Annotated in this window: 40 protein-coding genes, 6 pseudogenes and 1 other annotated feature; of the genes and pseudogenes, 19 read left to right on the forward strand and 27 right to left on the reverse strand. The window is 57.1% G+C overall.

Features of this window, described 5'->3' with window-relative positions:
• Together HA48_RS10440 and thiQ are read left to right on the forward strand one after the other, a co-directional pair.
• A partial coding sequence (locus HA48_RS10440) for an ABC transporter permease subunit (protein WP_128601261.1) occupies nucleotides 1-672 on the forward strand: 672 nt, incomplete at its 5' end.
• Nucleotides 656-1,357, forward strand: coding sequence for a thiamine ABC transporter ATP-binding protein ThiQ (gene thiQ / locus HA48_RS10445; protein ID WP_128601262.1), 702 nt, complete (start codon nucleotides 656-658; stop codon nucleotides 1,355-1,357). The genes HA48_RS10440 and thiQ, both read left to right, overlap by 17 nt.
• Here the strand turns inward: thiQ and HA48_RS10450 are convergent.
• The gene (locus tag HA48_RS10450) at nucleotides 1,354-2,118 is read right to left on the reverse strand and encodes a DedA family protein (protein ID WP_128601263.1); all 765 of its coding nucleotides are present in this window, start codon (nucleotides 2,116-2,118) and stop codon (nucleotides 1,354-1,356) included. The two genes, thiQ and HA48_RS10450, sit on opposite strands and share 4 nt — an antisense overlap.
• 173 nt (nucleotides 2,119-2,291) lie before the next feature.
• Here HA48_RS10450 and polB point away from each other — a divergent pair.
• The 3 genes and pseudogenes from polB to rluA all read left to right on the forward strand — a co-directional run bounded on the left by polB (nucleotide 2,292) and on the right by rluA (nucleotide 8,384).
• Nucleotides 2,292-4,651, forward strand: a pseudogene (gene polB, locus HA48_RS10455) (DNA polymerase II).
• A gap of 151 nt (nucleotides 4,652-4,802) precedes the next feature.
• A pseudogene (rapA, locus tag HA48_RS10460) lies at nucleotides 4,803-7,707 on the forward strand (RNA polymerase-associated protein RapA).
• A 17-nt stretch (nucleotides 7,708-7,724) separates the two neighbouring features.
• A complete protein-coding gene (gene rluA / locus HA48_RS10465) occupies nucleotides 7,725-8,384 on the forward strand; it encodes a bifunctional tRNA pseudouridine(32) synthase/23S rRNA pseudouridine(746) synthase RluA (RefSeq protein ID WP_128601264.1) in 660 nt (219 codons plus the stop codon).
• 57 nt (nucleotides 8,385-8,441) lie between these two features.
• On the opposite strand, the gene djlA is transcribed toward rluA, so the two are convergent.
• Complete coding sequence (gene djlA, locus HA48_RS10470; RefSeq protein ID WP_128601265.1) at nucleotides 8,442-9,251, reverse strand: co-chaperone DjlA; 810 nt, start codon at nucleotides 9,249-9,251, stop codon at nucleotides 8,442-8,444.
• A 146-nt stretch (nucleotides 9,252-9,397) separates the two neighbouring features.
• On the opposite strand from djlA, the pseudogene lptD reads away from it, so the two are divergent.
• The 6 genes and pseudogenes from lptD to apaH all read left to right on the forward strand — a co-directional run bounded on the left by lptD (nucleotide 9,398) and on the right by apaH (nucleotide 16,259).
• A pseudogene (gene lptD, locus HA48_RS10475) lies at nucleotides 9,398-11,805 on the forward strand (LPS assembly protein LptD).
• Nucleotides 11,806-11,859: 54 nt separating this feature from the next.
• Nucleotides 11,860-13,153: pseudogene (surA, locus tag HA48_RS10480) on the forward strand (peptidylprolyl isomerase SurA).
• Nucleotides 13,143-14,135 carry a 4-hydroxythreonine-4-phosphate dehydrogenase PdxA gene (gene pdxA / locus HA48_RS10485; protein ID WP_128601266.1) on the forward strand — a complete coding sequence of 331 codons (993 nt, stop codon included), beginning with the start codon at nucleotides 13,143-13,145 and terminating at the stop codon, nucleotides 14,133-14,135. The pseudogene surA and the gene pdxA overlap by 11 nt, the downstream one beginning before the upstream one ends.
• A complete protein-coding gene (gene rsmA, locus HA48_RS10490) occupies nucleotides 14,128-14,952 on the forward strand; it encodes a 16S rRNA (adenine(1518)-N(6)/adenine(1519)-N(6))-dimethyltransferase RsmA (RefSeq protein WP_128601267.1) in 825 nt (274 codons plus the stop codon). The genes pdxA and rsmA overlap by 8 nt, the downstream gene beginning before the upstream one ends.
• A gap of 4 nt (nucleotides 14,953-14,956) precedes the next feature.
• Nucleotides 14,957-15,334, forward strand: a complete 378-nt coding sequence (apaG, locus tag HA48_RS10495) for a Co2+/Mg2+ efflux protein ApaG (RefSeq protein WP_128601268.1) — start codon at nucleotides 14,957-14,959, stop codon at nucleotides 15,332-15,334.
• Between the two features lie 49 nt (nucleotides 15,335-15,383).
• Nucleotides 15,384-16,259: a bis(5'-nucleosyl)-tetraphosphatase (symmetrical) ApaH gene (apaH, locus tag HA48_RS10500; protein ID WP_128601269.1), complete on the forward strand. Its 876-nt coding sequence runs from the start codon at nucleotides 15,384-15,386 to the stop codon at nucleotides 16,257-16,259.
• A 188-nt stretch (nucleotides 16,260-16,447) separates the two neighbouring features.
• On the opposite strand, the gene folA is transcribed toward apaH, so the two are convergent.
• From folA to ribF, 10 genes and pseudogenes are all read right to left on the reverse strand, one after another.
• Nucleotides 16,448-16,930 (reverse strand): type 3 dihydrofolate reductase, encoded by a 483-nt coding sequence (gene folA, locus HA48_RS10505; protein WP_128601270.1) that lies wholly within the window; start codon nucleotides 16,928-16,930, stop codon nucleotides 16,448-16,450.
• A gap of 285 nt (nucleotides 16,931-17,215) precedes the next feature.
• A complete protein-coding gene (locus HA48_RS10510) occupies nucleotides 17,216-18,358 on the reverse strand; it encodes a porin (protein ID WP_128601271.1) in 1,143 nt (380 codons plus the stop codon).
• A gap of 239 nt (nucleotides 18,359-18,597) precedes the next feature.
• Nucleotides 18,598-21,822: a carbamoyl-phosphate synthase large subunit gene (carB, locus tag HA48_RS10515; RefSeq protein ID WP_128601272.1), complete on the reverse strand. Its 3,225-nt coding sequence runs from the start codon at nucleotides 21,820-21,822 to the stop codon at nucleotides 18,598-18,600.
• 13 nt (nucleotides 21,823-21,835) lie between these two features.
• A pseudogene (gene carA, locus HA48_RS10520) lies at nucleotides 21,836-22,982 on the reverse strand (glutamine-hydrolyzing carbamoyl-phosphate synthase small subunit).
• Nucleotides 22,983-23,451: 469 nt separating this feature from the next.
• Nucleotides 23,452-24,266 (reverse strand): annotated as a pseudogene (dapB, locus tag HA48_RS10525) (4-hydroxy-tetrahydrodipicolinate reductase).
• 219 nt (nucleotides 24,267-24,485) lie between these two features.
• Nucleotides 24,486-25,439 carry a 4-hydroxy-3-methylbut-2-enyl diphosphate reductase gene (ispH, locus tag HA48_RS10530; protein WP_128601273.1) on the reverse strand — a complete coding sequence of 318 codons (954 nt, stop codon included), beginning with the start codon at nucleotides 25,437-25,439 and terminating at the stop codon, nucleotides 24,486-24,488.
• Nucleotides 25,420-25,890, reverse strand: a complete 471-nt coding sequence (gene fkpB / locus HA48_RS10535; protein WP_128601274.1) for an FKBP-type peptidyl-prolyl cis-trans isomerase — start codon at nucleotides 25,888-25,890, stop codon at nucleotides 25,420-25,422. Before fkpB ends, ispH begins: the two co-directional genes overlap by 20 nt.
• Nucleotides 25,887-26,396, reverse strand: a complete 510-nt coding sequence (gene lspA, locus HA48_RS10540) for a signal peptidase II (protein WP_128601275.1) — start codon at nucleotides 26,394-26,396, stop codon at nucleotides 25,887-25,889. The genes fkpB and lspA overlap by 4 nt, the downstream gene beginning before the upstream one ends.
• Nucleotides 26,396-29,215 (reverse strand): isoleucine--tRNA ligase, encoded by a 2,820-nt coding sequence (ileS, locus tag HA48_RS10545; protein ID WP_128601276.1) that lies wholly within the window; start codon nucleotides 29,213-29,215, stop codon nucleotides 26,396-26,398. Before ileS ends, lspA begins: the two co-directional genes overlap by 1 nt.
• A 27-nt stretch (nucleotides 29,216-29,242) precedes the next feature.
• Nucleotides 29,243-30,181, reverse strand: a complete 939-nt coding sequence (gene ribF / locus HA48_RS10550; protein WP_128601277.1) for a bifunctional riboflavin kinase/FAD synthetase — start codon at nucleotides 30,179-30,181, stop codon at nucleotides 29,243-29,245.
• 317 nt (nucleotides 30,182-30,498) lie between these two features.
• On the opposite strand from ribF, the gene rpsT reads away from it, so the two are divergent.
• Nucleotides 30,499-30,762, forward strand: a complete 264-nt coding sequence (gene rpsT, locus HA48_RS10555) for a 30S ribosomal protein S20 (RefSeq protein ID WP_013507813.1) — start codon at nucleotides 30,499-30,501, stop codon at nucleotides 30,760-30,762.
• A 103-nt stretch (nucleotides 30,763-30,865) separates the two neighbouring features.
• Here rpsT and nhaA read toward each other — a convergent pair whose 3' ends face one another.
• The 3 genes from nhaA to dnaK form a co-directional block, all read right to left on the reverse strand.
• Nucleotides 30,866-32,044, reverse strand: coding sequence for a Na+/H+ antiporter NhaA (gene nhaA, locus HA48_RS10560; protein WP_128601278.1), 1,179 nt, complete (start codon nucleotides 32,042-32,044; stop codon nucleotides 30,866-30,868).
• Nucleotides 32,045-32,594: 550 nt separating this feature from the next.
• Nucleotides 32,595-33,734 carry a molecular chaperone DnaJ gene (dnaJ, locus tag HA48_RS10570; RefSeq protein ID WP_128601280.1) on the reverse strand — a complete coding sequence of 380 codons (1,140 nt, stop codon included), beginning with the start codon at nucleotides 33,732-33,734 and terminating at the stop codon, nucleotides 32,595-32,597.
• A 104-nt stretch (nucleotides 33,735-33,838) separates the two neighbouring features.
• Entirely contained in the window at nucleotides 33,839-35,749 is a 1,911-nt protein-coding gene (gene dnaK / locus HA48_RS10575; protein WP_128601281.1) for a molecular chaperone DnaK, read from the reverse strand.
• Nucleotides 35,750-36,053: 304 nt separating this feature from the next.
• Between dnaK and satP the strand changes: the two genes are divergently transcribed.
• Nucleotides 36,054-36,614 (forward strand): acetate uptake transporter, encoded by a 561-nt coding sequence (gene satP, locus HA48_RS10580; RefSeq protein ID WP_128601282.1) that lies wholly within the window; start codon nucleotides 36,054-36,056, stop codon nucleotides 36,612-36,614.
• Nucleotides 36,615-36,648: 34 nt separating this feature from the next.
• Here the strand turns inward: satP and HA48_RS10585 are convergent, their stop codons facing one another.
• From HA48_RS10585 to tal, 3 genes are all read right to left on the reverse strand, one after another.
• Nucleotides 36,649-37,959, reverse strand: a complete 1,311-nt coding sequence (locus tag HA48_RS10585; protein WP_128601283.1) for an MFS transporter — start codon at nucleotides 37,957-37,959, stop codon at nucleotides 36,649-36,651.
• A 111-nt stretch (nucleotides 37,960-38,070) separates the two neighbouring features.
• Entirely contained in the window at nucleotides 38,071-38,658 is a 588-nt protein-coding gene (mog, locus tag HA48_RS10590; protein WP_128601284.1) for a molybdopterin adenylyltransferase, read from the reverse strand.
• A 121-nt stretch (nucleotides 38,659-38,779) separates the two neighbouring features.
• Complete coding sequence (tal, locus tag HA48_RS10595; RefSeq protein ID WP_128601285.1) at nucleotides 38,780-39,733, reverse strand: transaldolase; 954 nt, start codon at nucleotides 39,731-39,733, stop codon at nucleotides 38,780-38,782.
• A 214-nt stretch (nucleotides 39,734-39,947) separates the two neighbouring features.
• Here tal and yaaA point away from each other — a divergent pair, with 214 nt between their 5' ends.
• Entirely contained in the window at nucleotides 39,948-40,721 is a 774-nt protein-coding gene (gene yaaA / locus HA48_RS10600; protein WP_128601286.1) for a peroxide stress protein YaaA, read from the forward strand.
• Between the two features lie 78 nt (nucleotides 40,722-40,799).
• Here yaaA and thrC read toward each other — a convergent pair whose 3' ends face one another.
• The 5 genes from thrC to HA48_RS10625 form a co-directional block, all read right to left on the reverse strand.
• A complete protein-coding gene (gene thrC, locus HA48_RS10605) occupies nucleotides 40,800-42,083 on the reverse strand; it encodes a threonine synthase (RefSeq protein WP_128601287.1) in 1,284 nt (427 codons plus the stop codon).
• Between the two features lie 3 nt (nucleotides 42,084-42,086).
• On the reverse strand, nucleotides 42,087-43,016 hold the full coding sequence (gene thrB, locus HA48_RS10610) for a homoserine kinase (protein ID WP_128601288.1): 930 nt from the start codon (nucleotides 43,014-43,016) through the stop codon (nucleotides 42,087-42,089).
• Between the two features lie 2 nt (nucleotides 43,017-43,018).
• Nucleotides 43,019-45,481: a bifunctional aspartate kinase/homoserine dehydrogenase I gene (thrA, locus tag HA48_RS10615; RefSeq protein ID WP_128601289.1), complete on the reverse strand. Its 2,463-nt coding sequence runs from the start codon at nucleotides 45,479-45,481 to the stop codon at nucleotides 43,019-43,021.
• Between the two features lie 26 nt (nucleotides 45,482-45,507).
• Nucleotides 45,508-45,629: a sequence feature (Thr leader region), on the reverse strand.
• Complete coding sequence (gene thrL / locus HA48_RS10620) at nucleotides 45,565-45,636, reverse strand: thr operon leader peptide (protein WP_128601299.1); 72 nt, start codon at nucleotides 45,634-45,636, stop codon at nucleotides 45,565-45,567. Its footprint overlaps the feature before it by 65 nt.
• Before the next feature lie 184 nt (nucleotides 45,637-45,820).
• The gene (locus HA48_RS10625) at nucleotides 45,821-46,525 is read right to left on the reverse strand and encodes a tRNA/rRNA methyltransferase (RefSeq protein WP_128601290.1); all 705 of its coding nucleotides are present in this window, start codon (nucleotides 46,523-46,525) and stop codon (nucleotides 45,821-45,823) included.
• A 609-nt stretch (nucleotides 46,526-47,134) separates the two neighbouring features.
• On the opposite strand from HA48_RS10625, the gene arcA reads away from it, so the two are divergent.
• Nucleotides 47,135-47,851: a two-component system response regulator ArcA gene (arcA, locus tag HA48_RS10630; protein WP_128601291.1), complete on the forward strand. Its 717-nt coding sequence runs from the start codon at nucleotides 47,135-47,137 to the stop codon at nucleotides 47,849-47,851.
• A gap of 47 nt (nucleotides 47,852-47,898) precedes the next feature.
• Here arcA and creA read toward each other — a convergent pair whose 3' ends face one another.
• Nucleotides 47,899-48,372 carry a protein CreA gene (gene creA, locus HA48_RS10635; RefSeq protein WP_128601292.1) on the reverse strand — a complete coding sequence of 158 codons (474 nt, stop codon included), beginning with the start codon at nucleotides 48,370-48,372 and terminating at the stop codon, nucleotides 47,899-47,901.
• A 192-nt stretch (nucleotides 48,373-48,564) separates the two neighbouring features.
• On the opposite strand from creA, the gene robA reads away from it, so the two are divergent.
• On the forward strand, nucleotides 48,565-49,440 hold the full coding sequence (robA, locus tag HA48_RS10640; protein WP_128601293.1) for an MDR efflux pump AcrAB transcriptional activator RobA: 876 nt from the start codon (nucleotides 48,565-48,567) through the stop codon (nucleotides 49,438-49,440).
• Nucleotides 49,441-49,606: 166 nt separating this feature from the next.
• On the opposite strand, the gene gpmB is transcribed toward robA, so the two are convergent.
• Nucleotides 49,607-50,254, reverse strand: coding sequence for a 2,3-diphosphoglycerate-dependent phosphoglycerate mutase GpmB (gpmB, locus tag HA48_RS10645; RefSeq protein WP_128601294.1), 648 nt, complete (start codon nucleotides 50,252-50,254; stop codon nucleotides 49,607-49,609).
• A gap of 51 nt (nucleotides 50,255-50,305) precedes the next feature.
• Here gpmB and yjjX point away from each other — a divergent pair, with 51 nt between their 5' ends.
• Nucleotides 50,306-50,824, forward strand: coding sequence for an inosine/xanthosine triphosphatase (yjjX, locus tag HA48_RS10650; protein ID WP_128601295.1), 519 nt, complete (start codon nucleotides 50,306-50,308; stop codon nucleotides 50,822-50,824).
• On the opposite strand, the gene trpR is transcribed toward yjjX, so the two are convergent.
• Both trpR and sltY read right to left on the reverse strand, forming a co-directional pair.
• Complete coding sequence (gene trpR / locus HA48_RS10655; RefSeq protein WP_128601296.1) at nucleotides 50,825-51,133, reverse strand: trp operon repressor; 309 nt, start codon at nucleotides 51,131-51,133, stop codon at nucleotides 50,825-50,827.
• A 43-nt stretch (nucleotides 51,134-51,176) separates the two neighbouring features.
• Entirely contained in the window at nucleotides 51,177-53,096 is a 1,920-nt protein-coding gene (gene sltY / locus HA48_RS10660; protein ID WP_128601300.1) for a murein transglycosylase, read from the reverse strand.
• Between the two features lie 254 nt (nucleotides 53,097-53,350).
• On the opposite strand from sltY, the gene atzF reads away from it, so the two are divergent.
• Both atzF and uca read left to right on the forward strand, forming a co-directional pair.
• On the forward strand, nucleotides 53,351-55,147 hold the full coding sequence (gene atzF, locus HA48_RS10665; RefSeq protein ID WP_128601297.1) for an allophanate hydrolase: 1,797 nt from the start codon (nucleotides 53,351-53,353) through the stop codon (nucleotides 55,145-55,147).
• A gap of 2 nt (nucleotides 55,148-55,149) precedes the next feature.
• A partial coding sequence (gene uca, locus HA48_RS10670; protein ID WP_128601298.1) for an urea carboxylase occupies nucleotides 55,150-57,533 on the forward strand: 2,384 nt, incomplete at its 3' end.

Genomic DNA, 57,533 nt, shown 5'->3' on the forward strand with positions numbered 1-57,533 from the left:
CTGCGCGGTGGCGTGGCGGGCGCGCTGCAGCAGGGAGCGCTGTGGCAGGCAACGTTTACGTCACTGCGTATCGCCGTGGGTGCGGGCGTCTTGTGCGTGGTACTCACCATGATGCTGCTGTGGAGCAGCCGCGAACTGCGCCAGCGCCAGCGGCTGGTCCCGGCGCAGGCGATGGAGATGAGCGGCATGCTGATTCTGGCAATGCCGGGGATCGTACTGGCCAGTGGCTTTTTCCTGCTGTTCAATGCCACGACAGGCCTGCCGCAGCGCGCCGATGGCCTGGTAATATTTACCAATGCGCTGATCGCCATTCCCTACGCCATGAAAGTGCTGGAGAACCCGATGCGCGATATCAGCGCCCGCTATGGCCAGCTGTGTGCCGCGCTGGGCATATCCGGTTTTAATCGCCTGCGGTTAATTGAGCTGCGCGCGCTTAAGCGCCCGCTGGCACAGGCGCTGGCCTTTGCCTGCGTCTTGTCGATTGGCGATTTTGGCGTGGTTGCGCTGTTTGGCAGCGCCGATTTCCGCACGCTGCCCTTTTATCTGTACCAGCAGATTGGTGCTTATCGCGGTGCCGACGGCGCCGTAACTGCCCTGCTACTTCTGCTGCTCTGTTTATTACTCTTCACGCTGATGGAAAAACTGCCGGGTCGCCATGCTGATACTGAATAATCTGACTTACCTGTACCAGCATCTGCCGATGCGCTTTAGCTTTCGTGCGCAGGCCGGTGAACGGCTGGCGATTCTGGGCCCAAGCGGGGCGGGGAAAAGCACCCTGCTGAGCCTGCTCGGCGGCTTTTTGCCGGTCAGCCAGGGCAGCGTAGTGATTGCGGGTGTCGATCACACGCACAGCGTGCCCTCAGCCCGACCGGTGTCGATGCTGTTCCAGGAGAACAATCTGTTCCCGCACCTCACGGTGCAGCAGAATCTCGGGCTGGGGTTGCACCCCGGCCTGAAGCTCACGCGTGACCAGCAGCAGCAGGTGACGCACATCGCCGAACAGACCGGCCTGCAGGAGATGCTTACGCGCCTGCCGGGTCAGCTCTCCGGCGGTCAGCGACAGCGCGTGGCGCTGGCGCGCTGCCTGCTGCGTAATCAGCCGGTGCTACTGCTGGATGAGCCCTTCTCGGCGCTCGATCCGGCACTGCGCGGAGAGATGCTGCAGCTGGTGCGTTCGGTGTGTGAAGCGCGCAATATTACGCTGCTGATGGTGTCGCACAGTCTGGAGGATGCGCAGCAGATCGCCGCGCGCAGCCTGGTGATTGTTGATGGACGGGTTTACTGGGATGGGCAGACCGCCAGCCTGCTGGCAGGGAAAAGTGAAGCCGCCGCCATCCTTGGCGTACATTCGCGTTAAGCGAAGAACACTTTCCACAGTAGCTGCAGGAAAATCGGCATCATCGGGTGGAACAGCAGCGCAATAAACGCCGCCACCGCCACGCCGGCCATCAGCGGAGCCAGCCAGCGCAGGCGGTCCCTCGGCAGATACTTCGATGCCCAGTCCACGGTTTTCCCGCTGCGCCACCAGCGCCACAGCAGCCATCCACCCAGCCACAGCAGTATTGTCACCAGTAACAGCAGCCATTTGAAGCTGTCGCCCTGCGCCGCCTGCGGCACGTCAATCGCCACGCCCGCCAAAATGCCCGGCATCAGATAGGCCGGCGGCCAGAGAATGCAGCCGATAATGTTGGGCGGCAGGAACTTGCGCACCGGCAGTTCGAGCATGCCGGCGGCCAGCGGGATCAGCGGGCGCGTCGGGCCGACAAAACGCCCGACCAGAATGGTGAACATGCTGTGCTGATGCAGCGCGTGCTCGGTTTTATCCAGCAGGCCCTGATACTTCTTCAGGTACTTCCAGCGGTGCAGCGGCCCCTGGAATTTCCAGCCGATACCGTAGGAGACCCAGTCACCAATCAGGCAGCCAGCCAGCCCGGCCGCCCAGGCAGGATAGAGCCCTATCTGGCCGCTCCCTACCAGCGCGCCGAGACTGGCCATCAATACCGTGCCTGGCAACAGTAAGCCGACAAACGCCAGCGACTCTAAAAAGGTCACCAGCGCAACGGCGATGAGGGCGTACTCCAGCGATTGCGTAAACAGGTGTTGAATCCAGGCTTCCATAACTATCCTCTGCGGAATATAGAGGCTGGATTGTCCGGAGCCGGAGCGGAAGCGTCAAGGCAAGATTTGTAGGGTTTTCCCTTGCGGCACGTCGCGTGCGTTCACAAGAGGATTTGGCGATACTGGATAAACATCCATGTTATACTGTCTGTCATTCACTTTCCGGAGTTAACGTGACCGATCCACGCGCAGGCTTTCTCTTAACCCGCCACTGGCGGGACACCCCTGGCGGCAGCGAAGTGGTGCTGTGGCTGGCAACGGATAGCGGCCCGCAGCGGCTGGTACTGCCCGCGCAGGAGTCGGTCGCCTTTATTCCGCAGGTGTTTCGCCGCCAAACCGAAGCGCTGATCGCCGGTGAGTCCCACACGCGCCTGCAAACGCTCGAGCTGAAAGATTTCCGCCGCCGTCCGGTATTTGGTCTCTACTGCCGTAGCCACCGCCAGTTACAAAATCTGGAAAAACGCCTGCGCGAAAACGGTATTGCAGTATACGAGGCCGATATCCGGCCACCGGAGCGCTACCTGATGGAGCGCTTTATTACTGCGCCGGTGTGGTTCAGCGGCGAAGCGCGCGGCGACAGCCTGGTTAATGCGCGCCTGAAGCCCCATCCCGACTATCGCCCGCAGCTGAAATGGGTTTCGCTGGATATTGAAACCACGCAGCACGGTGAGCTGTACTGCATCGGGCTGGAGGGTTGTGGCCAGCGGCAGGTCTACATGCTCGGACCGCCTAACGGCGATGCCGGCGCGCTCGATTTCGAACTTATCTACGTCGATAGCCGTCCGCAGCTGCTGGAGCAGCTCAATGCCTGGTTTGTGCGCCACGATCCTGACGTCATCATCGGCTGGAACGTGGTGCAGTTTGATCTGCGCGTATTACAGAAACACGCTGACCGCTACAACATTCCGTTGCGGCTGGGGCGCCATAACCAGCCGCTGGAGTGGCGTGAGCACGGCTTTAAGCCCGGCGTCTTTTTTGCTCAGGCCAGCGGACGTCTGGTGATCGATGGCATTGAAGCGCTGAAATCGGCCTTCTGGGACTTCCCCTCTTTTAGCCTGGAAGCGGTATCGCGCCAGCTGCTGGGAGAAGGCAAAGCCATCAATAATCCGTGGCAGCGCATGGAGGAGATCAACTGGCGATTCGCCAATGACAAACCGGCGCTGGCGAAGTACAACCTGAAGGATTGCGAGCTGGTAACGCGCATTTTTCAGCACACCGCCATCATGCCCTTTCTGCTGGAGCGCGCCACCGTCAACGGCCTGGCGGTGGATCGCCACGGCGGCTCGGTAGCGGCCTTCAGCCACCTTTACATTCCGCGTATGCACCGGGCAGGCTTTGTTGCCCCCAATATGGGCGAAGTCGCGCCAGATGCCAGCCCCGGCGGCTACGTGATGGATTCACGCCCGGGGCTGTATGATTCTGTGCTGGTGCTGGACTATAAAAGCCTCTATCCGTCGATCATCCGTACATTCCTCATCGACCCGGTCGGGCTGGTCGAGGGGCTGGCGCATCCGGAGGATGCCGATTCGGTGCCTGGCTTCCGCGATGCCCGTTTTTCACGCCATACGCACTGCCTGCCGGCGATTGTCGGGCAGATTTGGCAGGGGCGCGAAGCGGCCAAACGGGACGGCAATCAGCCGCTGTCGCAGGCGCTGAAGATAATCATGAACGCCCTGTATGGCGTACTGGGCACCAGCGCCTGCCGCTTCTTTGATCCGCGCCTTGCCTCCTCTATCACGCTGCGCGGTCACGCGATTATGCAGCAGACGCGTGAGCTGATTGAGGCGCAGGGTTTCGATGTTATCTATGGTGATACCGACTCCACTTTTGTCTGGCTGAAAGGCGTGCACAGCGAAGCCGGGGCGGCGGCCATCGGGCATCGCCTGACAGAGCATGTTAACACCTGGTGGCGACAGCATCTGCAGCAGACATATGGCCTGGATAGCGCGCTGGAGCTGGAGTATGAAACCCACTTCAGCCGCTTCCTGATGCCTACCATTCGCGGTGCCGAACAGGGCAGCAAGAAGCGCTACGCCGGGCTGATTCGCCACGAGGATGGCGAGCGGCTGGTGTTTAAGGGGCTGGAGTCGGTACGCACCGACTGGACGCCGCTGGCGCAGCAGTTTCAGCAGACGCTGTATGGCCGCATTTTCCGCGGCGAGCCCTGGCAGGATTACATCCGGACGACCGTGGCGCAACTGCTGGCGGGTGAGCTGGACGATCAGCTGGTGTATAAAAAACGTCTGCGCCGCCCGCTGAAAGATTACGAACGTAATGTGCCACCACACGTACGCGCTGCGCGCCTGGCTGACGAACACAATCGCAAGCTGCAGCGGCCGCTGCAGTACCAGAATGGCGGCTCCATCCGCTATGTGATGCAACCGCCGGGCCGGAACCGCTGGAGGCGCGCAGCACGCCGCTGGACTACGATCACTACGTGAGCAAGCAGTTACAGCCGGTTGCCGACGGGATTTTACCCTTCGTCGGTGATGACTTTGCTACACTGATTACCGGGCAGCTGGGGCTTTTTTGACAGGTGACGAATGCCCTGCCATCCAGTACCATAGCGCCCTTCCTGATTCTCACCGCACTCACAACCTGACCAGACACCTGTTTGGCGGTTCAGTATTGCCTGAGAGCAGTTGAACATCTTTATGTCATTTTGAGAATCGAGCTAAAAATATATGGTTTTTACACTGGGTCAGCGCTGGATTAGTGATACGGAAAGTGAACTGGGACTGGGTACGGTTGTGGCGCTGGATACGCGCATGGTCACGATTATGTTTCCTGCAACCGGCGAAAACCGCCTTTATGCCCGTAATGATTCCCCTGTTACCCGTGTGATTTTTAATCCGGGTGATACCGTCACCAGCCATGATGGCTGGCAGATGCAGGTGGATGAAGTCCGCAACGAAAATGATTTAGTGACGTATATCGGCACGCGTCTCGATACTGAAGAGAACAATGTAGTGCTGCGCGAAGTGATGCTCGACAGCAAGCTGGTGTTCAGCAAGCCGCAGGATCGCCTGTTTGCCGGCCAGCTGGACCGCATGGATCGCTTCGCCCTGCGCTTCCGCGCGCGTAAATATCAGAGCGAGCAGTACCGCCTGCCGATCAGCGGCCTGCGCGGTATGCGCACTAACCTGATTCCGCATCAGCTGCATATCGCGCACGATGTGGGCCGTCGTCATGCGCCCCGCGTGCTGCTGGCGGATGAAGTGGGCCTGGGGAAAACCATCGAAGCCGGTATGATCATTCAGCAGCAGCTGCTGGCCGGTCGGGCCGATCGCGTGCTGATCGTCGTGCCCGAAACCCTGCAGCATCAGTGGCTGGTAGAGATGCTGCGTCGCTTCAACCTGCGCTTTGCGCTGTTTGATGATGACCGCTACACCGAAGCGCAGCACGATAGCGACAACCCGTTTGATACCGAACAGTTGATTATCTGCTCGCTGGATTTCGTGCGCCGTAATAAGCAGCGTCTTGAGCTGATGGCTGACGCCGACTGGGATCTGCTGGTGGTGGATGAAGCGCACCATCTGGCATGGAGCGAAGCGGCGCCCAGCCGCGAGTATCAGGTCATTGAGCAGCTGGCAGAGAAAACGCCAGGCGTGCTGCTGCTGACCGCCACACCAGAGCAGCTCGGCATGGAGAGCCATTTTGCCCGCCTGCGCCTGCTCGATCCCAATCGCTTCCACGATTTCAGCCAGTTTGTCGCTGAGCAGCAGCACTATCGTCCGGTCGCGGATGCCGTCAGCTCACTGCTGGCCGATCAGGCCATCAGCAAGGATGAGATGAACCTGATCAATGAGCTGGTTGGCGAGCAGGATATCGAACCGCTACTGCAGGTAGCGAACAGCGATCGTGAAGGCAAAGAGGATGCGCGCAAAGAGCTGATCGCTATGCTGATGGATCGTCATGGCACCAGCCGCGTCCTGTTCCGCAACACGCGTAACGGCGTAAAAGGCTTCCCGAAACGCGAACTGCATCAGATCCGCCTGCCCTTACCGGCCCAGTATCAAACGGCAATCAAAGTCTCCGGTATTATGGGTGCCCGCAAAAGTGCGGAAGAGCGCGCGCGCGATATGCTCTATCCGGAGCAGATTTATCAGGAGTTTGAAGGCGATAGCGGTACGTGGTGGAACTTCGACCCGCGCGTAGAGTGGCTGATGGGCTACCTCACCAGCAACCGTAAAGAGAAAGTGCTGGTGATCTGCGCCAAAGCCGCCACTGCGCTCCAGCTGGAGCAGGTGCTGCGGGAGCGCGAAGGCATTCGTGCCGCCGTGTTCCACGAAGGCCTCTCTATCATTGAGCGCGACCGCGCGGCGGCATTCTTCGCCTCCCAGGATGAGGGCGCCCAGGTGCTGCTCTGCTCAGAGATTGGCTCTGAAGGCCGTAACTTCCAGTTTGCCAGCCGCCTGGTGATGTTCGATCTGCCGTTTAACCCGGATCTGCTGGAGCAGCGTATCGGGCGTCTCGATCGTATTGGTCAGCTGCATGATATCCAGATCCTTGTGCCATGGCTGGAGAAAACGGCGCAGGCCGTGCTGCTGCGCTGGTATCACGAGGGGCTGGACGCGTTCGAGCACACCTGCCCGACCGGCCGCACCATTTACGATCAGCAGTACAATCAGCTGATTGAGTACCTGGCGGCGCCGGAGAATCCGGAAGGGCTGGACACATTCATCGCTGAGAGCCGCAAGCAGCATGATGCACTGAAAACGCAGCTGGAGCAGGGGCGCGATCGCCTGCTGGAGCTGAACTCCAACGGTGGCGAAGCAGCGCAGGCGCTGGCCGATGCGATTGGCGAGCAGGATAACGACACCGAGCTGGTGAACTTCGCGCTGAACCTGTTTGATATCGTCGGGATTAATCAGGAAGACCGCAGCGATAATCTGATCGTGCTGACGCCGTCAGATCACATGCTGGTACCCGATTTCCCAGGCCTGCCGGAAGAGGGTTGCACCGTGACCTTTAACCGTAATCAGGCGCTGTCACGCGAAGACACCCAGTTCATCACCTGGGAACATCCGCTGATTCGCAACGGCCTGGATCTGATTCTCTCCGGCGATACCGGCAGCTGTGCGCTGTCGCTGCTGAAGAACAAGGCGCTGCCGGTTGGCACCCTGCTGGTAGAGATGATCTACGTGGTGGAAGCCCAGGCGCCGAAAAACCTGCAGCTGACCCGCTTCCTGCCGCCTACGCCAGTGCGTTTGCTGATGGATCGCGCCGGTAATAATCTTGCCGGTAAAGTGGAGTTTGAGAGCTTTAACCGGCAGCTGAATGCGGTCAATCGCCATACCGGCAGCAAGCTGGTCAACGCGGTACAGCAGGATGTGCACGCCATTCTGACGCAGGCCGAAAAGGTGATTGTGCCGGAAGCGCAGGCGCTGATTGCGGCCGCGAAAGCGGAAGCCGACGAGAAGCTGAGCGCCGAACTGTCCCGCCTGGAAGCGCTGAGAGCGGTTAACCCAAACATCCGTGATGATGAGGTTGAAGCGCTGGAGAGCAATCGTGAACAGGTGCTGGCGAGCTTGGCGAAGCAACTGGCGTCTTGATGCACTGCGTTTGATCGTGGTTACGCACCAATAACCGGAGCCGCCTCAATCATGCTAATGGAACCTTACAATCCGCCGCGCGATCCCTGGCTGCACACGCTGTACCAGGACGAGCATATTATGGTGGTAAACAAGCCGAGCGGTTTACTCTCGGTACCGGGCCGTCTGGAGGAGCACAAAGATAGCGTGATGACGCGCATTCAGCGTGACTTCCCGCAGGCGGAGTCGGTTCACCGGCTCGATATGGCGACCAGCGGCGTGATTGTGGTGGCGCTGAACAAAGCGGCGGAGCGTGAGCTGAAGCGGCAGTTTCGCGAGCGCGAGCCCGCTAAATACTACGTGGCGCGCATCTGGGGCCATCCGGCGGCAGAAAAAGGCGTGATTGATCTGCCGCTGATTTGCGACTGGCCCAATCGGCCAAAGCAGATGGTCAGCGTTGAACACGGTAAACCGGCGCAGACAGAGTATCAGGTGCTGGCGTATGAGGCGGGTAACAGCGCACGCGTTCAGCTGAAGCCGATTACCGGTCGCTCGCATCAGCTGCGTGTACATCTGCTGGCGCTGGGCCATCCGATTTTGGGCGATCGCTTTTACGCGCATCCGGAGGCACTGGCGATGGCGCCCCGCCTGCAGCTGCACGCCGAATCGCTGACGATCACCCATCCGGCTTTCGGCAACAGCATGACATTCCGGCAGCCCGCCGATTTTTAGTCATAAAAAAGGTCGTCATCAATGACGACCTTACAAAACAGACGTCATTGATGACGTCTATTTAAATCCCTTCTCCTTGCGAATCAGGTCATAAGCGGCCTGAATCTCCTGCGCTTTCTGCTTCGCCATCTCCATCATCTCTGGCGGCAACCCTTTCGCCACCAGTTTATCCGGATGGTGCTCGCTCATCAGCTTGCGGTAGGCGCGCTTGATGGTGGTGCTGTCATCGCTGCTTTTAACTCCCAGCACGCTGCAGGCATCGTCCAGCGTTGGGCCGCGTTTCGCCTGCTGATAAGCGCCGCCATACCCGGAGCCGCCGCCGAACTGCTGGCCACCCTCCATCATGCGCAGGAACTGGTCAAACTGCGCACGCGAAATGCCCAGCTCTTCGGCAATCACATACAGCACCTGACGTTCATTCGGGTGCAAAGAGCCATCGGCAAATGCCGCCTGGATCTGAATCTCCAGAAACATCCGGATCAGATCGAAGCGTCCGAAACAGGCGCTGCGCAGCTCACGCAATTTATTGCGCAGCGGATAGTCGCTCTGTTTGCCCTCGCGAAAGGCGCGCTGTGCCATGGTGCGCGCTTCGCCATGCAGCTGCATGCGATCCATAAATAAAGAGGCGATCTGAATATCCGCTTCCGTGACGCGCCCTTTGGATTTGGTCAAATGGCCCATCACCTGGAACGTGGTCCTGAAAAACAGCGTCTGACGCGCCTGGTTATTGGCGAAGTAACCCTGTCCCTTTACGCTACGCACTTTATCAAACAGGTGACCAATGATCAGACCCAGTACGATGCCCCAAAAGCCTGCTCCGGAAATTAAGCCGAGAGCCAGACCAATAACTTTTCCCCAGTAGCGCATAAACTCCTCAATTCGCCATGCTTGCGGCCGAAAATTGCATTATCATACCTGTCATTTATCTCCGCGCCTAACGGCAACGCAGACAGAAAAGGATTAACACTGGCGCAACGCCGGGCGGTACGTTAGTCTCTGTCCGGATTGTCGGCATGATGCCAGTTTCCATGGAATTATCGAAACCGCGTATGAAAAAACGTATACCAACCCTGCTGGCTACCATGATTGGTGCAGCGCTCTATAGTCAGCACGCACTGGCCGACGATCTGATGTCGCAATGTATGCTGGGCGTGCCGAGCTACAACCGACCGCTGGTCAGTGGTGACACGAATTCGCTGCCGGTCACCATCAACTCTGATTCAGCCAAAGGGAACTATCCGGACGACGCGGTGTTCACCGGCAATGTCAACGTGCAACAGGGCAACAGCCGCCTGACGGCCGATGAGATGCAGCTGCATCAGCGTCAGCAGGAGGGGCAAACCACGCCGGTACGCACCGTGGATGCGCTGGGTAATGTGCACTACGACGACAATCAGGTCATCCTGAAAGGTCCGAAAGCCTGGTCCAACCTGAATACCAAAGACACCAACGTGTGGAACGGTAACTATCAGATGGTTGGCCGCCAGGGCCGCGGCGATGCCGATCAGATGAAACTGCGCGGTAACAACCGCTATACCATTCTGGAAAACGGCAGCTTTACCTCCTGCCTGCCGGGTTCCAACAGCTGGAGCGTAGTGGGCTCTGAAGTGATTCAGGACCGTCAGGAAGAGGTGGCGGAGATCTGGAACGCGCGCTTCAAGCTTGGCAACGTGCCGGTGTTCTACAGCCCTTATCTGCAGCTGCCCATTGGCGATCGTCGCCGCTCCGGCTTCCTGATCCCCAATGCAAAATATGGCAGCAATAACGGTTTCGAATTTATCCTGCCGTACTACTGGAACATTGCGCCGCAGGCCGATGCCACTATCACGCCGCACTACATGAGCAAGCGTGGACTGCAGCTGCAGAACGAATTCCGCTATCTGACCCAGTTTGGTGCCGGTTTGATGGAGTTCGACTACCTGCAATCGGATAAGCAGTACGATAACGACAAATCCGTGCGTGGCATTGCGCAGGACGACAGCTCTGACCGCTGGCTGTTCTTCTGGCGCCATTCAGGCGTTTACGACCAGCACTGGCGCTTTAACGCCGACTATACCAAAGTCAGCGATCCCTACTATTTCAACGACCTGGATTCGACCTACTACAGCTCGACCGACGGCTACGCCACGCAGAAATTCAGCATCGGCTACGCAGATACCAACTGGGATGCGACGCTGTCGAGCAAGGATTTCCAGGTCTTTGGTACCACCAGCAACCGCAATATTTATCGCGCGATGCCGCAGCTCGATCTGAACTTCTATCAGAACGATATCGGGCCCTTTGACGGACGCATCTATGCGCAGGCGGTGAAGTTTACCAACGTTAGCGAACGTATGCCGGAAGCTACCCGTCTGCATATCGAACCGACGCTGAACCTGCCGCTCTCTAACGGCTGGGCGAGTCTGGATACGGAAGCCAAACTGCTGGCCACGCACTACCAGCAGGATGGCATCGACGATTACAACAACTCGTTGAATGCCAACAGCCCAAGCGGCATGCTGAAAGATTCCGTTAACCGTACGCTGCCGCAGTTCAAAGTGGATGGCCGCCTGGTCTTCGATCGCAACATGGATTGGGCTGAAGGCTATACCCAGACGCTGGAGCCGCGCGTTCAGTATCTCTACATCCCGTATCGCGACCAGAGCAACATCTATCCGTACGACTCTACGCTGCTGCAGACTGACTATACCGGCCTGTTCCGCGACCGCACCTACAGCGGCCTCGATCGCATTGCGTCATCGAACGAAGTCTCTACCGGTGTGACCACGCGCATTTATGATAACGATCTCGTTGAACGTTTTAACGTTTCTGTGGGTCAAATCTACTCGTTTACCCCGTCTCGTACCGGCGTAAACCAGACGAATAAAGAAGATGATACCGGCAGCCTGGTGTGGGCCGGCGACACTTACTGGAAAGTCAGCGATCGCTGGGGCGTCCGTGGTGGCCTGCAATATGACACGCGCCTTGATAACGTTTCGCAGGGAAATGCGATTGTTGAGTACGCCGTGATGCCGATCGTATGATCCAGCTCAGCTATCGCTACAGCAGCCCGGAGTATGTGGCGCAGGCGTTGAATAACGCCAGCCTGGTGACCAACCCGATCTATAAAAACGGGATTTCACAGGTCGGCACGACGGCCAGCTGGCCGATTGCGGATGCCTGGTCGCTGGTGGGCGGTTACTACTACGACACGCGCAACAGCCGTCCGGCTGAGCAGATGGTCGGCCTGCAGTACAGCTCCTGCTGCTACGCCATTCGTCTGGGTTACGAGCGCAAGATCAACGGTTGGGAAAACAACGACAGTAAGTATGACAACCAAATCTCATTCAACATTGAGCTGCGTGGTCTGAGCTCCAACTATGGCTTAGGCACCAATGAAATGCTGCGTCAGGGCATCATCCCTTACCAGCGCGCTTTCTGATGTTGTGATGTTTGACAGGCTATCCCGCAGTGCGGAAACAACAATGGATAAAGTATGAAGAACTGGAGAATGCTGATTCTTGGTGTGGCGATTACCGCTAACACTGCGTTCGCAGCCCCACAGGTGTTGATAAAGTTGCTGCAGTCGTGAACAACGGCGTGGTGCTGGAGAGTGACGTCGACAACATGATGCGCACGGTGAAAGCCCAGGCGCAGCAGGCCGGTCAGCAATTACCTGATGACAACACATTGCGTCATCAGATCCTTGAACGCCAGGTCATGGATAACATCATTCTGCAAATGGGTGAGAAAGCCGGTTTACAGATCAGCGATCAGCAGCTGGATCAGGCGATTCAGAACATTGCGGCCCAAAACCGCATGAGCCTTGACCAGCTGCGCAGCCGTCTGGCCTATGACGGCATGAACTACAACGATTATCGCGCGCAGATCCGCAAAGAGATGCTGATCTCGGAAGTGCGCAATAATGAAGTACGCCGTCGCGTGACGATTCTGCCGCAGGAGGTGGATACGCTGGCAACGCAGATTGGCTCCCAGAATACGCAGGGAACCGAGCTGAACATCAGCCAGATTCTGCTGCCGCTGCCGGAAAATCCTACGCAGCAGCAGGTGGATGATCAGGAGGCGCTGGCGCGTCAGCTGGTGGGTGAGCTGAAAGGCGGTGCCGACTTTGGCAAACTGGCCGTAACCTACTCTGCCGATCCACAGGCGCTGAAAGGCGGCAACATGGGCTGGGCAAAATCGAAGAGCTGCCTACCCTGTTCTCGCAGGCGCTGAGCAGTGCGAAGAAAGGCGATGTTGTGGGTCCGATCCGCTCAGGTGTGGGCTTTCATATCCTGAAAGTTAACGACCTGCGCGGTGAGAGCAAGAATATCTCTGTTACTGAAGTACATGCACGCCACATTCTGCTGAAGCCTTCGCCCATCCTCAGTGACGAGCAGGCGCGTCAGAAGATTGAACAGATTGCCGCGGACATTAAGAGCGGTAAAACCAGCTTCGCGGCAGCGGCCAAACAGTTCTCTGACGATCCCGGTTCAGCGAATCAGGGCGGCGATCTCGGCTGGGCCTCACCGGATATCTACGACCCGGCGTTCCGTGATGCGCTGCTGAAGCTGCAGAAGGGCCAGGTCTCCGCGCCGGTCCACTCCTCTTTCGGCTGGCATCTGATTCAGCTGATGGATACCCGTCAGGTGGATAAAACCGATGCGGCGCAGAAAGAGCGCGCTTACCGCCTGCTGTTCAACCGTAAGTTCGCTGAAGAGGCGCAAACCTGGATGCAGGAGCAGCGCGCCAGTGCTTATGTGAAGATTCTGGATGGTAATGCTCAGTAATTATCGCGTTGTCATCACGCCCGGCGAACCCGCCGGGATTGGTCCCGATCTCACCGTACAGCTGGCGCAGCAAAACTGGCCGGTTGAGCTGGTTGTGTGCGCGGATGGCGACGTACTGCGCCAGCGCGCCGCACAGCTCGGTTTACCGCTGACGCTGCGCGACTATCAGCCTGGCACTGCCGCTCAGCCGCAGCAGGCGGGTACGCTGACGCTGTTGCAGGTCGACTGCGCACAGCCGGTTACGCCGGGTGAGCTGAACGTCGCGAACGGGCACTACGTGCTGGCCACACTGGCACGCGCCTGCGATGGCTGTATTAACGGCGAGTTTGCCGCATTGATTACCGGGCCGGTGCACAAAGGCGTTATTAATGATGCCGGCATCGCCTTTACCGGCCATACCGAATTCTTCGCCGATCGCGCCGGTGGCGATCGCGTGGTGATGATGCTGGCAACCGAAGAGCTGCGCGTGGCGCTGGCAACGACGCATCTGCCGCTGAAAGCGGTAGCTGACGCCATTACCCGCGAAAGCCTGCATGAAGTGATCACCATCCTGCATCAGGATTTGCAGCAGAAGTTTGGTCTGGCTAATCCCCATATCTTCGTCTGCGGCCTGAATCCGCACGCGGGTGAAAGCGGTCATATGGGCCGTGAAGAGATCGACACCATTATTCCCGCGCTTGACGCACTGCGTCAGCAGGGCATGCAGCTGACCGGTCCGCTACCGGCCGATACGCTGTTTCAGCCGAAATATCTGCAACATGCCGATGCGGTACTGGCGATGTATCACGACCAGGGCCTGCCGGTACTAAAATTTCAGGGGTTTGGCCGCGCGGTGAATATCACCCTTGGCCTGCCCTTTATCCGGACTTCTGTTGACCACGGCACCGCGCTGGAACTGGCCGGTCTGGGCACAGCAGAGCCGGGCAGCTTTATCACGGCGCTTAATCTCGCCATCACTATGATCAAGAGCAGTAATGAATAATCGCGTCCATCAGGGGCATTACGCCCGTAAACGTTTCGGGCAGAACTTCCTGAACGATCAATACATTATCGACAGCATCGTCTCCGCTATCCACCCGCAAAAAGGGGAAGCGCTGGTGGAGATCGGCCCCGGCCTGGGTGCGTTAACCGAGCCGGTAGGTGAGCGCCTGGATGCGCTTACCGTTGTTGAACTGGACCGCGACCTTGCCGCGCGTTTGCAGACGCATCCGTTTCTCGGTCCGAAGCTGACTATTTATCAGCAGGATGCGATGACCTTCGATTTCTCTGCGCTGGCGCAGGAGAAAGGTCAGCCGCTGCGGGTGTTCGGTAACCTGCCGTACAATATCTCCACGCCGCTGATGTTCCATCTTTTCAGCTATACTGGTTCGATTAAAGACATGCACTTCATGCTGCAGAAAGAGGTGGTCAACCGTCTGGTGGCTGGCCCGGGCAGCAAAGCGTATGGTCGCCTTAGCGTGATGGCGCAGTACTACTGCCAGGTGATCCCGGTGCTGGAAGTGCCACCACAATCCTTTACCCCGCCGCCTAAAGTGGATTCGGCGGTGGTGCGTCTGGTGCCCTTTACCCAGCCGCCCTATCCGGTTAGCGACGTGCGTCTGCTTAGCCGTATCACCACGGAAGCGTTTGGTCAGCGTCGTAAAACGCTGCGTAACAGTCTGGTCCATCTGTTCACGGCAGGCGCGCTGGACGAATTGAATATTGATGCCTCGCTGCGTGCCGAGAACGTCACGGTGGCGCAGTATTGCCAGCTGGCAAACTGGCTGGGCAATCATCAGGCTGAATCTGCGGAGAACTGAGTGCATGAGTGAAATGGCCCGCGTTTGTGTCCAGGTACTGAGCCAGTATGTGGAGTCGCAATCCTCTCCCGAAGAGGATCGTTACGTGTTTGCCTACACCATCACTATTCGTAACCTGGGGCGCAATAGCGTGCAGCTGCTTAGCCGCTACTGGCTGATCACCAACGGCAACGGTCGCGAAACAGAAGTTCGCGGTGACGGCGTGGTGGGCGAGCAGCCACATATTGCGCCAGGCAGCGAGTTCCAGTACACCAGCGGCGCGATTCTTGAGACGCCCATGGGCACCATGCAGGGCCACTATGTGATGATCGACGCCGAGGGCGAAGAGTTCCACGTCGAGATTCCGGTATTCCGCCTCGCAATACAAACCTACATTCATTAATTCTCCCCCGCCCGGCCTGTCCGGGCGGCGCGTTTTAACCGGACTAACAATGAGCACATACCTGATTGGTGATATCCACGGCTGTTATGACGAGCTGCGAGCGCTACTGGCACAGGTTGATTTCGATCCGCAGCAGGATGAACTGTGGTTAACCGGCGACCTTGTCGCTCGCGGACCGGCTTCACTTGACGTGTTGCGCTACGTGAAATCGCTCGGCGACAGCGTGCGCCTGGTATTGGGCAACCACGATCTGCATCTGCTGGCAGTGTATGCCGGCATCAGCCGCAACAAGCCAAAAGATCGCCTGACGCCGCTGCTGGAAGCCGATGATGCCGATGAGCTGATCAACTGGCTGCGTCGCCAGCCTCTGTTGCAGGTGGATGAGGAGAAGAAGCTGCTAATGGCCCACGCAGGCATTACGCCACAATGGGATCTGGAAACGGCAAAAATGTGCGCGCGGGAAGTGGAAGCGGTGCTCTCCAGCGACAGCTACCCGCTATTCCTGGATGCTATGTATGGCGATATGCCTAACAACTGGACGCCAGAGCTTAGCGGGCTGGCGCGCCTGCGTTTCAGCACCAACGCGCTCACGCGGATGCGTTTCTGCTTCCCGAACGGCCAGCTCGACATGATTTGTAAGGAGGCGCCTGACTCTGCGCCACCGCCGCTGAAGCCGTGGTTTAATGTGCCAGGAAAAATCAGCAGCGACTACACACAAATCTTCGGACACTGGGCATCGCTGGAAGGGAAAGGCACACCGGAGCATGTTATCGGGCTGGATACCGGCTGCTGCTGGGGCGGAACGCTGACCCTGCTGCACTGGGAGACACAGCAGTACTTTGTGCAGGCCTCTAATCGCGAGCAGGCGATGGCAGAAAGTGTTGCGGCTTTGCATCCGCCAGTGAATGATGTGATACCGGAGTAGCCCGGATGTCGGGCGGTTGAGCGGCGGCTGGTCACCCTGAAGGGTGACCCTGCCCGGTTTGGCATCATCAAGATGCTGTCCCGGCATAGACCATTCGATACCCTGTAATATCGTCCAGGCTTAGTCTCAGGGTGCGCATTGATGCGCACCGGGAAGAGGCGTTCTGCGTTATTACGCTATGTCCGCTGTCAGCGGCGGCGATCGAGAATCTCAAAACAGTAGCTGTGCGAATTCTGCGCGTCGGCATCGTGAAACTCGCTGAAGGTTGACTGCCACTCATCCGGCTCGTAATCCGGGAACTGCGTATCGCCTTCTACTTCCGCATCAATGTGCGTCAGATACAGACGGTCAGCGCGCGCCAGCATCTGCTCATAAATACGTCCGCCGCCAATCACCATCAACTCTTCAACATCACCGGCTGCTTTCACCGCCTCATCCAGCGATGTCACCCAGGTCACACCTTCGTGCGTACCTGGCTTGCTGCTCACTACAATATTCAGACGCCCCGGTAACGGTCGGCCAATTGATTCAAAGGTCAGACGGCCCATAATCACCGGCTTGTTCAGCGTATTGCGTTTGAACCATGCCAGATCGGCCGGCAGATTCCATGGCATGGCGTTTTCCATACCAATAATACGATCCGCAGCAAGCGCCGCGATCAAACTAATCATGTTAAAAGACCTACAGGGAAAAAATTGGCGCAATGATACGTAAAGGCGAAACTTTCGTCGATAGGGCGACCCCGCTAATTGCGTAAAGCTCCTATGCCACCGCATTTTGCGCAATGGCAGAGTTTTACTCCGACTTTCTCACAATAGGTGGAAAGAGCCGCCAGAATCGACCAGCGAGGCGGCACAACTCAGGGTGAAAGTCCGGTCTGGCGAGGAACAGTGTAAAGAAAAACGCACTCTGTGCGAAAAAGAGAACGGCTCCCGCAGGAGCCGTTAAGCGCTGGATTAGAAGTCGTAGCGCAGGCGTACCAGGTTAACGTTACCCAGTGATTTATCGGTGCTGGAGGTGATCACGTATTCGTAATCAACACGGAAGCCGTAGTCGAGCTGCGCGCTCACGCCGACGCCGTTATCGATACGCTTGTAGTTGCGGCCGTTAACGAACTCCAGACGGTCGCCCATGAAGTAAGGCTGGATAGATTTAACCGCATACTGGCCGATCGGGAATTTGTAACCGGCGAAGTACTCCACGCCCCAGGCATCATCCGCAAAGTAGCTGTTCACGGTGTTCAGTTTGGTTGGTGCGTAGTTCTGGTACCAGCCCGCGCCAGCGGAGAGCGTCCAGTTATCTGGCGTCCAGCTCAGCGCGGTACCGTAGATGTTCTGGTCATAACGCTTGCTGTCGCCGTTGCCCGGGTTACGGATGTCTGCACGGGTGTAGTTCCATGCCGTGCCCCACGCCAGGTCTTTGCTGATGTGATAGTTCACACCCAGCGAGCCGCCGCCCTGACGCTTATAACGCATGCCGTTGCCCGGCAGGTATTCGTTATCGGCAAACAGGTACGATGCGTAAACATCGACATCGCCGAAGGTGTTTTTATACTTCAGCATTTTACGTGAACGGTAAGATCCGTCGTAGTCGCCATTGATACCGTTGCCCGGCGCCTGGGCCAGCATATCGTAATCCCAGATATCGGTTTTCGCGCCGACAACATCATAGTAAACGCTGTTCTGTTGGCCAAAGTAGAGTTCGCCCAGCGATGCGCTCTTGAAGCCGGTATAGAGCTGACGGCGGGAGGTATTATTTGCGCCGTCCGCATGATGGTGATCCCAGCCCCACCATGCCGGGAAGTTAACGCCCAGCTCGTAGTAGCCTACCCAGCTGACATCATCAAACAGGTAGTAGTTTGCGGTGAAACGGAAACGGGAGCCGCCATCGTAGCCATTACGCTTATATGATTTATCGTTAACACCGTTCTGATGCATGAACTGTGGACGAATGCTGCCGCCCACTTTGAAATCAAGACGGCTAAGCGGGTCGCCCGCCTGTGGATCCTGCTTCAGCAGAGTGACTTCTGCCTGGCTGGCAAGTGGCGCAACGGCGAGAAACGCCGCAACTGCGCTGAGAGTGAAAGCACGCATTTTCATTTTTTATATCCCGGTAAAGGTGAGCGCTCTATTGGTGAGCGGGCAAGATAGTACGGTGCGCTTTACGGGATCGTATTTATAATTTTGTGCGAATAATCCTAAATGTAACCATTTTCGCATTAAGTGATAAAACTTATGTCAAACCAATAGAATTTACACACATAAGCTTATGCAACCACAGCTAAACAAATAAAAAAAACGGCCCCAAAGGAGCCGTTTTTATACTGCTAATCGATTGATTACCCTTTGATTAGCGCGTGCATCTCCTGCACGGAGATCACTTTTTCAGTCGGATCGGCGTTCAGCGCCATTGCCGTGGCAAAGCCGCCGTTCAGCGTGGTGTCGTAATGCACTTTGTATTGCAGCGCACTGCGGCGGATTAACTTCGAATCCTCAATCGCCTGGCGCCCTGCTGTGGTGTTAACGATATAAGCGTATTCACCATTCTTCAGACGATCCTGAATGTGTGGACGACCTTCATGCACCTTATTGACCAGACGTGGATTAATACCCGCCTCACCCAGCACCACGGCAGTACCGTGCGTCGCATCCAGCTCGAAACCGAACTTCTGCAGCTTCGCCGCCAGGTCAACAATACGTTTCTTATCGCCTTCACGTACTGACAGTAGCGCACGACCGCTCTTCTTCATGTTGCTCTGCGCACCCAGCATCGCTTTCGCAAACGCTTCGGCAAAGGTACGGCCAACGCCCATCACTTCGCCGGTTGAACGCATCTCCGGGCCAAGGATCGGGTCAACACCCTGGAACTTGTTGAACGGCAGTACTACCTCTTTCACCGAGTAGTACGGTGGAATCACCTCTTCGGTTACGCCCTGCTCAGCCAGCGTTTTGCCTGCCATAACGCGCGCTGCCACTTTCGCCAGCGGTACGCCGGTAGCTTTGGAGACAAACGGCACGGTACGCGCGGCACGCGGGTTAACTTCAATCAGGTAGACTTCGTTATCCTTCACCGCAAACTGGACGTTCATCAGACCACGCACGTTCAGCTCAAAGGCCAGCTTCTCTACCTGCTGACGCATCACGTTCTGGATTTCGGTGCTCAGCGTATAGGCCGGCAGCGAACAGGCCGAGTCGCCCGAGTGCACGCCCGCCTGCTCAATATGCTCCATGATGCCGCCAATCAGCACACGCTCGCCGTCGCAAATAGCATCAACGTCTACTTCCACCGCGTCATCCAGGAAGCGATCCAGCAACACCGGCGCATCGTTAGAGACCGAGACCGCCGTCTGGAAGTAACGCTTGAGGTCAACTTCGTCATAGACGATCTCCATGGCGCGGCCGCCCAGCACGTAGGAAGGACGCACCACCAGCGGATAGCCGATGCCAGCCGCTTTCTCTACCGCCTGCTCCAGCGTGGCAACGGTGGCGTTGGCCGGTTGTTTCAGATTGAGGCGGTCTACTGCCTGCTGGAAACGCTCACGGTCTTCTGCACGGTCAATGGCGTCCGGGCTGGTACCGATAACCGGTACGCCAGCGGCTTCCAGCGCGCGCGCCAGCTTCAGCGGCGTCTGGCCACCGTACTGGACGATCACACCTTTTGGCTGCTCGATCCGCACGATCTCCAGTACATCTTCCAGCGTGACCGGCTCGAAATAGAGGCGATCTGAGGTGTCGTAGTCGGTTGAGACGGTCTCCGGGTTACAGTTCACCATAATGGTTTCGTAACCGTCTTCACGCAGCGCCAGCGCCGCGTGCACGCAGCAGTAATCGAACTCGATGCCCTGGCCGATACGGTTTGGACCGCCGCCCAGCACCATGATTTTGTCACGATCCTGGTTCGGATTGGCTTCGCACTCCTCTTCATAGGTGGAGTACATATAGGCGGTATCGGTAGAGAATTCAGCGGCGCAGGTATCGACGCGCTTATAGACCGGGTGCAGGTTGTACTGCTGGCGCAGCTTACGGATTTCACCTTCCGCCACGCCCGCCAGCGTCGCCAGACGCGCATCGGCAAAGCCTTTACGCTTCAGGGCGCGCAGGAAGCCGGCATCCAGTGAATTAACGCCTTCACGTGCGACCTGCTCTTCCAGACGGACCAGCTCTTCAATCTGCACCAGGAACCAGCGGTCAATGTTGGTCAGGTTGAACACGCCATCCACCGACATACCGGCGCGGAACGCATCGGCGATGTACCAGATACGGTCAGAACCAGCATCTTTCAGCTCGCGACGGATGCGGGTCAGCGCGTCGGCATCATCCAGATCCACTTTCGGGTCGAAACCGTTAGCGCCCACTTCCAGACCGCGCAGCGCTTTCTGCATCGACTCCTGGAAGGTACGGCCAATCGCCATCACTTCACCAACCGACTTCATCTGCGTGGTCAGGCGATCGTTCGCGCCGGCAAACTTCTCAAAGTTAAAGCGTGGGATCTTGGTGACAACATAGTCGATAGAGGGTTCAAACGAGGCCGGCGTGCGGCCACCGGTGATGTCATTCATCAGCTCATCAAGCGTGAAACCTACCGCCAGTTTCGCGGCCACTTTGGCAATCGGGAAACCGGTGGCTTTTGACGCCAGCGCCGAGGAGCGTGATACACGCGGGTTCATCTCAATAACAATCAGACGGCCATCTTTCGGGTTCACCGAGAACTGCACGTTAGAACCGCCGGTCTCTACACCGATTTCACGCAGTACCGCCAGCGAGGCGTTACGCATGATCTGGTACTCTTTGTCGGTCAGGGTTTGCGCCGGGGCCACGGTAATGGAGTCGCCGGTGTGAATGCCCATGGCGTCAAAGTTCTCAATAGAGCAGACGATGATGCAGTTGTCGTTTTTATCACGCACCACCTCCATCTCGTACTCTTTCCAGCCAATCAGCGACTCATCAATCAGCAGCTCGTTAGTCGGCGAGAGATCCAGACCGCGCTCGCAAATCTCTTCAAACTCTTCGCGGTTGTAGGCGATACCGCCACCGGTGCCGCCCATGGTAAAGGAGGGACGGATAATGCACGGGAAGCCGACATCTTCGGCCACTGCCAGCGCCTCTTCCATGGTGTGCGCAATGCCGGAGCGGGCCGTATCCAGGCCAATGCTCTTCATCGCCACGTCAAAACGGCGGCGATCTTCAGCTTTATCAATGGCGTCAGCGGTCGCACCAATCATGGTGACGCCGAACTCCTCCAGCACCCCCTGACGCTCCAGCTCCAGCGCGCAGTTCAGCGCCGTCTGGCCGCCCATGGTAGGCAGTACGGCATCCGGACGCTCTTTCTCAATGATCTTACGCACCACTTCCCAGTGGATGGGCTCGATATAGGTTGCATCAGCCATCTCCGGGTCGGTCATGATAGTCGCCGGGTTAGAGTTCACCAGGATAACGCGGTAACCCTCTTCACGCAGCGCTTTACACGCCTGCGCACCGGAGTAGTCAAATTCACATGCCTGGCCAATCACAATCGGGCCAGCGCCAAGGATCAGGATGGATTTTATGTCAGTACGTTTTGGCATCGTGGGCTCCTGATTACTTCGCGTTTGAACGGTAAGCTTCGATCAGTTCGATAAAGTGATCGAACAGCGGCGCCGCGTCGTGCGGGCCAGGGCTCGCTTCAGGGTGTCCCTGGAAGCTGAAGGCCGGTTTGTCAGTGCGGTGAATCCCCTGCACCGTCTGGTCGAACAGAGAGACGTGCGTGACGCGCAGATTAGCCGGCAGATTGCTTTCATCGACGGCGAAACCGTGGTTCTGCGCGGTGATCATCACCGTATTATTGTCGAGATCTTTTACCGGATGGTTGCCGCCGTGGTGGCCAAGCTTCATCTTCACGGTTTTCGCACCGCTCGCCAGGGCCAGCAGCTGATGGCCAAGACAGATACCAAACACCGGGATGTCGGTCTGCAGGAAAGCCTGAATCGCCTTGATGGCGTAATCGCACGGCTCCGGATCGCCCGGTCCGTTGGACAGGAAAACACCATCCGGATTCAGCGCCAGTACCTCTTCGGCTGGGTTTGTGCCGGCACGACCGTCAGGCGGCAGCCGCGATCCACCAGCATGCGCAGGATGTTGCGTTTCGCGCCGTAGTCATACGCCACTACATGGAAGGGCAGCTGCTCAGCACTTTGCTGCTCTGGCAGGCCGTCTTTCAGCGTCCAGCTCCCCTGCTGCCACGCATAAGTTTCCGCCGTGGTAACCTCTTTTGCCAGATCCATGCCTTTCAGCCCCGGGAACGCCTGAGCTTTTTGCAGCGCCAGCGCAGCATCCGGATTATCACCGGCAATAATGCAGCCGTTCAGCGCCCCTTTTTCACGCAGCAGACGCGTCAGCTTGCGGGTATCAATATCGGCGATGCCCACAATGTTATTGCGCTGCAGATACGCTGACAGGCTCTCTTCACTGCGGAAGTTGCTGGTAATCAGCGGCAGGTCGCGGATAACAAGGCCCTGAGCGTGAATTTGGCTGGACTCTTCATCGGCGGTATTGGCGCCAACGTTGCGATATGGGGATAAGTGAGGGTGACGATCTGGCGGGAATAGGAGGGATCAGTGAGGATTTCTTGATAACCGGTCATTGACGTGTTGAAAACGACCTCCCCCACTGCCGAACCCGTTGCCCCGATGGCCCGACCGTGGAATTGGGTTCCGTCTTCCAGAACCAAGAGCGCTGACTTAATCAAAACATCCTCCAGGGAATAAACAGTCACAATATCTGCATATTAATTCAAAATAGTGGCCTGAATCAACGTAAAAACCGCCTGACTGCTCGATTTTTGGCAAATTGCGCGCATTCTAATGATCGCCCTGAGGCTTGTCTACCCTGAGAGGCCATTTTTTTGTAGTTTTCGGGCAGCTGGCGCTCAAAACAGAGGAAACACGACAAAACAGTGAGATAAATGACAGAAATAATCGGTTGCGCGGCTGAAATAATCGATAGACGAGATCACAGCGCTATAATTTTTGACCAAATGGTCAAAATTTGTGTTTGCGGCACGCTTTATTCACTACAAACAAAACAAAATAGAGACCTCGTAGTTAAAAAAATACCAAGTCCTCATTTAAACATAAAATAAAGGGCAATAATAATATTGCCCTTTTCAATCAACGGCTTACCGATTGAAATAACCACATCACGATGGCTCACAACACTCACAATACCGCTAAATTCAGCACATCACGCATATCATAAAGGCCGGATTTCTTAGCACTCACCCAAACAGCCGCCTTAATGGCACCATTGGCAAAGGTCATACGGCTGGAAGCCTTGTGAGTAATCTCAACACGCTCCCCAATATCTGCAAACATTGCCGTGTGCTCGCCGACAATATCGCCGGCGCGCACGGTGGCAAAACCAATGGTGTGCGCCTTACGCTCGCCGGTGTGACCTTCACGCGCGTAGACCGCATGCTCGTCCAGCTGCCAGTGCATCGCATCGGCAATCGCTTCGCCCATCGCCAGCGCGGTTCCGGACGGGGCATCCACTTTGTGGCGGTGGTGCGCTTCGGTAATCTCAATGTCCGCGTAGTCACCCATCACTTTCGCCGCCTGCTGCAGCAGATTGAGCATCAGATTAACGCCGACGCTAAAGTTAGCGGCAAACACGATGCCGATCTCCGCAGACGCCGCACGAATGGCCGCTTTACCCGCTTCATCAAAGCCGGTTGTGCCAATGATCATGGCTTTGCGGTGCTGACGACAGAACGCCAGATACTCCAGCGTACCCTCGGCCGGGTAAAGTCGATCAGCACATCGAAATCATCTGCGACTTGCAGTAAATCGTCAGTGACAATAACGCCGGTTTTACCGATGCCCGCCAGCTCACCGGCGTCCACGCCCAGCAAGGAGGAGCCCGTGCGCGCCAGCGCAGCGCCCAATATGACGCCCTCCGCCTGATGCGCGGCCTGAATTAAATTGCGTCCCATGCGGCCCGGCGCACCGACAATCGCAATGCGGATTTCACTCATATTTATTCATTCCTGATACAAAACTATGCATGCAAAGCGTAAACAGGTTAACGGTCAGGTAACAGTCACGCCACAATAAAAAAGGGATATTAGAATTTCAGCTCAGCCGTTAAACATTATCAGCAAAAGCAATTTCTTTGGCAGCAAGCCCCCATCCCCGAATTGCAGATAAAGAAAAGGCCGAACGCTGTCGGCCTGTTTCAGTCATGAGAGAGCTGCTTACTGCACGTTACGCACGTCAACCCGCAGCTCTTTCGGCACTTCAAATACAATGTTCTCTTCACGGCCAATCAGCTCAATCGCTGCTTCACCGCCCAGCTCGCGCAGACGCTGAATAACCTGCTGCACCAGAATATCCGGAGCAGAAGCGCCTGCGGTGACGCCAATGCAGCTCACGCCGGTCACCCACTCCTCCTGGATATCGTCTGCGGAGTCGATCAGCTTCGCCAGCTTGCCGGCACGCTGGGCCAGCTCTGCCAGACGGTTGGAGTTGGAGGAGTTCTTCGAACCGACAACCAGTACCACCTCGGCATCTTTTGCCAGCACGCGCACCGCTTCCTGGCGGTTAGTGGTGGCGTAACAGATATCGTCTTTGCGCGGGCCGATAATCGCCGGGAAGCGCTGACGCAGCGCGTCAATCACATCCGAGGTATCGTCTACTGAGAGCGTGGTCTGCGTCATAAAGCACAGGTTGCTCTCATCTTTTACGGTCAGCTTAAACACATCTTCCGGTGACTCCACCAGATACATGCCGCCCTCAGGGTTACTGTACTGCCCCATGGTGCCCTCAACTTCCGGGTGACCCGCGTGGCCGATCAGAATGGCTTCCACCCCTTTGCGGCTGGCACGCGCCACTTCCATATGCACTTTCGTCACCAGCGGGCAGGTCGCATCAAACAGCATGGTGAGATTACGCGCTTTGGCTTCTGCACGTACCGCCTGCGAAACGCCGTGCGCCGAGAAGATCAGGATGGCGTTATCCGGCACTTCGCTAATCTCTTCAATGAAGATTGCGCCACGTTCACGCAGGCTGCTCACCACATAGCGGTTGTGTACCACTTCGTGGCGTACGTAGATCGGCGCGCCATACATCTCCAGCGCACGCTCCACAATGCTGATGGCGCGATCAACGCCTGCGCAGAAACCGCGGGGGTTAGCTAACAGGATCTGCATCGCCTGCCTCCAGCGCCGGATCGATCTCCAGCACTTCAATGTCAAACTTAATCCGCTGGCCCGCCAGCGGATGGTTAAAGTCAACGGTGATCGAATCACCGGAGATTTCGCGAATCACGCCTGGCATCTCGCTGCCGCCCATGCCGCTGAACAGCATGATGGCCCCCACTTCTGGCTCGCCTGCATCAATAAAATCACGACGCGAGAAGTACTGGATCAGATCCGGGCTGATGCCGCCAAAGGCATCCTCCGGCGCCAGCGTAAAGGCATGCTGATCGCCCACTTTACGCCCCACCAGCTCCTGCTCCAGCGCGGCCGAGAGACTGCCATCACCCAGACGGAACAGCGCGGGCTTGCCATTGGCGCGCGTGGATTCAGCCGTTGAGCCATCCTCCAGCTTCAGCGTAAAGTGCACCAGCACTGCGCTATCGCGCTGAACTAACTCTGTCATGGGTTACCTTTTTCGTTTGCCTGTTTGCTTTTAGGGCTAAGAAAACCTTCCAGCACCACCAGCGCCGCACCGATGCAGATTCCGCAGTCGGCAATGTTGAACGTGGCAAAGTGCCAGTCGCCCACATAGAAGTCGATAAAATCGACGACGAAGCCGTGATATGCCCGATCAAACAGGTTACCCAACGCGCCGCCAATAATCAGCGCGTAGGCGATGTTGGTTAATTTATGCTGCGCCGCGTTGCGGTACATCATCACCAGCAGTGAGATCACAATTGCCAGCGCAATACCGGCAAAGAACCAGCGCTGCCAGCCGCCTTTATCCGCCAGGAAACTGAACGCCGCGCCATAATTGTGCGCGTAGAACAGATTCAGGAACGGCATCAGCGGCTGGGTTTCATGCAGCATCATGTTGCTCATGATCCACTGCTTGCTGGCGAAATCGATAACAATCAGCACCAGCACCAGCCACAGCCAGCGTAATCCGGTAGAGCAGAGTTTACTCATCAGGCGAATTTCCGCACTTCGCCGTCACCGGCTACGTTGGTATAGCAACGGCCGCAAATTGCCGCGTACTCCGGGTTCTGACCAACGTCAGTCGTGTAGTGCCAGCAGCGTGGGCACTTCTCGCCTTCTGCTTTATGCAGCGCGATTTTCAGGCCTTTTAACTGCTCGCTCTGCTGCGCTTCATCGCTGGCCGTGGCGTAATCCGCCACGATTGCGCCTGAGGTCAGCAGCACGAAACGCAGCTCATCGCCCAGCGCCTGCAGCTTCGCCGCCAGCTCAGGATCGGCATAGAGCGTGACGCTGGCCTCCAGCGCGCCACCGATGCGTTTGTCGCTACGCGCCTGCTCAATCACCTTGTTCACTTCGCCACGGACTTTCAGCAGTTCAGCCCAGTAGGCATCGTTCAGCGCTTCGTTGTCCGCCAGACCAAACAGGCCGGCATACCACTCCTCGGTGAAGACATACTGCGCACGCTCGCCCGGCAGATGGCCCCAGATCTCATCCGCGGTAAACGACATGATTGGCGCCATCCAGCGCACCAGCGCTTCTGCGATGTGCCACAGCGCGGTCTGGCAGCTGCGACGCGCCAGGCTGTCCTCTTTCGCCGTGTACTGACGGTCTTTGATCACGTCGAGATAGAACGAGCCCATCTCGATCGAGCAGAAGTGCATCAGGCGTTGCACCACTTCATGGAAGTCGTAGTTCTCATACGACTGCACAATGTCCTGCTGCGCCGCCAGCGCACGGCCAACCGCCCAGCGATCCACAACGACCATCTCTTCCGGGCTGACGCAGTCTGTCGCCGGATTGAAGCCCGCCAGGTTCGCCAGCAGGAAACGTGCGGTGTTACGGATACGGCGATAGCTGTCAGCGGCACGCTTCAGGATCTCGTCAGAGACGGCCATCTCACCGGAGTAGTCGGTTGAGGCGACCCACAGACGCAGGATATCCGCGCCCAGCTTATCCATCACATCCTGCGGCGCCACAGTGTTGCCGATCGACTTCGACATCTTGCGGCCCTGACCGTCCACGGTGAAGCCGTGAGTCAGTACCTGACGATAAGGCGCTTTGCCTTTCATCGCGGTGCCGATCATCAGCGACGACATGAACCAGCCACGGTGCTGATCTGAACCCTCCAGATACATATCCGGCGCGTGGCCTTCAAATTCCGGACGCGCATCCACCACCGAGAAGCTGGTAGAGCCGGAGTCAAACCAGACGTCCAGCGTATCCGGCACTTTCACGTAGTTATCAGCATCGTCGCCCATCAGCTCGCGCGGATCGAGATCCCACCACGCCTGAATACCGTCCTGCTCAACGCGCAGCGCCACTTTCTCCATCAGCTCCAGCGTATCCGGATGCAGCTGCTCGCTCTCTTTATGTACGAACAGCGCCATCGGCACGCCCCAAGTACGCTGACGCGAGATGCACCAGTCCGGACGGTTCTCCACCATCGCTTCAATCCGCGCCTGGCCCCAGTCCGGGATCCACTGCACGCCTTTGATCTCTTTCAGCGACTGCGCACGCAGGCCTTTCTGATCCATGCTGATAAACCACTGCGGCGTGGCACGGAAGATGATGGGCGTTTTGTGACGCCAGCAGTGCGGGTAGCTGTGCAGCAGTTTCTCCACGTGCAGCAGCGCGCCCTTCTCTTTCAGCAGCTCAACGATCATGTCGTTGGCTTTAAAGACGTTTACGCCATCCAGCCCAGGGTAAGTGCCTGGCAGATAGGTGCCATCCGGACCAACCGGGTTGGCGGTTTCAATACCGTATTTCTGGCCGATAACATAGTCATCCGGGCCGTGGCCTGGCGCGGTATGCACTGCACCGGTACCGGCATCCAGCGTGACGTGCTCGCCCAGCACCACTTTAGACTGAACCTGCGTCAGGAACGGATGCTGGAACAGCTGTAGCTCCAGCGCGGCGCCTTTGCTTTCGCCCAGCACGGTCCAGTGGCTGATGCCCGCGCGCTTCATCACGCTCTCCACCAGATCTTTCGCCAGGATCAGACTGCGGCCTTCGATTTGCAGCAGCTGATAGTCGAACTCCGGGTGCAGCGAGATCGCGCGGTTTGCCGGCATGGTCCATGGCGTGGTAGTCCAGATCACCAGTGAGATCGGGCCTTCAGATGCGCTCACGCCAAACTTCGCGCGTACCGCATCAGCGTCCAGCGCGTTAAACATCACATCGATAGAGGGGGACGTTTTGTCGTAATACTCTACTTCTGCTTCCGCCAGCGCAGAGCGGCAGTCCATGCACCAGTGCACCGGCTTCGCGCCTTTGTGCAGATGGCCATTGCCGATGATCTTGCCCAGCGCACGAATGATGTTGGCTTCGGTCTGGAAATTCATCGTCAGGTATGGACGGTCCCAGTCACCCAGCACGCCGAGGCGGATGAAGTCTTTTTTCTGCCCTTCAACCTGCTCCGCCGCGTAGTTGCGGCAGGCTTCACGGAACTCAGCCGCGCTGACTTTCTCGCCCGGCTTGCCAATCATCTGCTCGACTTTGTGCTCAATCGGTAAACCGTGGCAGTCCCAGCCCGGAACGTACGGCGAGTCGTAACCCGCCATGCCTTTCGACTTAACGATAATGTCTTTCAGAATCTTGTTTACTGAGTGACCAATATGAATGCTGCCGTTCGCATAAGGAGGGCCATCATGCAGGATAAAGGTTTTTTTCCCTTTTTTGGCTGCGCGGATGATGCCGTACAGGTTGTCATCATACCAGCGTTGCAGCATTGCCGGTTCGCGTTTGGCCAGATCGCCACGCATCGGGAACCCCGTTTCCGGCAAATTCAGGGTAGATTTATAGTCACTCATCAGATTCTCGGTTCCGTATTTCGGTCATTAAACCGGTGTTTGTAGCCCAAAAAATTGGCGGGCCGTCACCACATCTTTCGCAATTTGTTCTTTCAGCGCGTCCAGCGATGCGAAGCGCTGTTCGTCACGAATCTTCTGTTTCAGCACCACTTCAATATGGCGGCCATAAAGATTCATATGGGTGTCGAGCAGGTGAACTTCAAGCTGCTGACGCAGCCCTTTCACCGTCGGGCGCGTACCAATGTTGGCAACGCCGGGGATCGGCTGTTCGCCGAGACCGAGCACTTCTACCGCAAAAACGCCTTTAACCGGCGTCACGGTGCGACGTAGCGGAAGGTTGGCCGTCGGGAAACCGATAGTGCGTCCCAGTGCATCACCGTGCACCACACGGCCAGAGATACTGAATGGATGGCCAAGCAGCAGTTGCGCCTGCGCAAAGTCATCCTGCGCCAGCGCCTGACGTACTGCGGTACTGCTGATCCGTTTGCCGTCATTACAGTAGGTTTGGGTGCTGATGACCTCAAAGCCATACTCCGCACCGGCTTTCTGTAATAACAGGAAATCCCCCTGGCGACCAGCGCCAAAGCGGAAATCATCCCCAACCGCGAGGAACTTGACGTTGAGTTTCTCAACCAGTAAATCACTGATAAAGCACTGCGCCGAGTGCGCGGCAAAGCGGCGATCAAAGCGCATGCACAGCACCGTATCGACACCGGCCTGTTCAAGATATCTCAATTTTTCACGTAAGCGTGTCAGGCGTGCCGGTGCTTTGTCACCGGCAAACAGCTCAAGCGGCTGGGGTTCAAACAGCATCACCACCACCGGCAGGTTGCGTTTACGTCCTTCGGCAATGAGCTCCGTCATCAGCGCCTGGTGGCCGCGATGTACGCCGTCAAAATTGCCAATGGTCAGAACGCAGCCGCGATGCTGCTCTTTCAGATTATAAATACCGCGGATTAACTTCATGGCTGACTCAAACCGGTGGAAATCGGCGGATTATACCCTTGAATAGCGTTAAGGTTAACCCGTCTGCGTGCCTTTCCTGCTTCTGGCCGGGCTTATCTGCGCGCTATCCGCGGCTCAGGGAAGATCTGAAGAATTTTGTTGCGAAATACTGTATTCAGCGCGGTGTTGCTGGTAGAATCTTGCGCCATCAATTACGTAAGATGGTGTCGTGGTTAAAACGACGCTTTATTGCACAAATCCATTGACAAAAGAAGGCGCAAAAGGCATAGTCCTCGGCCTTTGATTTGTCCATATAGAACACATTTGGGAGTTGGACCTTGGCTAATATCAAATCAGCTAAGAAACGCGCCGTAACATCTGAGAAACGTCGCAAGCATAACGCGAGCAACCGTTCTATGATGCGTACTTTCATCAAGAAAGTATACGCGGCTATCGCAACCGGCGACAAAGCTGCTGCGCAGAACGCATTCAACGAAATGCAACCAATCGTGGACCGTCAGGCTGCTAAAGGTCTGATCCACAAAAACAAAGCTGCACGTCATAAAGCAAACCTGACTGCACAGATCAACAAACTGGCTTAATCGCCCGTCTGTTTATCGCTTTGTTAAAAGAACCGGCGCTCAGCCGGTTTTTTTATGCCTGCAATTTACGGCTAAAAAAAGGAGGCCTTCGCCTCCTTCTGTTTTAGCGTAACTTTATCCGCAACAGCCCGTAACCAATCACTGCGGACAGCAATGACCCGCTGAGAATACCGAGCTTCGAGAACGTCACCAGCTGCTCGTGAGCGGCATCAAAGGCCAGCGAGCTGATAAAGATCGACATCGTAAAGCCGATGCCGCACAGCACGCCAATCGCCATAATATCGCGGATTGTGGTACCGCCCGGCAGCGCCGCCATACGAAGCTTCACCGCCAGCCAGCAGAACAGCGTGATCCCTAAGGGTTTACCAATCAGCAGGCCGAGAATGATACCCAGCGGCTCAGGTGAGAGCACATCACCGAAGGTTATGCCGCTGAGTGAGATACCGGCGTTAGCAAAAGCAAACAGCGGCAGAATGAGCCAGTTCACCCACGGCATCAGCCCGTGCGCCAGGTGTTCAGCCGGCGAATGGCCGTTCTTCTCCTCCAGCGGGACAAAGAAGCCGACAATCACACCTGCCAGCGTGGCGTGTACACCGGATTTGAGCACCGCCGTCCACAGCACGATCCCCACCAGCATATACACCGCGATATTACGGACCCCGCAGCGATTCAGGATGGCCAGCAGCACAATCGCCCCTGCTGCCACGCTGAGCGACATAACGGAAAGATCGCTGGTATAGAACAGCGCAATAATCACAATCGCGCCCAGGTCATCAATAATTGCCAGCGCCATCAGGAACACTTTCAGCGCCGTCGGTACGCGGCTGCCGAGCAGCGCCAGAACACCGAGCGCAAACGCGATATCGGTCGCGGTGGGAATTGCCCAGCCGTTACGGGCTATCTCATTATCGTGATTGAACAGCAGGAATATAACCGCAGGTGCCGCCATCCCGCCTAATGCCGCAATCACCGGGAAGATGGCCCGGTCGCGGCTCGCCAGTTCACCGGTGATCAGCTCACGCTTCACTTCCAGGCCAATCACCAGGAAGAACAGTGCCATCATCGCATCGTTAATCCACAGCAGCAGGTTTTTACTGATATCCAGCGCGCCAAAGCGGATCTGCACCGGCTCCGCCAGCAAGGATTGATAGCCCTGCGCGGTTGACGCGTTGTTCGCCAGGATCATCGCTGCCACAGCAGCAAGAATGAGGACAATGCCGTTGCTGGCATCGCTTGCGATAAAGCTTTTGAGCAAGCTTCGAATACTACGGGGTTTGTTCACAACTCCTCCTGAGTATGACAATTTTGCCCTGTAGTGTAGCGGCGGTGATAACCCGTTAAAAGAAGCTTGTCATTTGTTTACAGGCCAGGGTAAACCTGTCGGGAGATTCACCTGCAGTCCGGATCACAGCTGCCTTATTCAGGCAACGTATAATGAGTACCTGCTCAACGGCACTGGCTCAGTACCATCTGGAATAGCGAACATCTATGACGATGACCACAACAGCCCATACGGCTGTCAAAGGAATGGCGTAGCGGGGGAAAAACAGAATGAAAAAAACGGCGCCGATGAGAATAGCGGCTAAAGGTAACAGATTGCCAAACAGGAATCCGGCTACTGAAACCAGCCACTTTATGACCGCTTTCATTTCTGCAGAATCTCATTCATCAGGAAAATAATTTCATCTTCATTGCCGGATCCCGACCGCGTCATATAGATGATTTTAGACATTTCCGGCTCGATCAAAAAGTAGAGGAGTTTTCAATCCCGCCAGGTTAACAATAAAAAAGCGGAGAGTCTCCTCTCCGCTTTTCACGTCCTGCACACTTTCTTAGCGCGTCAGATCATCAAAGAACTTCTTCACGCCGTCAAAGAAGCTTTTCGAACGCGGGCTGTTTTTCTCACCCGTTGGTCCGCCAAAGCTCTCTTCCAGTTCGCGCAGCAGCGCTTTCTGTTTGTCGTTCAGGCTCACCGGTGTTTCCACCACCACGCGGCACAGCAGGTCGCCAACTGCGCCACCGCGCACCGATTTCACGCCTTTACCGCGCATGCGGAACAGCTTGCCGGTTTGGGTCTCTGCCGGCACTTTCAGATTCACGCGGCCATCCAGCGTCGGGACTTCAATCTCACCGCCCAGGGCTGCCATCGCAAAGTTGATTGGCACTTCACAGTACAGGTTGTTGTCTTCACGCTCGAAGATCGGGTGCTTCTTCACGGAAACCTGTACGTAGAGGTCGCCAGCCGGTGCGCCATGCTCGCCCGCTTCACCTTCGCCACTGAGACGAATGCGATCGCCGGTATCCACGCCTGCCGGAATCTTCACTGACAGGGTTTTCTGACGCTCAACGCGACCATGACCATGACAGGCGTTGCACGGATCTTTGATCACCGAGCCACGACCGTGACAGGTCGGACACGCCTGCTGTACGGTAAAGAAGCCCTGGCGCATCTGCACCTGACCTGCACCGTGACAGGTTGGACAGGTCTGCGGCTGAGTACCCGCTTTCGCGCCGCTGCCGTGGCAGACATCACACTCTTCCAGAACAGGAATGCGGATCTCTTTGGTCACGCCGCGTACCGCTTCTTCCAGCGTCAGTTCCATGTTGTAGCGTAAATCGGCGCCGCGTGAGGCGCGCTGACGGCGTCCTCCACCAAAAATATCGCCAAATACGTCGCCAAAGATATCGCTGAAGTCAGCACCGCCGCCGCCAAAGCCGCCGCCGAATCCACCGCCACCGCCGCCCTGTTCAAAAGCTGCATGACCGTATTGATCGTAGGCCGCACGCTTCTGCGCATCGGTCAGAATTTCGTAGGCTTCCTTCACCTCTTTAAACTTCGCTTCGGCTTCTTTATCGCCCGGGTTACGGTCCGGGTGATACTTCATCGCCAGGCGCTTATAAGCCTTTTTAATTTCACGCTCATCGGCGGATTTTGAGACGCCTAAGATCTCGTAAAAATCACTCTTAGCCATTGTTGTTCTGCCCTTAACATGATCGCACGGGCGTGGAGAGATCTCCTACGCCCGTGCTGGTTTCAACGGCTGTCAGGCCAGCCGTCGCGCCCGGTCAGGGGCAATTATTTTTTATCTTTAACTTCTTCGAATTCAGCGTCGACAACGTCGTCATCTCTCTTCGCTGAAGCGTCGCCGGCATCGGCTCCGCCCGCCTGAGCCTGCTGCTGTGCCAGCTCCATCAGTTTGCTGGAGACTTCCATCAGCGCCTGCATTTTGGCTTCGATTTCAGCTTTATCTTCGCCTCTCAGCGCGGTGTTCAGCTCGGTCAGTGCGGCTTCGATCGGTGCTTTGTCTTCAGCAGAGAGTTTGTCACCGGCTTCATCCAGCTGCTTACGGGTGCTGTGCGCAATCTGGTCGCCCTGGTTACGCGTCTGCACCAGCTCTTCGAATTTACGGTCAGACTCGGCGTTAGCTTCCGCGTCACGAACCATTTTTTCGATCTCTTCCTCATTCAGACCGGAAGAAGCTTTGATGGTGATCTTCTGCTCTTTACCGCTGTTTTTGTCCTTCGCAGACACATGCAGAATACCGTCGGCATCGATGTCGAAGGTCACTTCGATCTGCGGCATACCGCGTGGTGCTGGCTGGATACCATCCAGGTTGAACTGGCCCAGGGATTTGTTATCGCCTGAGCGCTTACGCTCACCCTGCAGCACGTGAATGGTCACGGCAGACTGGTTATCTTCAGCGGTCGAGAACACCTGGCTGTGCTTGGTTGGGATCGTGGTGTTCTTGCTGATCAGCGCGGTCATCACGCCACCCATGGTTTCGATACCCAGCGACAGCGGGGTTACGTCCAGCAGCAGAACATCTTTCACATCACCGGCCAGCACGCCGCCCTGCACGGCAGCACCTACAGCGACTGCTTCATCCGGGTTCACGTCTTTACGTGGCTCTTTGCCGAAGAACTCAGTCACTTTCGCCTGAACCATTGGCATACGCGTCTGACCACCAACCAGGATGACATCATTGATGTCAGAGACGGACAGGCCCGCATCCTGCAGTGCAACTTTCAGCGGCTCGATAGAGCGGCTAACCAAATCTTCAACCAGTGACTCCAGCTTCGCACGGGTCACTTTGATGTTCAGGTGCTTAGGACCGGTCGCATCTGCTGTGATGTACGGCAGGTTAACGTCGGTCTGCTGCGCAGAAGAGAGCTCAATCTTCGCTTTCTCAGCGGCTTCTTTCAGACGCTGCATCGCCAGCGGATCGTTGTGCAGATCGATGCCCTGATCTTTCTTGAACTCTGCCACCAGGTAGTTGATCAGGCGGCTGTCGAAGTCTTCACCACCGAGGTGGGTATCACCGTTGGTCGCCAGTACTTCGAAGGTTTTCTCGCCGTCAACTTCATCGATTTCGATGATAGAGATATCAAACGTACCGCCACCCAGGTCATAAACCGCGATGGTGCGGTTACCCTGGCCTTTATCCAGACCGTAAGCCAGTGCGGCTGCCGTTGGTTCGTTGATGATACGTTTTACGTCCAGACCGGCGATACGGCCTGCGTCTTTAGTCGCCTGACGCTGTGCATCGTTGAAGTAAGCCGGTACGGTAATGACCGCTTCAGTTACCGCTTCACCGAGGAAATCTTCCGCGGTTTTCTTCATCTTTTTCAGCACTTCAGCAGAGATCTGCGGCGGTGCCATTTTCTGGCCTTTTACGTCCAGCCATGCATCACCGTTATCAGAACCGATGATTTTGTACGGCATGATTTTGATATCACGCTGCACTTCTTCGTCCTGGAAACGACGGCCAATCAGACGCTTGATCGCGAACAGGGTGTTCTGCGGGTTAGTCACCGCCTGACGTTTAGCCGGTTGACCAACCAGAGTTTCGCCATCCTGCGTATAAGCAATAATTGACGGTGTGGTGCGATCGCCTTCAGCGTTTTCAAGCACACGTGCTTTACCGCCGTCCATGATCGCCACACATGAGTTGGTTGTACCCAGGTCAATACCAATAATCTTACCCATCTAAACGTCTCCCACTTAAATTCAATTCTTTGCCAATTTGGGTTGTGAAGCAGAGATGCGGTCAAAATCACCGCTTTCAACTGCTGGAGCAGGCTTTTTTTTGCTGCCTCACAACGCTCGATGACAAGTAAATGGGGCCGCTTCGAAGCGCATCAAGGGTTAAAACTAAAAAAAATTTAGAATCTGATACCGTTTCAGATCAAAGTGGCGTGAAAGCGGGCTGATTATGATGCAGCGCCCCGCTTACCGCCGTGGTAGGCGCAGGGTTAAGACCACGCAAATTTAACACTGCTGCTGAGGAATTATGGGTAACACCACGCTGGCGAATCCCGCCCCGTTGGGCCTGATGGGCTTTGGTATGACGACCATCCTGCTCAATTTACACAATACCGGTCTGTTTGCGATGGATGTCATCATCCTGGCAATGGGCCTGTTCTACGGTGGTATCGCGCAAATTCTTGCCGGGCTGCTGGAGTATAAAAAAGGCAACACGTTCGGCCTCACCGCATTTACCTCTTACGGCAGCTTCTGGCTGACGCTGGTAGCGATTCTGCTGCTGCCGAAAATGGGCCTTGCTGCTGTCGCCGACGGTCACTTCCTCGGCGCATACCTGGCGCTGTGGGGCATGTTTACGCTGTGCCTGTTTTTCGGCACGCTGCAGGCGCCAAAGATGCTGCGATTTGTTTTTGCCAGCCTGACGCTGCTGTTTGCGCTGCTGGCGCTGGGGCATCTGCTGGATCACGCCAGGCTGCTGCGTATCGCAGGCTGGGTCGGTATTGTCTGCGGAGCCAGCGCGTTCTATCTGGCGATGGGAGAAGTACTGAACGAGAAGTTTGGCCGCAGCGTGCTGCCAATCGGTGAATAAAAAAAACAGCGCGGGTTAGCCCCGCGCTGATCGATTACGAAGAGTGCAGTGATACATCCAGCCGCGTATCAGGCTGACGGCTATCGCGCCACAGCCAGATCCCCACCAGAAAACCGATCACCGCCAGCGCCAGTACATACCAGGCCGGTGCCATAGGTGTCAGCTGCATCATCAGCGTCACGCTGATCGGCGTCAGGCCACCAAAAATCGCGTAAGAGACGTTATAGGAGAACGAAATACCGGTGAAACGCACCGCTGCCGGGAACGCCCGCACCATCACAAACGGCACCACGCCAACCACACCCACGCTCAGGCCAGCCAGGCCGTACCAGAGCAACAGCATCTCCGGCGTAGTGCCCAGCTGATGGAAGAAGTTCCAGCTGAATATTGCCAGCAGCACGGAACCGGCCATCAGCGTACGCGCAGCACCAAATCGATCAACCAGCCAGCCGGCTATTACGCAGCCCAGCAGCAGCATAACGGTGGCAAAGCTATTGGCCTGCAGGCTGAGTGCTGCCGGGATAGCGTGCTGTTTCTGCATCAGCGTAGGCGCCATCAGAATCACCACCACGATGCACGCCGACAATAGCCACGTCAGCAGCATTGAGACCACAACGCCGTGCCTGTGGCTGGCGAGAACGGTGCGCAGCGGCAACTTATCCGAGAGCGTTTTGCGCTGCTGCATCTGCCGGAACACCGGCGTCTCATGCAGCCAGCGGCGCAGATACATCGCCAGCAAGCCAAACAGACCGCCGAGGAAGAAAGGGATGCGCCAGCCGTAATCGCGCATAGCGGCGGGTGAAAGCGTGGTATTCAGCGCGGTGGCGACCAGCGAACCGAGCAGGATACCCGCGGTTAATCCGGCGGTCAGCGTGCCACAGGCGAAGCCGATACGCTTTTCTGGCACATGTTCTGCTACAAACACCCAGGCGCCCGGCACCTCGCCGCCGATCGCCGCGCCCTGCAGGATGCGCATCAGCAGCATCAGTAACGGTGCCGCAATGCCAATGCTGTCATAGGTTGGCAGTGCGCCCATCGCCAGCGTGGGCAGCGCCATCAGCAGAATACTGAGGCTAAACATCTTCTTGCGTCCGACTTTGTCGCCAAAGTGTGCCATGATGATGCCGCCCAGTGGGCGCGCCAGATAGCCGGCCGCAAAGATGGCAAACGTCTGCACCTGCCGCAACCACTCGGGAATGTCGGCCGGAAAGAACAGTTCGCCAATCACCGCAGCGAAGAAGACAAAGATGATGAAGTCGTAAAACTCCAGCGCCCCGCCAAGGGCCGCCAGCGACAGGGTTTTGTAGTCCTGCCGGTTAAGTTGTCGGGTATTCAGGGTATCCATATCAGTGTGGTATCCAGCGCTATTCGGTAGGGTTGTAAAGCTGGGATCACTATACCGTCAAACCTTTACCACACCAGTCGTGCTGAATTTTATGCCTGAAAACGGTAATTTTCAGACGTTTGTCTCACGCCGGGCGCTTTTCGGGCGAAAAGCTGCTACCACCGCGGAATGCGTCTCCACATATGGCCCTTCAAGCAGCTGTAAACAATAAGGTACGGCAGCAAAAATACCCGGTACTTTTACGCTGCCGTCTTCCGCTTTCAGCCCTTCCAGCGTCTCTTTAATCGATTTAGGCTGGCCGGGAAGATTGAGAATCAGCGACTGTTTACGAATCACGCCCACCTGGCGCGACAAAATCGCCGTGGGTACAAACTGCAGGCTGATCTGGCGCATCTGCTCACCAAACCCCGGCATTTCACGATCGGCTATCGCCAGCGTGGCATCGGGCGTAACGTCACGGCGCGCCGGTCCGGTGCCGCCGGTGGTTAACACCAGATGGCAGAACCGTTCATCAACCAGCTCGCAGATCGCCTGTTCAATCATCGGCTGCTCATCCGGCACCAGACGGGTTTCAATTTCAAACGGCGTGGCAAGCGCGGCGGCGAGCCAGCTCTCCAGAGCCGGAATGCCCTGATCCTGATAGATGCCGTTGGCGGCCCGATCGGAAACGGAAATCAAGCCAATACGTAAAGTATCCATAGAGTTATCGCTGTGGTTAACCGCGAGGCGGTGAAAGATAGAGAGAGTGCAGAAAGGATAATACAAAGCGTGGAGAAAAAGCGAAAACCGTGGCAGCAATCTGCCGCCACGGCCTGTCACCTTACAGCAGTTCGGCGATCATCTTCTCAAGTTTACCCTGGTCGATGGCGAAGTTGCGGATGCCTTCCGCCAGCTTGGTCACCGCCATAGGATCCTGGTTGTGCTGCCACAGGAACTCAGCTTCGGTCATTTTCGCCGGACGCGCTTTCACGTCACCGGTGTAGCTCAGCTTACGCTCAACCGCACCTTCGCTCTCCGCCAGCTCTTTCAGCAGGTTTGGCGAAATTGTCAGACGGTCGCAACCGGCCAGCTCGATGATCTCACCGACGTTACGGAAGCTGGCGCCCATCACCACGGTTTCGTAACCGTGCTGCTTGTAGTAGTTGTAAATTTCAGAAACCGACACCACACCTGGATCTTCGTGCGCAGCATACTCTTTCTTATCGGTATTCTGCTTGTACCAGTCGAGGATACGGCCAACGAACGGTGAAATCAGGAACACGCCGGCTTCGGCACAGGCACGCGCCTGCGCAAAGGAGAACAGCAGCGTCAGGTTACAGTTGATGCCCTCTTTCTCCAGCTGCTCTGCCGCACGGATGCCCTGCCAGGTAGATGCCAGCTTGATCAGGATACGGTCATTGCTGATGCCCGCATCGTTGTACAGTTTGATCAGGCTGCGTGCCTTGGCGATGCTCGCTTCGGTGTCGTAAGAGAGACGCGCATCCACTTCAGTGGAGATACGGCCCGGGATCAGCTTAAGAATTTCCAGACCAATGTTGACGGCCAGCTTGTCAGAAACCAGCGCCAGCTGCTCTTCTTTATTGCTGCTCTGCTGACGCGCCCAGGTAATGGCTTCATCTATCAGCTTGCGGTATTCAGGAATTTGAGCGGCATTGAGGATCAAAGAAGGGTTCGTGGTGGCGTCCTGCGGCTGATAGAGTTTCATCGCTGCGATATCACCGGTGTCGGCGACCACGGTAGTCAGCTGACGCAAGGAAGTAAGTTTGTCCGTCATGGTTCTCTTTTCTCTTAGGTTGACTGTCAGGGTATAAAAGGCTGTTGCGATAATATCACGCAAGCTAAGCGGCGCAACACCATGGAGTGCCCTTTACGATAGCGCTAACAAATGGAAGCGATTTGCCGATCCGTCGCGCTTTTTTGCTACACTCGGCGCAACAATTTTCCCTTTAATCCCCTGATAAAAGAGCGGGTCAACGAGGACGTAAACGATGCTGATGGTTATCTCGCCAGCGAAGACACTGGACTATGAAAGCCCGCTGGCGACACAACGTTTCACCCAACCGGCGCTGTTAGAAAAATCACACCAATTAATCGACGTTGCGCGCGATCTCTCACCGGCACAGATCGCTTCTCTGATGAGTATCAGCGATAAGCTGGCCCATCTGAACGCCGAACGCTTTAACCAGTGGCAGCCGCCCTTCACGCCTGATAACGCACGTCAGGCGATTCTGGCGTTTAAAGGGGATGTCTATACCGGCCTGCAGGCAGAGACCTTCAGCGAAGCGGATTTCGACTTTGCTCAGCAGCATCTGCGCATGTTTTCCGGCCTTTACGGCCTGCTGCGCCCGCTCGATTTAATGCAGCCGTATCGCTTAGAGATGGGGATCAAGCTGACTAATCCGGCAGGCAAAGATCTCTACAGCTTCTGGGGCGATCTGCTCACAGAGAAGCTGAACGAGGCGCTGGCGGACCAGGGTGATGACGTGCTGATTAACCTGGCCTCTGATGAGTATTTCAAAGCAATTAAGCCGAAGCAGTTACAGGGGCAGTTGATTAAACCGGTGTTCCTCGACGAGAAGAACGGCAAGTTTAAGGTGATCAGCTTCTACGCCAAGCGCGCGCGCGGGTTGATGAGCCGCTACATCATTCAAAATCGTCTGCGTAAACCGGAGCAGCTGAAGGCGTTTGATGTCGATGGCTATTTTTTTGCTGCTGATGAAAGCAAAGGCAATGAACTGGTGTTTAAGCGTCACGAGCAGTGATTTACCCGGGTCGCCATAAATGGCGACCCGGGTATCATGCACCCTAATCCATACAGGCGTGGTGCGCACCTTGCGAATTTACTTCAGCAAGAACTTACGCAGCTCGGCGAAATCCGCTTTAAAACTGTGCGACAGCAGCGGCAGATCCGCCCGATCGGCCAGCTCCTGCGGCAGCGGCAGCGTCTGCCCCAAAATCTCCTCCACGCTCTCTTTAAACTTGGCCGGATGCGCCGTACCCAGGAACAGACCGTACTCGCCCTCCTGCAGATTATCGCGCAGCAGACGGTAGGCAATCGCCGCGTGCGGCTCAGAGATATAACCGATCTCCGCCAGCTCGCGCATGGTCAACTTCGTGGTCTCATCGGACACCGCACCGTAAGCCAGATCGGTCAGGCGCCAGGTTTTACGGCGGAACAGCTCCTCAACGCGCGGCCAGTTGTTAGGCTGGCTCACATCCATCGCATTCGACAGCGTAGCCACCGTGGCATTTGGCTGCCATTCGCCATTACCAAGGAAGCGTGGCACGGTGTCGTTGGCATTGGTGGCGGCGATAAAGCGCTTGATCGGCAGACCGAGCGATTTCGCCAGCAGGCCGGCGGTCAGATCGCCAAAGTTGCCGCTGGGCACCGACACCACCAGCTGATTGCGCTTCTCCTGCGGTAACTGCGCGACGGCCTCGAAGTAGTAGCAGATCTGCGCCAGCAGGCGGCTGATGTTAATGGAGTTCGCAGAGTTGAGGCCAATCGCCCTCTTCAGCTCTTCATCATCAAACGCCTGTTTCACCAGCGCCTGGCAGGCATCGAAGTCACCGTCAATCGCGATGGTTTCAATATTCCCGCCCAGCGTACAGAACAGCTTCTCCTGCAGCGGACTGATTTTGCCCTGCGGATAGAGGATCACCACGCGCACGTTCTCCATCCCGTAGAACGCATGCGCCACTGCCGCACCGGTGTCGCCGGAGGTCGCGGTCAGGATGGTGATCTGCTCATCTGCACCGGACACGTAAGAGAGCATCTGCGCCATAAAGCGGCCGCCAAAATCTTTAAACGCCAGCGTCGGGCCGTGGAACAGCTCAAGGCACGCGACATCATTGCTCACCTGGGTGACCGGCGCCGGGAAAGCAAAGGCATTTTTAACGCGCTCCGCCAGCTGATGCGCAGCAATCTCATCACCGATATAGGCAGAGAGAATTTTGCTGCTGCGGCTGACAAAATCCATCTCCAGCATCGCATCAATATCGGTCAGTTCGAATTCCGGCAGCTCCAGCGGGAAAAACAGCCCCTGCTGTGAACCGAGGCCCTGTTTCACGGCCTGCGAAAAGCTCACCTGCTCGTTGTGATCCTTAAGGTTGTAGAGTTTCATGCGTTATCCCAATTTACGTGCGCCAGCCGTATCAAGACGGCAGATATGGACGAAGCCTTCATCGTTCTGCAGATAGTGCTGGCTCAACCAGCCTGCCATCCGCTGTGCCGTTGCCATCTCGTTGCAAACGGCGAAAAGTGTCGGGCCGGAGCCCGAAATGCCGCAGGCCAGTGCGCCAATATCGGCCGCCGCTTTGCGCGCATCGGCAAAGCCTGGCAGCAGTTTGGTGCGATACGGCTCCGCAACAACATCCTGCATAAGTTTAGCCGCCAGCGCAGGCTGACGGGTGTGGCAGGCGTGAATAAAGCCCGCCAGCAGACGACCATGTTTGATCACATCCTGCTTGCGATACTGTGCCGGCAGAATGGCACGCGCTTCGGCAGTTGAGACTTTAATGCCCGGATAGGCCATCACCCACAGCCAGTCATCAAAGCACGGGACCTCCTGGCTGATGATGCCGTTCTCCTCAATCATCAGCTGCACGCCGCCAAGGAAGCAGGGTGCCACGTTGTCATAGTGCACGCTGCCTGAAATGCGCCCTTCCAGCTCGCCCATCAGCGCCAGCAGTTCCGTATCACTCAGCGGTTTGCCGCAGAATTCGTTCATGGCCATCAAACCTGCCACCACAGAACAGGCGCTGGAGCCGAGGCCGGAGCCAATCGGCATGTTTTTCTCCAGCGTCATGGCAACCGGTACCTGCTTACCGATGGCCTGACAGAAGCGCTCCCAGCACTGGTAAACAATGTTCTCTTTAGGCTCAGCCGGCAGTTTACTGACGAAGCGCCCCTTATTGACCAGGCTAAAGCTGTCAGCCGCTTCCACAGACACGCAATCACCCAACAGCGTGCCATCCACCGGCGAAACCGCCGCGCCCAGCACATCAAAGCCGACGCTGACGTTACCTATTGAGGCCGGTGCATAAATTTTTACCATCATTAAACTCCCAACTTCCACGACAGCGTGCGCAGCAGGTCGGCAAATACGCCGGCTGCAGTGACATCATTTCCGGCGCCATACCCGCGCAGAACCAGCGGGATTGGCTGATAATAGCGGCTGTAAAACGCCAGCGCGTTCTCACCGTTTTTCACTTTGTACAGCGGATCGTTGCCGTCCACCGCATCGATCTTCACTTTACACGCGCCGCCCTCTTCAATCGCGCCGACGAAGCGTAACACTTTACCCTCATCACGGGCTTTGGCAACGCGCGCGGCGAAGGCGTTGTCCAGCTCCGGCAGGCGCGCCATAAACGCGTCAACCTCAGCGATCGCCGTCAGGCTGTCTGGCAGCAGCGGTTCGATTTCGATGTCGCTCAGCTCCAGCTGATGCCCGGCCTCACGTGCCAGGATCAGCAGCTTACGCGCCACGTCTGTGCCGGAGAGATCGTCACGCGGGTCCGGCTCTGTAAAGCCCAGTTCACGCGCCATTTTCGTCGCGTCTGACAGCGAAACGCCCTCATCCAGCTTGCCAAAAATAAATGACAGCGAACCGGAGAGAATGCCGGAGAACTTAATCAGCTCATCGCCGGCGTTCAGCAGGTTTTGCAGGTTCTCAATCACCGGCAGGCCGGCGCCAACGTTGGTGTCATACAGGAACTTGCGGCGTGATTTTGCCGCCGCCGCACGCATCTGCTGGTAGTAGTTCCACGATGAGGTGTTGGCCTTTTTGTTTGGCGTTACCACGTGGAACCCCTCGGCGAGGAAGTCAGCGTACTGATCGGCCACCGCCTGGCTGGAGGTGCAGTCAACAATTACCGGGTTCAGCAGGTGATACTCCTTCACCAGACGGATCAGGCGCCCCAGATTGAACGGCTCTTTGGCTTCGCTCAGCTCAGCTTTCCAGTTGCTGAGATCGATCCCGTGCACGTTAGTTAACAGCGCACGCGAGTTGGCGATACCGCACACGCGCAAATCAATATGTTTGCCTTTCAGCCACGCCTGCTGACGATAGAGCTGGTCGAGCAGTGCGCCGCCAACGCCGCCAACGCCCACCACAAACACTTCGATAACCTGATCGGTCGCGAACAGCATCTGGTGCACCACGCGTACGCCGGTGGTGACGTCATCGTTGCTAACCACCACTGAGATAGAGCGCTCGGAGGAGCCCTGCGCGATAGCCACAATGTTGATATTGGCGCGTGCCAGCGCCGAGAAGAATTTGGCGGAGATGCCGCGCAGCGTGCGCATGCCATCACCGACCACCGAGATGATGGCCAGCTGCTCCAGCACGTCCAGCGGATCGAGCAGGCCATCTTTCAGCTCAAGGTAGAATTCATCCTCCAGCACCCGACGCGCACGCGCCTGCTCGTTCTGCGGTACACAGAAACTGATGCTGTATTCAGAAGAGGATTGGGTGATCAGCACCACGGAGATGCCGGTGCGCGACATCGCCGCAAACACGCGTGCCGCCATCCCGACCATACCTTTCATGCCGGGTCCGGACACGTTGAACATGGCCATGTTGTTAAGGTTGGTGATGCCTTTTACCGGACTCTCATCCTGATCGACTTCGCCGCCAATCAGCGTGCCAGGCGCCTGCGGATTGGCGGTGTTTTTGATTAAGCAGGGGATCTGGAACTGCGCAATCGGCGCGATGGTACGCGGGTGCAGCACTTTGGCGCCGAAGTAGGAGAGCTCCATCGCCTCCTGATACGACATCGACTTCAGCAGACGCGCATCCGGCACCTGACGCGGATCGCAGGTGTAAACGCCGTCAACGTCCGTCCAGATTTCACAGCAGTCAGCGCGTAAGCAAGCTGCCAGCACCGCCGCGGAGTAGTCGGAGCCGTTACGGCCCAGCACCACCAGTTCGCCCTTCTCATTGCCGGCGGTAAAGCCGGCCATCAGGATCATATGGTCGCCAGGGATTTGGCTGGCGGCAATGCGGCGGGTGGATTCAGCAATATCCACGGTGGATTCGAGGTAGTGGCCAATAGCCAGCAGTTTTTCCACCGGATCAATCACCGTGACTTTATGGCCGCGCGCCTGAAGTAACGCCTCCATAATGGCAATCGAGAGCTTCTCACCACGGCAGATGATGGCGGCATTCACCGCATCCGGACACTGCCCCAGTAAGCTGATTCCGTGTAACACCTGTTTCAGCTGCGCAAACTCCAGCGCAACCCGGGTTTTTAACCCCTCGTAATCGAAACCAGGCTGTACATCCGCCAGGCCCTGTAACAGTTCGGCAAAAATACGTTCGGCATCGCTGATATTTGGCAGAGCATCCTGGCCACTGATGGTTTTTTCAATCATCGCCACCAGGTGATTGGTAATTTTTGCTGGTGCAGAGAGCACAGTGGCAACTTGTCCCTGTTGCGCATTACTTTCCAGAATATCCGCCACGCGGAGAAAACGTTCCGCATTGGCGACTGAGGTTCCGCCGAATTTCAGCACTCGCATAGTTAAAGCTCTCCTGAATTTTTGCCGAAAAAAAAGCCCGCACTGTTTAGGTGCGGGCTTCTTTTTTGTTTTTCCTGTATGCGTCAGCCCGCACCGTTACCTGTGGTAATGGTGGTGGTAATAATAATTGTGGTGTTCAGGCTGTGATTACGCATTGAGGTTTTCTGTCTGTCTTTGTCTTGTCCGTCTGCCTTTCAGAAGTAAAGCAAAGCGCACGTTAAGTCAACGAATTTGTCTTTACCTTCAAGCCATGCCGCTGCGCAGTGCTGCGCCTTCGCCGGTAAATGGCATCGCGATCGTTTGGTCTGGTGCGATGATGCCCGATCACGCACTGCAAACTCAGGATTTATCCGAGCAATTATCTATAAGTTTTTTTTCTACGTCGTGCAGCAAACGGTGCAGCATCGCGCTATCGCGCTGCTCCAGCAGACCGATACGCTGATCAATCCAGTCGGCCATCTTCGTATCGTCACTGACCTCCAGCGTTACCAGCAGCTGGTGAAAACGTTGACGCAACGCCTGCAGCTGATGCTGATTCGCCACCTCAGCCGGCGCAGCAGCCACCTGGTTGAGCGCCGAAAGCTGATAGCAGTAAACCATTACCGCCTGACCCAGATTCAGAGACGGGTAATCACTGGCCATCGGAATGCCGGTCAGCAGATCCACCTGCTCCAGCTCTTCATTGGTCAGACCGCTATCTTCGCGCCCAAATACCAGCGCAATGCGGCTGAGCCACTGGCGCTTCTCCTGCAGAATGGTCTCAACCTGGCCAGGCGTGGCGTAATAGCGGAATCGCGCGCGGCTGCGGGCGGTTGTCGCCACAGAGAAATCCACGTCTGCCAGCGCCTCGCTTAGCGTGGCATAGGTTTTTACGTTATCAAGAATCTCACCGGCACCGTGCGCCACACGCCGCGCTGCCGGATCCTGCCAGGCATCGCTGGCGACGATTCGCATCTCGCTAAACCCCATGGTTTTCATGGCGCGCGCAGCCGCACCGATATTTTCCGGACGGGCCGGTGAGACAAGGATCAGGGGGAAATGCATGATTTTTCCATCGAACAGTTAACAACTGGCACTATGTTGGCATGGGCCAAAGAAAATACCAACCGCATGGGCAAGAGAAAATAAGATGTTAAGGATGTTAAAAGAGGATAAAAGTTATGGGGAGCATCAATTGCGTGATATAAGCAAAATTTCCCCGCTTAATTAATATAAATGCATTGTTTTTCAAAATATTGAAATACTATTTTCTGCAGCTTTAACTTTTAACGTTATGCAGCTTAAATGTAGCGAAAATGCTGCTTTTTGTGAGCTAACCTTGCATTCCAGTAGAAGTTTTTCATAAAAGTGTTAACGTGCTACACTTGCATTTGATATAAGTCAACGAAGCGTTGTTTTTATGCTTATCGGTTGTTGTTGGTGCTGTTAGGTTGCTGTTAATACGGTTAGGATAAGCGCCAGTCCGATACCCACGGGGCACGCAAATATTCATCCTGACTGGCTGAGCTAACACTGAAGTTGACGTAGATGGATGGTGTATTCCGAAGATCATTTCGTACACCGGTTGCGAACGGCACGCTGTTCCAGGTAACAGTGACGGCAACCGCCGTACGCCCTGTTTTCGATTTGTTGGCAAATTTTAGGTAGCGAAACATGCAGACCCCGCACATTCTTATCGTTGAAGACGAACTGGTCACGCGTAACACCCTCAAAAGTATTTTTGAAGCAGAAGGTTACGTGGTCTATGAAGCCACCGACGGTGCTGAAATGCACCAGGTTCTGACGGAAAATGACGTCAATCTGGTGATCATGGACATCAACCTGCCAGGTAAAAACGGTTTGCTGCTGGCGCGCGAATTGCGCGAACAGGCAAACGTCGCGCTGATGTTCCTGACCGGTCGTGATAATGAAGTGGATAAAATTCTCGGTCTGGAGATCGGCGCCGATGATTACATCACCAAACCGTTTAACCCACGTGAGCTGACGATTCGTGCGCGCAACCTGCTGTCGCGTACCATGAATCTGGCGATGCCAAGCGAAGAGCGCCGTCAGGTTGAGAGCTATCGCTTTAACGGCTGGGAGCTGGACATTAACAGTCGTTCGCTGATTAGCCCGAATGGCGATCAGTACAAGCTGCCGCGCAGTGAGTTCCGCGCCATGCTGCACTTCTGCGAAAACCCGGGAAAAATTCAGACGCGTGCAGATTTGCTGAAGAAGATGACCGGTCGCGAGCTGAAGCCGCATGACCGTACCGTCGATGTCACCATTCGCCGCATCCGTAAGCACTTTGAATCGACGCCGGATACGCCGGAGATCATCGCCACTATCCACGGCGAAGGTTACCGCTTCTGCGGTGAGCTACAGGATTAAGCCTCCCGCCGCAAGAAAAAACGCCCGTCAGGGCGTTTTTTTATGGCTCAGTGCCACGGCATAATCGGTACTGCGCTCAGCGCGTTCTTGGGCGAACCGTCTACTACCTTATCTGAATAGCTCAGATAGACCAGCGCGTTACGCCTCTGGTCAAAAAAGCGCACCACCTGCAACTTCTTAAACACCAGCGACGTGCGCTTGCGGAACACAACTTCACCCTGCGCCTTGCCTTGTGCGATTTTATCGCTAAGCTCTACCGGTCCAACCTGCTGGCAGGAGATGGCGGCGTCCGAAGTGTCTTCTGCCAGACCGAGCCCGCCCTTGATGCCACCGGTTTTTGCCCGGCTGATATAACAGGTTACATTTTTAACATCGGGGTCATCGAAAGCCTCTACCACGATCTTATGATCGGGGCCGAATATCTTGAACACCGTATCTACCGAGCCAATCTCCTCGGCCAGAGCCGTATTGCTGACCAGATAAGTTGCCAACGTGACTATAAGAATGCGCGCTATTGTCATTGAGTTACCATTGCAAACGGAATAGATGTGAATGTAATGTACTGTCAATCGTAACAAGAACCAAACTTATCGGGTTATTACCCGCCTTGATTTAGCACAGTCGATTAACAAACCGCCCCACGCTTTTGTGCATTTCGTGCTAATATTCGGCGACTTCATCGTTGCGTCACCAGAGAGTTATGAGGATGTTTTATGGACCAAGCCGGTATCATTCGCGATTTGCTTGTCTGGCTGGAGAGCCATCTGGATCAACCCCTTTCACTCGATAACGTCGCACTGAAAGCGGGCTACTCCAAGTGGCACCTGCAGCGAATGTTCAAGGAAGTGACTGGCCATGCCATCGGTGCGTACATCCGCGCCCGCCGGCTGTCAAAAGCCGCGGTTGCCCTGCGTCTGACCAGCCGTCCCATCCTCGACATCGCCCTGCAGTATCGCTTCGATTCTCAGCAGACCTTTACCCGCGCGTTTAAAAAGCAGTTCAATCAAACGCCAGCCTGGTACCGTCGCTCTTCGGAGTGGAATTCGTTCGGCATTCGTCCGCCGATTCGCCTTGACGATCATCACATCCCGCAAGCCAGTTTTGTCACCCTGCCGGAAACGGTGCTGGTAGGACAAACGCAGAGTTACACCTGTACGCTGGAGCAGATCTCCAGCTATCGCGACGAGATGCGTCTCCATTTCTGGAAGCAGTTCCTGCTGGAAACCGACACCGTGCCGCCGGTGCTGTACGGCCTGCATCAGGTCCGCGCCAGCCATGAGAAGGATGATGAGCAGGAGATTCTGTATACCACGGCTGTCCCGGCCGATCAGCAGGCACTGAGTATGCAGTCGAACCAGCGCGTGATTCTGGAAGCCGGCGATTACGTCCAGTTCAGTTACGAAGGGCCACGCAGTGCGTTACAGGATTTCATCCTGCTGCTGTACGGTACCTGCATGCCGACGCTGGGTCTGGTGCGCCGTCAGGGCCAGGATATCGAGCGGTTCTATACACACGGTGGCAAAAAGCGCAGTGAGCCGCCGACGGAAATTCGCTGTGAATACCTGATCCCGATTCGCCCGCAGCAGTAACGGGTCTCGCTGGTGGTCGCCATGAATGGCGACCCGACACCTGTTGCCGGGTACGCGTCAATCACAGGGTGCGCATGAACGCACACTGCGCCAACATCCGGCTGCACATGCGCACCAACACGCGGTCACTCCGTAGGGTGCGCATTCATGCGCACCGCGCTAAACCTTAACGCTGCAGCTCATCCAGGGCTGGCGCATCCAGATGCGACACGTCGCCCGCCGTTTCAACTACCCACCCCGCGGCCAGCCAGGCACTCTGCTGATGATCCACGCGTGAGATCGAGCAGTTGCGCAGGCGCAGGCGCCGCTCGGCATGCGCCGGTAAACCGAGAATGGTACTCACCAGAGAACCCAGCGCCATACCGTGGCTGACAATCAGCGGGCGGCTGCCGGCGGGCAGCTCAAGGCAGGCATTCAGCGCGTCATGCATACGCGCCGCCATCTCTGCCATTGACTCCCCGCCGGGAATACGCCCGTCTTCGGTACCGTCCACCAGCGTTTTGCGCCAGCGCTCCTCTTCGGGCGTCAGGCCATCCAGCGGACGCTGTTCCAGACACCCCATATTGAGCTCCCGCAGGCGCGCATCAAGCGTCACCGTGCAGCCGCAGGCGTCAGCGATAATCTCTGCGGTCTGGCGCGTGCGCCCCAAATCGCTGGCAATCACGTGGGTAATGCCCAGCGATTTAACGCGTTCACCCACCTGGCGGGCCTGCTGTTCACCTTTCTCCGTCAGCGGACTGTCGGACTGCCCCTGAATGCGTCGGGCCGCATTCCAAACCGTTTCACCGTGACGAACAAGATAGACCTGTAACATGCGTAGTTTCCGTTATACTGCGACAAATTTGTCTTGAGGGTTCAAACAATTATGTACCATGTTGTCGCAGCCACCACCAATCCGGCAAAAATCCGCGCGATTGCGCAGGCGTTCAACGACGTATTCGGCGAAAGATCCTGCCATATTGAGGGGGTCGAGGTCGAGAGTGGCGTCGCCGCACAGCCGTTAAGCGATGTTGAAACGCGAACTGGCGCACGCCAGCGTGTGGTCAATGCGCGCAGCGCGCGTCCGCAGGCCGATTTCTGGGTTGCAATCGAAGCGGGGATTGAGGGGGACAGCGCATTTGCATGGATGGTGATTGAAAATACGCAGCAGCGCGGTGAATCGCGCTCCGCCAGCTTTACCCTGCCGCCGGTGGTTATGTCGGGACTGGCCGCCGGTCACGAACTGGGCGAGGAGATGGCCCGTTTGACAGGGGTTGAGAACATCAAGCACAAAGGCGGCGCGATTGGGGCGTTCACCCACGGCCTGCTGACCCGCTCCAGCGTTTATCATCAGGCGCTCATCCTGGCGCTGTGCCCGTTCACGCATCCGCTCTATCAGCAGTAATCAGTTGCGCCCAAGGCGCATCTCCAGCCAGCGCTTCAGCTCAGGCGGCGCCTCTTTCAGGCTGTTAGAACCGCGCGTGATGGTGGCAATACCTACGCCCAGCTCACTCTTCAGCTCACGCTGGCTGATATCACCGTTAATCAGGGCTTCAATAATGCGCAGGCGCGTGCCAAACGATTCGCGCTCGTCAGGCGTCATCATCAGCTGCAGAAGCGGCAGCGCAACGTCATCGGCGAAGGCGTTTTGCATCAGTTCGATAAATCGCAGCCAGTTATCTTGCTCTGACTGGGAAGAAAGGGGTTGGCTCATGAAGGCTTCCGTACTCATTAACGAGTACGGAAGCATAGCACAGTCAGTAACTGCGATTCCACTCGCCATCGTCCAGAATCTTATCCGGCTTACCCATGAAGTAGCGGTAATAAGCATCGTAGGCCAGCACGTTCTTCACATAGCCACGCGTCTCAGAGAACGGGATGGTTTCGATAAACGCCACCGCATCCAGCTTGCCGCCGCTGGTGTTCTGCCAGCTGCGAACCCGGCCCGGACCGGCGTTGTAGGCCGCTGACGAGAAGATACGGTTCTGCCCAAACTGCTGATAGACATACTCCAGATACTGCGTACCAATCTGAATATTGGTTTGCGGATCCAGCAGCTGGCTGCTGTTCACATAGCCGGGAATGTTATACATCTTCACGGTATGCGTAGCGGTGCCGGGCATAACCTGCATTAAACCACTGGCCCCCACCGGAGAGCGCGCTTTTGGATTCCAGGCGCTCTCCTGCCGCGAGATCGCCATTGCATAGCTCGGTGAGATCCCCTTATCACGCGTGTATTGCTGATAGAGATTTTGCCACGCCAGCGGGAAACGCTCTTTCAGGCTGTCCCACATTTTCGCGGTAATGGTGGCCTGCACGCTGAGATCCCACCAATCCTGTTCGTTGGCGTAGCGCGCCAGCATCTGCTGCTGACTGCGGGTTTTGCTGGAGATCAGATTGGCCCACTCGCTACGCGCCAGGTTATCCAGCCCCCAGTACATCAGCTCGCGCACCCGCGCCATCTCTGGCCCCTGCACTACGCTGCTATCCGCCGCCGGCGCTTTATCCACCTGCAACGGATACTCCACGCCTAAACGCTGCGCGGCCACCATGGGATAGAAACCGCGCTGCTGCATAAGCTTACGCAGAATCTCATCCGCCTCATCTTTACGCCCCTGCGCGATCAGCAGGTCAGCCTGCCAGTACTGCCACTCATCTTTCTCTTTGGCTTCCACAGGCAAACGGGCGATCCAGGTATTCAGCCCGCGGCGGTCATTTTCGCTCAGCGCCAGGCGTACGCGGCGCTCCACCAGCGCGGTGGATTCGCTGTTCATCACCACCGCATCGCGCCAGCGCGCCTGCTCAGAGGTCAGATCCGCGCCCATCATGCGCCACACAACCGTCTCTTTCAGATCCTGCTCTTCGGCTGCGCTCATCTTCTGCGCCTGTACCAGCTGCGGGATCATCATGCGCGCGTTGTCCATATCCTGCCGCGCCACGCGGGCGAAGGCATAGCTGGTCGCCATGCGGGTAAAGTCGGTCGGACCGAGCGTGCTGGCAAATGTGGTGACGGTTTGCGGATTCTGCTGCAGGGCGATCAGCGCACTGGCGGTGGTCTGATAATCCGCCGGCAGCATCTTCGCCAGGTAGTTGACCAGGCTATCGTTACCCGCCTTCATCGCCAGACGGATACGCTCAAGAATGGTAATGGGTGAGAGCTGGCCAGACGCTTGCCATACCGAGAACAGCTTATCGCAATCGTTCGAGAGCGCCGTGCCGCGCAGCCAGATCTCCTTCGCACCGGCAAAGGCCGCCTGCTGCTGGCCGGTGGCCCACTTCGCGTAGTACCAGTTACAGCGCGCCTGCACCGGTTTAGGCTCCTCCGGACTAAAGCTCAGAATGCCCTGCCAGTCCTGACGATGCGCCAGCACATTCACAAAGCGCGTCTGCAACGATCGTGCAGGCGGCAGCGTGGGATACTGCTGAATAAAGTTTTTAACCGCCAGCCCGGTCTCCTGATCGAGATCCTGCGCCAGCAGACGGTATTGCAGATAAGGATAGAGCGGATAATCCTGCAGGGTCGGCATCAGCTGCGCGACCTGATCCATCTGTTTATTGTCCCAGGCTTGCTTGATCTGCGCATAGCGCTCTCGTTGCTGATCCAGCGAGTCGGCCCATACGCTGCCGGCCGTACTGACCAGACACATCCCTATCATCCAGTTACGCCACTTCTCCACTCCGCTCTCCTCTCTGCTGCGATCCGGCGTATGCCGGACTTCATTCATGCTAACCAGGCCAGGCGTCTCTTGCCATGTTCTTCACAAAATTTACGCAGCGCACTGCCATTGCACAGGAAATGCGCCGTCGTTGTGCATTAATTCATCAGAAAAACTTATCGCTAAACCAATAGCTGCATGAATTCATTCAGTTACAAAAATGGCATGCGCTTTGCTCTGTTGCATTCCATCTTGTATACCAGCTGGAATTCACTATGGCATCGACCTTTGGTTACACGCTTCAGGATTGGCAACGTCAGGCGCAGCAGGCGCCGCAGCAGCTTTCTCAGCGGCTGGCCGCACACCTTGACGCTATCGATAAGCAGGACAACGCCTGGCTCTACCTCGCCACACCGGCTCAGCTTGAGGCCCAGCTCGAACCGCTGCTGGCTGACTACCTGCGCCATCCGGCCGCGCTGCCGCTGTTTGGTGTCCCCTTTGCGGTGAAGGACAACATCGATGTGGCGGGCTGGCCCACTACGGCCGCCTGCCCGGCCCTGACCTATACCGCCGCCGCCGATGCCTGGGTTGTCGCACAGCTGAAAGCTGCGGGCGCCATTGTGATCGGCAAAACCAACCTCGACCAGTATGCCACCGGCCTGGTCGGCACGCGCTCGCCGTACGGTGCGGTGAGCAACACGTTTAATCCGGCGTACGTCAGCGGCGGTTCCAGCTCCGGTTCCGCCTCGGTGCTGGCGCGCGGGCTGGTAGGGTTTTCATTAGGTACCGATACGGCCGGTTCCGGGCGCGTGCCTGCGGGCTTCAATAACATCGTCGGGCTGAAGCCGACCAAAGGCTGGTTTTCCGCCAGCGGGGTGGTACCGGCCTGCCGTCTGAATGACACCATCTCTGTGTTCGCCCTGACCGTAGAGGACGCGTTCGCGGTGGCCACGGCTGCCGGGGGCTATGACGCCGGCGATGCGTACTCCCGCCAGCACCCACAAAACGTCCCGGCCCGTTTCCACGCGCAGCCTACTTTCGCGATACCCGCCGCAGCGCAATTTTTTGCCGATCGGCAGGCTGAAGCCGCCTGGCTGCAGGCGCTGGCGCAGCTGGAAGCCGCAGGTGCCACGCTCTGCCCCATCGATTTCACCCCGTTCCACCAGCTGGCGGAACAGCTCTACTCCGGCCCGTGGGTCGCTGAACGCACCGTCGCGGTCGGAGAGATGATTAACCGCCCGGAGGAGATGGACCCGGTGGTCTATGGCATCGTCAGCAGCGGCCTGAAATACAGCGCGACAGAGGCGTACCAGGCGGAGTACCTGCGCGCCGACCTTACACGCCAGATTCAGCAGACGCTGGCACAGTTTGATGCGCTGGTCGTGCCGACCTCACCCACCATTCATACGCTGGCTGAGATGCAACAGGAGCCGGTGCGCTACAACTCGCAGTTCGGCACCTACACCAACTTCACTAACCTGGCTGACCTCAGTGCGCTGGCGCTGCCAGGGCCATTCCGTGCGGATGGTCTGCCGGCCGGCATTACCTTGATCGCACCTGCCTGGCACGACCGTGCGCTGGCAGACTTCGGTATGCGCTGGCAGCAGCAGCTGGCGCTGCCGCTCGGAGCCACCGGCAAACCGCAGCCCGCGCAGCACGCCGCGCTGCCACCCTCGCCCGATCACGTGCGCGTGGCGGTCGTCGGTGCGCACCTCACCGGCATGCCGCTGAACGCCCAGCTGACGTCACGTAAGGCGGTGCTGGTTGAAGAGACGCAAACCGCCCGCCACTACCGCCTGTTCGCCCTGACAGAGGGTGCAATCAAAAAACCGGGACTGCTGCGCGATGCCAGCGGCGCTGCCATCACCGTTGAGCTGTGGGATATCCCGCTGGCGCGCTTTGGTGAATTTGTTGCGGAGATCCCTGCGCCGCTCGGCATCGGGTCGCTGACGCTGGCAGATGGCCGGATCGTGAAAGGCTTTATCTGTGAACCGGCCGCGCTGACGCAGGCGCTGGAGATCACTGAATTTGGCGGCTGGCGCAACTGGCTGGCCACTCAGGGGAGTAAATAACCATGTTCAGCACCGTTCTGATTGCCAACCGCGGTGAAATTGCCTGCCGCGCGATTCGTACCCTGAAGCGCCTCGGCGTCACCAGCGTGGCGGTTTACTCTGATGCAGACCGTAACGCGCGCCACGTGAAAGAGGCTGATATCGCCATCGCCCTTGGAGGTGACAAAGCCAGCGACAGCTATCTGCGTATCGACAAAATCCTCGCGGCGGCAAAGGAGAGTGGCGCGCAGGCGATCTGGCCTGGCTACGGCTTCCTGTCCGAGAGCCTGCCGTTCGCGGCCGCCTGTGAAGCGGCGGGCACAGTTTTCATTGGCCCGACGGCGCAGCAGATCGGCGAGTTCGGTCTGAAACACCGCGCGCGGGAGCTGGCCGCCAGCGCAGGCGTACCGATGACGCCGGGCACGCCGCTGCTGAACAGCCTGGACGCCGCCTTAGAGGCCGCGCGTGAGATTGGCTACCCGGTGATGCTGAAAAGCACGGCGGGCGGCGGCGGCATTGGTTTAACCCGCTGCGCCGATGATGACGCGCTGCGCCACGCGTGGGAGAGCGTGCGCCGGCTCGGCGAGCAGTTCTTTAGCGATGCCGGCGTGTTCCTGGAGCGCTGCATCGATCGCGCGCGCCACGTCGAAGTGCAGATTTTTGGCGACGGTAACGGCAAGGTGGTCGCCCTGGGCGAGCGCGACTGTTCGCTGCAGCGCCGCAACCAAAAAGTAGTGGAAGAGACGCCCGCCCCGGCGCTGCCGCAGGCGACACGTGAAGCGCTGCTGGCCTCGGCGGTACGCCTGGGAGAGTTAGTCAACTACCGCAGCGCTGGCACCGTGGAGTACATCTACGATGCCGCACAGGATGCGTTCTACTTCCTTGAAGTGAATACGCGCCTGCAGGTGGAGCATCCGGTCACCGAATGTGTGACCGGGCTCGATCTGGTGGAGTGCATGCTGCAGGTTGCCGCCGGTGATGCTATCGACTGGGCCCGGCTACAGCAGGCACCGCAGGGGGCATCGATTGAGGTGCGGATCTACGCCGAAGATCCCCTGAAAAACTTCCAGCCCTCCCCCGGCGTGCTCACCAGCGTCAGCTTCCCGGAGAGTGTGCGCGTAGACAGCGGCGCGGAGGTTTCGGCGTTCTACGATCCCATGATCGCCAAAGTGATTGTTCACGCCGATACGCGTGCTGCGGCGCTGACCAAACTTCAGCAGGCGCTGGAGGCGACGCAGCTGCACGGTATCGCCACTAACCTTGACTACCTTCGCCAGGTTGTTGCCACAGAAGCCTTCCGCAGCGGCCATGTCTGGACGCGCTTCCTGGATAGCTTTACGCCTGCCGCCAGCGTGGTCGAAGTACTGCAACCCGGCACATTCAGCAGCATTCAGGATTTTCCCGGCCGCCTCGGCTACTGGGATATCGGCGTGCCGCCATCCGGCCCGATGGACGATTTCGCCTTCCGGCTGGCTAACCGTATTGTCGGTAACCACGAACGTGCGGCAGGCCTCGAGTTTACTCTGCAGGGGCCAGCGCTACGCTTCCACAGCGACGCGCTGATCGCGCTGACCGGCGCAGATTGCCCGGCCGACCTTGATGGCGAAAGCGTACCTTACTGGCAGCCGGTGAGCGTGAGCGCAGGACAAACCCTGACTTTAGGCCGGGCGCAAAACGGCTGCCGCACCTATTTAGCCGTGCGGAACGGTTTTGACGTGCCGGAGTATCTTGGCAGCCGCGCCACCTTTTCGCTCGGCCAGTTTGGTGGCCATGCCGGCCGTACGCTGCGCGTTGCCGATATGCTGCCGATCTCCCAGCCGGCGCTCGCCGCCTGCACCACACCGGCGCCGGTCAGCGAACCGCAGCCGCTGGATCGCGCGCTGGTACCGCAGTATGGCAGCGAGTGGCGTATTGGCGTGCTGTATGGCCCGCACGGCGCCCCGGACTTTTTCACCCAATCCGCCATTGATGAATTCTTCAGCAGCGACTGGCAGGTGCACTACAACTCTAACCGTCTTGGCGTGCGCCTGGTCGGGCCCAAACCTACGTGGACGCGCGCCAACGGTGGCGAAGCCGGGCTGCACCCCTCAAACGTACACGACTGCGAATACGCGATGGGTGCCGTGAACTTCACCGGCGATTTCCCGGTGATCCTGACGCACGATGGCCCAAGCCTGGGCGGATTCGTCTGCCCGGTAACCATCGCCAAAGCCGAGCTGTGGAAAGTGGGCCAGGTGAAGCCGGGCGATCGTATCCGCTTCCACCCAATCAGTGCTGACGAAGCCGTGGCGCTGGAGAGAGCCCAGGCGCTCAGCATCACCACCCTGCGCAGTCATCATGCGCCGGCGTTTGCCGTGCCCTCTCTGGCGGAAAGCGCCATCGGCTCGGCCACGCTGCTGGCGGCGCG

Source organism: Pantoea wallisii, assembly GCF_002095485.1.
In the GTDB taxonomy this organism is placed as follows: Bacteria; Pseudomonadota; Gammaproteobacteria; order Enterobacterales; family Enterobacteriaceae; genus Pantoea; species Pantoea wallisii.

What these genes read in the sequence shown, in the direction of transcription:
- dnaK (WP_128601281.1), bottom strand. Translation starts at nt 35,749, where the DNA reads ATGGGTAAGATTATTGGTATTGACCTGGGTACAACCAACTCATGTGTG.
- fkpB (WP_128601274.1), bottom strand. Translation starts at nt 25,890, where the DNA reads ATGACAGAGTTAGTTCAGCGCGATAGCGCAGTGCTGGTGCACTTTACG.
- pdxA (WP_128601266.1), top strand. Translation starts at nt 13,143, where the DNA reads ATGCTCAGTAATTATCGCGTTGTCATCACGCCCGGCGAACCCGCCGGG.
- yaaA (WP_128601286.1), top strand. Translation starts at nt 39,948, where the DNA reads ATGCTGATGGTTATCTCGCCAGCGAAGACACTGGACTATGAAAGCCCG.
- folA (WP_128601270.1), bottom strand. Translation starts at nt 16,930, where the DNA reads ATGATTAGTTTGATCGCGGCGCTTGCTGCGGATCGTATTATTGGTATG.
- carB (WP_128601272.1), bottom strand. Translation starts at nt 21,822, where the DNA reads ATGCCAAAACGTACTGACATAAAATCCATCCTGATCCTTGGCGCTGGC.
- ileS (WP_128601276.1), bottom strand. Translation starts at nt 29,215, where the DNA reads ATGAGTGACTATAAATCTACCCTGAATTTGCCGGAAACGGGGTTCCCG.
- creA (WP_128601292.1), bottom strand. Translation starts at nt 48,372, where the DNA reads ATGACAATAGCGCGCATTCTTATAGTCACGTTGGCAACTTATCTGGTC.
- HA48_RS10450 (WP_128601263.1), bottom strand. Translation starts at nt 2,118, where the DNA reads ATGGAAGCCTGGATTCAACACCTGTTTACGCAATCGCTGGAGTACGCC.
- rsmA (WP_128601267.1), top strand. Translation starts at nt 14,128, where the DNA reads ATGAATAATCGCGTCCATCAGGGGCATTACGCCCGTAAACGTTTCGGG.
- HA48_RS10585 (WP_128601283.1), bottom strand. Translation starts at nt 37,959, where the DNA reads ATGGATACCCTGAATACCCGACAACTTAACCGGCAGGACTACAAAACC.
- trpR (WP_128601296.1), bottom strand. Translation starts at nt 51,133, where the DNA reads ATGAGCCAACCCCTTTCTTCCCAGTCAGAGCAAGATAACTGGCTGCGA.
- yjjX (WP_128601295.1), top strand. Translation starts at nt 50,306, where the DNA reads ATGTACCATGTTGTCGCAGCCACCACCAATCCGGCAAAAATCCGCGCG.
- mog (WP_128601284.1), bottom strand. Translation starts at nt 38,658, where the DNA reads ATGGATACTTTACGTATTGGCTTGATTTCCGTTTCCGATCGGGCCGCC.
- gpmB (WP_128601294.1), bottom strand. Translation starts at nt 50,254, where the DNA reads ATGTTACAGGTCTATCTTGTTCGTCACGGTGAAACGGTTTGGAATGCG.
- thrC (WP_128601287.1), bottom strand. Translation starts at nt 42,083, where the DNA reads ATGAAACTCTACAACCTTAAGGATCACAACGAGCAGGTGAGCTTTTCG.
- apaH (WP_128601269.1), top strand. Translation starts at nt 15,384, where the DNA reads ATGAGCACATACCTGATTGGTGATATCCACGGCTGTTATGACGAGCTG.
- arcA (WP_128601291.1), top strand. Translation starts at nt 47,135, where the DNA reads ATGCAGACCCCGCACATTCTTATCGTTGAAGACGAACTGGTCACGCGT.
- robA (WP_128601293.1), top strand. Translation starts at nt 48,565, where the DNA reads ATGGACCAAGCCGGTATCATTCGCGATTTGCTTGTCTGGCTGGAGAGC.
- tal (WP_128601285.1), bottom strand. Translation starts at nt 39,733, where the DNA reads ATGACGGACAAACTTACTTCCTTGCGTCAGCTGACTACCGTGGTCGCC.
- atzF (WP_128601297.1), top strand. Translation starts at nt 53,351, where the DNA reads ATGGCATCGACCTTTGGTTACACGCTTCAGGATTGGCAACGTCAGGCG.
- ribF (WP_128601277.1), bottom strand. Translation starts at nt 30,181, where the DNA reads ATGAAGTTAATCCGCGGTATTTATAATCTGAAAGAGCAGCATCGCGGC.
- lspA (WP_128601275.1), bottom strand. Translation starts at nt 26,396, where the DNA reads ATGAGTAAACTCTGCTCTACCGGATTACGCTGGCTGTGGCTGGTGCTG.
- thrB (WP_128601288.1), bottom strand. Translation starts at nt 43,016, where the DNA reads ATGGTAAAAATTTATGCACCGGCCTCAATAGGTAACGTCAGCGTCGGC.
- rluA (WP_128601264.1), top strand. Translation starts at nt 7,725, where the DNA reads ATGCTAATGGAACCTTACAATCCGCCGCGCGATCCCTGGCTGCACACG.
- thiQ (WP_128601262.1), top strand. Translation starts at nt 656, where the DNA reads ATGCTGATACTGAATAATCTGACTTACCTGTACCAGCATCTGCCGATG.
- dnaJ (WP_128601280.1), bottom strand. Translation starts at nt 33,734, where the DNA reads ATGGCTAAGAGTGATTTTTACGAGATCTTAGGCGTCTCAAAATCCGCC.
- thrA (WP_128601289.1), bottom strand. Translation starts at nt 45,481, where the DNA reads ATGCGAGTGCTGAAATTCGGCGGAACCTCAGTCGCCAATGCGGAACGT.
- satP (WP_128601282.1), top strand. Translation starts at nt 36,054, where the DNA reads ATGGGTAACACCACGCTGGCGAATCCCGCCCCGTTGGGCCTGATGGGC.
- djlA (WP_128601265.1), bottom strand. Translation starts at nt 9,251, where the DNA reads ATGCGCTACTGGGGAAAAGTTATTGGTCTGGCTCTCGGCTTAATTTCC.
- ispH (WP_128601273.1), bottom strand. Translation starts at nt 25,439, where the DNA reads ATGCAGATCCTGTTAGCTAACCCCCGCGGTTTCTGCGCAGGCGTTGAT.
- HA48_RS10510 (WP_128601271.1), bottom strand. Translation starts at nt 18,358, where the DNA reads ATGAAAATGCGTGCTTTCACTCTCAGCGCAGTTGCGGCGTTTCTCGCC.
- apaG (WP_128601268.1), top strand. Translation starts at nt 14,957, where the DNA reads ATGAGTGAAATGGCCCGCGTTTGTGTCCAGGTACTGAGCCAGTATGTG.
- HA48_RS10625 (WP_128601290.1), bottom strand. Translation starts at nt 46,525, where the DNA reads ATGCATTTCCCCCTGATCCTTGTCTCACCGGCCCGTCCGGAAAATATC.